At 61.4% G+C, this 46873-nt stretch carries 31 protein-coding genes, 1 tRNA gene, 1 rRNA gene and 1 riboswitch (1 of these 34 running past the window's edge); of the genes, 19 read left to right on the top strand and 14 right to left on the bottom strand.

Features of this window, described 5'->3' with window-relative positions:
- Nucleotides 1–8: 8 nt before the first annotated feature.
- From BHU62_RS11545 to aceK, 6 genes are all read left to right on the top strand, one after another.
- Nucleotides 9–84: transfer RNA gene (locus BHU62_RS11545), tRNA-Thr, on the top strand.
- A 45-nt stretch (nt 85–129) separates the two neighbouring features.
- Nucleotides 130–245 (top strand): 5S ribosomal RNA (gene rrf, locus BHU62_RS11540).
- A 200-nt stretch (nt 246–445) separates the two neighbouring features.
- The gene (metA, locus tag BHU62_RS11535) at nt 446–1375 is read left to right on the top strand and encodes a homoserine O-acetyltransferase MetA (protein WP_073532128.1); all 930 of its coding nucleotides are present in this window, start codon (nt 446–448) and stop codon (nt 1373–1375) included.
- A gap of 374 nt (nt 1376–1749) precedes the next feature.
- Nucleotides 1750–3348, top strand: a complete 1599-nt coding sequence (gene aceB / locus BHU62_RS11530) for a malate synthase A (RefSeq protein WP_073532127.1) — start codon at nt 1750–1752, stop codon at nt 3346–3348.
- 41 nt (nt 3349–3389) lie between these two features.
- Complete coding sequence (gene aceA, locus BHU62_RS11525; RefSeq protein WP_004936630.1) at nt 3390–4697, top strand: isocitrate lyase; 1308 nt, start codon at nt 3390–3392, stop codon at nt 4695–4697.
- A gap of 69 nt (nt 4698–4766) precedes the next feature.
- On the top strand, nt 4767–6521 hold the full coding sequence (aceK, locus tag BHU62_RS11520; RefSeq protein ID WP_073532126.1) for a bifunctional isocitrate dehydrogenase kinase/phosphatase: 1755 nt from the start codon (nt 4767–4769) through the stop codon (nt 6519–6521).
- 1 nt (nt 6522) lies between these two features.
- On the opposite strand, the gene BHU62_RS11515 is transcribed toward aceK, so the two are convergent.
- The 5 genes from BHU62_RS11515 to iclR all read right to left on the bottom strand — a co-directional run bounded on the left by BHU62_RS11515 (nt 6523) and on the right by iclR (nt 12088).
- Nucleotides 6523–7164 carry a bifunctional 4-hydroxy-2-oxoglutarate aldolase/2-dehydro-3-deoxy-phosphogluconate aldolase gene (locus BHU62_RS11515; protein WP_073532125.1) on the bottom strand — a complete coding sequence of 214 codons (642 nt, stop codon included), beginning with the start codon at nt 7162–7164 and terminating at the stop codon, nt 6523–6525.
- 54 nt (nt 7165–7218) lie between these two features.
- A complete protein-coding gene (gene edd / locus BHU62_RS11510) occupies nt 7219–9033 on the bottom strand; it encodes a phosphogluconate dehydratase (protein ID WP_073532124.1) in 1815 nt (604 codons plus the stop codon).
- A gap of 98 nt (nt 9034–9131) precedes the next feature.
- Entirely contained in the window at nt 9132–10469 is a 1338-nt protein-coding gene (gene gntU, locus BHU62_RS11505) for a gluconate transporter (RefSeq protein ID WP_073532136.1), read from the bottom strand.
- Nucleotides 10466–11005, bottom strand: a complete 540-nt coding sequence (gene gntK, locus BHU62_RS11500) for a gluconokinase (protein WP_073532123.1) — start codon at nt 11003–11005, stop codon at nt 10466–10468. The genes gntU and gntK overlap by 4 nt, the downstream gene beginning before the upstream one ends.
- A 252-nt stretch (nt 11006–11257) precedes the next feature.
- Entirely contained in the window at nt 11258–12088 is an 831-nt protein-coding gene (iclR, locus tag BHU62_RS11495) for a glyoxylate bypass operon transcriptional repressor IclR (RefSeq protein ID WP_004936648.1), read from the bottom strand.
- A gap of 338 nt (nt 12089–12426) precedes the next feature.
- Here iclR and metH point away from each other — a divergent pair, with 338 nt between their 5' ends.
- The gene (gene metH, locus BHU62_RS11490; RefSeq protein ID WP_073532122.1) at nt 12427–16107 is read left to right on the top strand and encodes a methionine synthase; all 3681 of its coding nucleotides are present in this window, start codon (nt 12427–12429) and stop codon (nt 16105–16107) included.
- A 37-nt stretch (nt 16108–16144) separates the two neighbouring features.
- On the opposite strand, the gene BHU62_RS11485 is transcribed toward metH, so the two are convergent.
- Nucleotides 16145–16855, bottom strand: coding sequence for a UTRA domain-containing protein (locus BHU62_RS11485; protein WP_073532121.1), 711 nt, complete (start codon nt 16853–16855; stop codon nt 16145–16147).
- A 193-nt stretch (nt 16856–17048) separates the two neighbouring features.
- Here BHU62_RS11485 and BHU62_RS11480 point away from each other — a divergent pair, with 193 nt between their 5' ends.
- The 6 genes from BHU62_RS11480 (at nt 17049) to BHU62_RS11455 (ending at nt 23463) form a co-directional block, all read left to right on the top strand.
- Entirely contained in the window at nt 17049–18110 is a 1062-nt protein-coding gene (locus tag BHU62_RS11480; protein ID WP_004936660.1) for an ABC transporter substrate-binding protein, read from the top strand.
- 11 nt (nt 18111–18121) lie between these two features.
- Nucleotides 18122–18931, top strand: a complete 810-nt coding sequence (locus BHU62_RS11475) for an alkaline phosphatase family protein (protein WP_073532120.1) — start codon at nt 18122–18124, stop codon at nt 18929–18931.
- A complete protein-coding gene (locus tag BHU62_RS11470) occupies nt 18928–19773 on the top strand; it encodes an ABC transporter permease (RefSeq protein ID WP_033631955.1) in 846 nt (281 codons plus the stop codon). Before BHU62_RS11475 ends, BHU62_RS11470 begins: the two co-directional genes overlap by 4 nt.
- Nucleotides 19774–19790: 17 nt before the next feature.
- The gene (locus BHU62_RS11465; RefSeq protein ID WP_073532119.1) at nt 19791–20576 is read left to right on the top strand and encodes an ABC transporter permease; all 786 of its coding nucleotides are present in this window, start codon (nt 19791–19793) and stop codon (nt 20574–20576) included.
- A 4-nt stretch (nt 20577–20580) separates the two neighbouring features.
- Nucleotides 20581–21573 carry an ABC transporter ATP-binding protein gene (locus BHU62_RS11460; protein ID WP_073532118.1) on the top strand — a complete coding sequence of 331 codons (993 nt, stop codon included), beginning with the start codon at nt 20581–20583 and terminating at the stop codon, nt 21571–21573.
- Nucleotides 21574–21813: 240 nt separating this feature from the next.
- Nucleotides 21814–23463, top strand: coding sequence for a Na/Pi cotransporter family protein (locus tag BHU62_RS11455; protein WP_073532117.1), 1650 nt, complete (start codon nt 21814–21816; stop codon nt 23461–23463).
- Between the two features lie 47 nt (nt 23464–23510).
- Here BHU62_RS11455 and BHU62_RS11450 read toward each other — a convergent pair whose 3' ends face one another.
- The 4 genes from BHU62_RS11450 to BHU62_RS11435 form a co-directional block, all read right to left on the bottom strand.
- Entirely contained in the window at nt 23511–28337 is a 4827-nt protein-coding gene (locus tag BHU62_RS11450; protein ID WP_073532116.1) for a hemagglutinin repeat-containing protein, read from the bottom strand.
- Between the two features lie 45 nt (nt 28338–28382).
- Nucleotides 28383–30062: a ShlB/FhaC/HecB family hemolysin secretion/activation protein gene (locus tag BHU62_RS11445; RefSeq protein ID WP_073532115.1), complete on the bottom strand. Its 1680-nt coding sequence runs from the start codon at nt 30060–30062 to the stop codon at nt 28383–28385.
- Nucleotides 30063–30543: 481 nt separating this feature from the next.
- Nucleotides 30544–31911: a lysine-sensitive aspartokinase 3 gene (gene lysC / locus BHU62_RS11440; RefSeq protein ID WP_073532114.1), complete on the bottom strand. Its 1368-nt coding sequence runs from the start codon at nt 31909–31911 to the stop codon at nt 30544–30546.
- Between the two features lie 108 nt (nt 31912–32019).
- Nucleotides 32020–32214, bottom strand: a riboswitch (Lysine riboswitch).
- A 52-nt stretch (nt 32215–32266) separates the two neighbouring features.
- Complete coding sequence (locus BHU62_RS11435; protein ID WP_073532113.1) at nt 32267–34075, bottom strand: cation:proton antiporter; 1809 nt, start codon at nt 34073–34075, stop codon at nt 32267–32269.
- A 229-nt stretch (nt 34076–34304) separates the two neighbouring features.
- Between BHU62_RS11435 and pgi the strand changes: the two genes are divergently transcribed.
- On the top strand, nt 34305–35951 hold the full coding sequence (gene pgi / locus BHU62_RS11430; RefSeq protein ID WP_073532112.1) for a glucose-6-phosphate isomerase: 1647 nt from the start codon (nt 34305–34307) through the stop codon (nt 35949–35951).
- A gap of 60 nt (nt 35952–36011) precedes the next feature.
- Here pgi and BHU62_RS11425 read toward each other — a convergent pair whose 3' ends face one another.
- Nucleotides 36012–37448 (bottom strand): capsule assembly Wzi family protein, encoded by a 1437-nt coding sequence (locus BHU62_RS11425; RefSeq protein ID WP_073532111.1) that lies wholly within the window; start codon nt 37446–37448, stop codon nt 36012–36014.
- A gap of 225 nt (nt 37449–37673) precedes the next feature.
- On the opposite strand from BHU62_RS11425, the gene psiE reads away from it, so the two are divergent.
- Nucleotides 37674–38081, top strand: a complete 408-nt coding sequence (gene psiE, locus BHU62_RS11420; RefSeq protein ID WP_073532110.1) for a phosphate-starvation-inducible protein PsiE — start codon at nt 37674–37676, stop codon at nt 38079–38081.
- Nucleotides 38082–38293: 212 nt separating this feature from the next.
- On the opposite strand, the gene malG is transcribed toward psiE, so the two are convergent.
- The 3 genes from malG to malE all read right to left on the bottom strand — a co-directional run bounded on the left by malG (nt 38294) and on the right by malE (nt 42149).
- Complete coding sequence (gene malG / locus BHU62_RS11415) at nt 38294–39184, bottom strand: maltose ABC transporter permease MalG (protein WP_073532109.1); 891 nt, start codon at nt 39182–39184, stop codon at nt 38294–38296.
- 11 nt (nt 39185–39195) lie between these two features.
- Complete coding sequence (gene malF / locus BHU62_RS11410; RefSeq protein WP_073532108.1) at nt 39196–40773, bottom strand: maltose ABC transporter permease MalF; 1578 nt, start codon at nt 40771–40773, stop codon at nt 39196–39198.
- A 182-nt stretch (nt 40774–40955) separates the two neighbouring features.
- A complete protein-coding gene (gene malE, locus BHU62_RS11405) occupies nt 40956–42149 on the bottom strand; it encodes a maltose/maltodextrin ABC transporter substrate-binding protein MalE (RefSeq protein ID WP_073532107.1) in 1194 nt (397 codons plus the stop codon).
- Nucleotides 42150–42508: 359 nt separating this feature from the next.
- Between malE and BHU62_RS25580 the strand changes: the two genes are divergently transcribed.
- The 4 genes from BHU62_RS25580 to malM all read left to right on the top strand — a co-directional run.
- Nucleotides 42509–43480: a hypothetical protein gene (locus tag BHU62_RS25580; RefSeq protein ID WP_073532135.1), complete on the top strand. Its 972-nt coding sequence runs from the start codon at nt 42509–42511 to the stop codon at nt 43478–43480.
- A complete protein-coding gene (malK, locus tag BHU62_RS11395; protein ID WP_073532106.1) occupies nt 43473–44582 on the top strand; it encodes a maltose/maltodextrin ABC transporter ATP-binding protein MalK in 1110 nt (369 codons plus the stop codon). Before BHU62_RS25580 ends, malK begins: the two co-directional genes overlap by 8 nt.
- Nucleotides 44583–44611: 29 nt before the next feature.
- Nucleotides 44612–45904, top strand: coding sequence for a maltoporin (locus BHU62_RS11390; protein ID WP_073532105.1), 1293 nt, complete (start codon nt 44612–44614; stop codon nt 45902–45904).
- A 97-nt stretch (nt 45905–46001) separates the two neighbouring features.
- Nucleotides 46002–46873 carry the 5' portion of a maltose operon protein MalM gene (malM, locus tag BHU62_RS11385; RefSeq protein WP_073532104.1) on the top strand. Its footprint extends 34 nt past the window's final position, so only the first 872 of its 906 coding nucleotides appear in the window; the start codon lies at nt 46002–46004; its stop codon lies beyond the right edge, outside the window.

Below are 46873 nucleotides of genomic sequence, written 5' to 3'. Positions count from 1 at the left end.
TTAAGCGTGCTGATATGGCTCAGTTGGTAGAGCGCACCCTTGGTAAGGGTGAGGTCCCCAGTTCGACTCTGGGTATCAGCACCACTTTATTTAAAGTGGGTTTAGAAGTTCGGCAGAAAAAAGAATTTGCTTGGCGGCAATAGCGCGGTGGTCCCACCTGACCCCATGCCGAACTCAGAAGTGAAACGCCGTAGCGCCGATGGTAGTGTGGGGTCTCCCCATGCGAGAGTAGGACACTGCCAAGCATCAATTAAGCCAAGAGGCCATCCGAAAGGATGGCCTTTTTGCTTTTCAGTCCCTTTACTCCCCCTCCTCATATCTTGGCGCAGAGCGCGCAATGAAACATTTTCACCTTTCCGCCGAATGCTCGACATCGACGGAAAAAAACGCTATCTTCGGGCATCTAGAAGTCTAAACGTATAAATGGATGTGTGAGGGTTAAGCAATGCCGATTCGTGTTCCTGATGAGTTACCTGCGGTCAATTTCTTGCGCGGTGAGAATGTCTTCGTGATGACATCCTCGCGGGCAAAAACACAGGAAATCAGGCCACTGAAAGTGCTGATCCTCAACCTGATGCCAAAGAAGATCGAAACGGAAAACCAGTTTTTGCGCCTGCTGTCCAACTCGCCGCTGCAGATTGATATCCAGCTGCTGCGTATCGATAGCCGCGAATCGAAGAACACGCCGGCCGAGCATCTGAATAACTTCTACTGCGACTTCGAGGATATCCAGAACGAGAACTTCGATGGTTTGATCGTTACCGGCGCGCCGTTGGGGCTGGTCGATTTCTGCGATGTTGCCTACTGGCCGCAGATCGAGCGCGTGATCGACTGGGCCAAGCACCACGTTACCTCCACGCTGTTCGTGTGCTGGGCGGTACAGGCGGCGTTGAATATTCTGTATGGCATTCCCAAGATGACGCGCGAGGTGAAGCTCTCCGGCGTTTATCCGCACCAAACGCTGCAGCAGCATGCGTTGCTGACGCGCGGTTTCGACGAAAGCTTCCTGGCGCCGCATTCACGCTATGCCGATTTCCCGACTGAGGTGATTCGCCAATATACCGATCTGGATATTCTGGCCGAATCCGAGCAGGCCGGCGCCTACCTGTTCGCCAGCAGGGATAAGCGCCTGGCGTTCGTTACCGGCCATCCGGAGTATGATGCCTTGACCCTGGCAGGGGAGTATTGTCGCGACAACGACGCAGGCCTCGATCCCGCCGTTCCGCTCAACTACTTCCCCGATGACAACCCCGCACTGACACCGAAAGCCACCTGGCGCAGCCACGGCCATTTGCTGTTCTCCAACTGGCTCAACTATTACGTCTACCAGATCACGCCGTACGATCTGCGCCATATGAACCCGACTCTCGACTGATCTTTTCTGCCTGGCGGCGGCTGAATCGAGGCCGCCGCGCTGTTGATCCTCTGTACGATCCTCTTTTCCCCCGTCATTCAGTCCTAAAATCCATTGTTCAACAAGGTGTTAGCGAGCCTTCATGAAGTTACTGGAAGCGATTTCCTTACCTGCTGTTGTTGTTATTTAATCTAACTAGTTGATAATAAAGTGTTAATAAAATATTTAATAATAAAATGGAAATGGTTTTTGATTTTTATTTTTTGTTGAGTATTCTTAGAGCTATCGGGATGAGATCTGACCAGTTTGGGATCGTTTCATCCGCCCTGATCCACAGTGATTTCTGATGAAAATGCGCCGGCCGCTCGGGCGCAACGATGGGAAGGAGCAAGGTCATGACGCAACAGATAGCAGGCACGGAGTTAAGGTTTACGCAGGGTTTCGCCGCAGCGGAGCGCCAGGTGTTGACGGATGAAGCGGTTGAATTCCTGGCGGAACTGGTGGGGAAATTCACGCCGCGGCGCAACGAGCTGCTGGCGGCGCGTGTCCGCTGGCAGCAAAATATCGATCGTGGCGAACTGCCTGGATTTATTTCGGAAACTGCTTCCATTCGTGAAGGCGACTGGCAGATCCGCGGTATTCCGCAAGATCTGCGCGACCGCCGGGTAGAGATCACCGGGCCGGTTGAGCGCAAGATGGTGATCAATGCGCTTAACGCCAACGTAAAAGTGTTCATGGCGGACTTCGAAGACTCGCTGGCGCCAAGCTGGGACAAAGTCATCGACGGCCAAATCAACCTGCACGACGCGGTTAACGGCACCATTTCCTACACCAATGAAGCCGGCAAAATCTACCAGCTGAAACCGAACCCGGCGGTATTGATCGCCCGTGTGCGCGGCCTGCATCTGCCGGAAAAACACGTGCTGTGGCGTGATGAAGCCATCCCCGGCGGCCTGTTCGATTTCGCACTGTACTTCTACCACAACTATCGCCAGCTGTTGGCCAAAGGCAGCGGCCCTTATTTCTACCTGCCGAAAACCCAGTCCTGGGAAGAAGCGGCCTGGTGGAGCGATGTCTTCAGCTTTACCGAGGATCGTTTCGATCTGCCGCGCGGCACCATCAAAGCAACAGTGCTGATCGAAACCCTGCCGGCGGTGTTCCAGATGGATGAGATCCTCTACCACCTGCGCGATCACATCGTCGGTCTGAACTGCGGCCGCTGGGATTACATCTTCAGCTACATCAAAACGCTGAAGAATCACGGCGATCGCGTGCTGCCGGATCGCCAGTCGGTGACCATGGAGAAACCCTTCCTCAGTGCCTATTCACGCCTGCTGATCAAAACCTGTCATAAGCGCGGCGCGTTCGCCATGGGCGGCATGGCGGCGTTTATCCCGAGCAAAGACGCCGAGAAAAATGACTGGGTGCTGAACAAAGTGCGGGCGGACAAAGAGCTGGAGGCCGGCAACGGCCACGACGGCACTTGGGTGGCGCACCCGGGGCTGGCGGACACGGTGATGGAGGTGTTCGGCAAAGCGCTGGGCGCTCGCCAAAACCAGCTGGAGGTGCTGCGTGAGCAGGACGCGCCGATCAGCGCCGCACAACTGCTGGAACCGTGCGATGGCGAACGCACCGAAGCGGGGATGCGCGCCAATATTCGCGTAGCGGTGCAGTACATCGAAGCCTGGATCTCCGGCAACGGCTGCGTGCCGATCTACGGTTTGATGGAGGATGCGGCGACGGCGGAGATCTCTCGTACGTCGATCTGGCAGTGGATCCACCACGAGAAGAGCCTGAACGACGGGCGCCCGGTCACCAAAGCGCTGTTCCGTCAGATGCTGCAAGAAGAGATGTTGGTGGTGCGTGAAGAAGTGGGGGAAGCGCGCTTTAACGCCGGCCGGTTCGAAGAGGCGGCGCGCCTGATGGAGCGCATCACCACACAAGATGAACTAATCGATTTCCTGACGCTGCCCGGCTATGCGCTGCTGGCCTGAATTTTCCCAATCAACCCTACACGACTGAAAGGATAAAAATTATGTCTACCTCTCGCTCTCAACAGATCCAGCAGCTGGAACAGGAATGGAAATCGGCCCGTTGGGAAGGCATCACCCGCCCTTACAGCGCGGAAGACGTGATCAACCTGCGCGGTTCGGTCAACCCGGAATGCACCCTGGCGCAAAACGGCGCCGCCAAACTGTGGGCGTTGCTGAACGGCAAGGCGCGCAAAGGCTATGTGAACTGCCTGGGCGCGCTGACCGGCGGCCAGGCGCTGCAGCAGGCCAAGGCCGGCGTCGAGGCTATCTACCTGTCCGGTTGGCAGGTGGCGGCGGACGCCAACAGTGCTGCGGCCATGTACCCTGACCAGTCGCTGTATCCGGTGGACTCGGTGCCGAAGGTTGTCGAGCGCATCAACAATACCTTCCGCCGCGCCGATCAGATCCAATGGGCTAACCAAATTGAGCCGGGCAGCAAAGGCTACACCGATTACTTCCTGCCGATCGTCGCCGATGCGGAAGCCGGCTTCGGCGGCGTGCTGAACGCCTTTGAGCTGATGAAAGCGATGATCACCGCTGGCGCCGCCGGGGTGCACTTCGAAGACCAACTGGCGGCGGTGAAGAAATGCGGCCATATGGGCGGCAAAGTGCTGGTACCGACGCAGGAAGCGATCCAGAAGCTGGTCGCCGCGCGCCTGGCTGCCGACGTGCTCGGCGTGCCGACGCTGGTGATCGCCCGCACTGACGCCGATGCAGCCGACCTGCTGACCTCCGATTGCGATCCGTATGACAGCGCCTTCGTCACCGGCGAGCGCACGGCGGAAGGCTTCTTCCGCACCCATGCCGGCGTCGAACAGGCGATTAGCCGCGGCCTGGCTTACGCCCCTTACGCCGATATGGTGTGGTGCGAAACCTCGACGCCGGATCTGGATGCCGCCCAGCGCTTCGCCGACGCCATCCACGCCAAATACCCAGGCAAGCTGCTGGCCTACAACTGCTCGCCGTCGTTCAACTGGAAGAAGAACCTCGACGACCAGACCATCGCTCGCTTCCAGCAGGCGCTGTCGGACATGGGCTACAAGTACCAGTTCATCACGCTGGCGGGTATCCACAGCATGTGGTTCAACATGTTCGACCTGGCGCACGCCTATGCGCAGGGCGAGGGCATGAAACACTACGTCGAGAAGGTGCAGCAGGCGGAGTTCGCCGCGGTGGATCGCGGTTACACCTTCGCTTCGCACCAGCAAGAGGTGGGCACCGGCTACTTCGACAAGGTCACCACCATCATTCAGGGTGGCGCCTCTTCGGTCACCGCGCTGACCGGTTCGACGGAAGAACAGCAGTTCTGATGCGGCAAGCTTGAAGACGTTTCACCCGGAGCCTGCATGTGCAGGCTCCTTTTTCTGGCGGGGGTAAGGATGGCGGCAAAACTGGAGTTGTTGATCGCACAGACGATCCTGCAGGGCTTCGATGCGCAGTACGGCCGCTTTCTGGAGGTGACCGCCGGCGCGCAGCAGCGCTTCGAGCAGGCGGACTGGCCGGCGGTGCAGCAGGCGATGAAAAAGCGCATCCATCTGTACGACCATCACGTTGGCCTGGTGGTGGAGCAGCTAAAATGCATCACCGGGCAGAAATACTTCGACGCCGACTTCCCCAGCCGGGTCAAAGCGGTCTATATCGACCTGCTGCCGGACTATCCGCGCTTCGAGATCGCCGAAAGCTTCTTTAATTCGGTTTATTGCCGGTTGTTCAAACATCGCGACCTGACGCCGGACAAACTGTTCGTGTTCAGTTCGCAGCCGGAGCGGCGCTTTCGCGACATTCCGCGTCCGCTGGCGCGCGATTTCACCCCCAACGGCGATCTGCCGGCGATGTTGCGCTCCGTGTTGAGCGATCTGCCGCTGCGGCTACCGTGGGAGGATTTGACGCGCGATATTCGCTACATCACTCAGGCGCTGCAACGCGCCTTCAACGCACAGCAGCTGGCGGGGGCGACCTTTCAGATCGCCAACGAACTGTTTTATCGCAACAAGGCCGCCTGGCTGGTCGGCAAACTGCGCCTGGCCGACGGTATTTACCCGTTCCTGTTGCCGATCCACCACAGCGATTCGGGTGCGCTGTTTATCGACGCCTGCCTGACCGGCAAGGCCGAGGCCAGTATCGTCTTCGGCTTCGCCCGCTCTTACTTCATGGTCTACGCGCCGCTGCCGGCGGCGATGGTGGAGTGGCTGCGCGAGATCCTGCCGGGCAAGACCACCGCCGAGCTGTACATGGCGATCGGCTGCCAAAAGCACGGCAAAACCGAATGCTATCGCGAATATCTGACCTTTATGGCGCACTCTCAGGAGCAGTTCATCATCGCACCGGGGGTGAAGGGCATGGTGATGCTGGTGTTCACCCTGCCGTCCTTCGATCGGGTATTCAAAGTGATCAAAGACGAATTCGCTCCGCAAAAAGAGGTGACGCAGGCGCAGGTGATGGCCTGCTATCAGCTGGTGAAGGAGCATGATCGCGTCGGGCGTATGGCGGATACCCAGGAGTACGAGAATTTCGTCGTCGACAAGGCGCGCCTCAGCCCGGCGCTGTTGGCAGAGCTACAGCGCGAAGTGCCGGGCAAGCTGGAAGATCTCGGCGACCGCATCGTGATCAAACACCTGTATATGGAACGGCGCATGACGCCGCTGAACCTGTATCTGGAGCAGGCCAACGACCAGCAGATGCGCGATGCGATCGAAGAGTACGGCAATGCTATCAAGCAGCTGGCCGCCGCCAATATCTTCCCCGGCGACATGCTGTTCAAGAACTTCGGCGTGACGCGCCACGGGCGGGTGGTGTTCTATGACTACGACGAGATTTGCTACATGACCGAGGTTAACTTCCGCGACGTCCCGCCGCCGCGCTACCCGGAGGACGAGCTGGCCAGCGAACCGTGGTACAGCATCGCGCCTAACGACGTGTTCCCGGAGGAGTTTCGCCACTTCCTGTGCGGCGATCGGCGCATCCGGCAGGTGTTTGAAGAGCTGCACAGCGATCTGTTTACGGCGGAGTACTGGCGCGGGTTGCAGCAGCGTATCCGTGAGGGGCACGTGGAAGACGTGTTCGCTTACCGCAAGAAACAGCGGTTCAGCCAGCGCAGCGGGGCGGCGCTGCCGGCCGCCACCGCTGCGATGTAAATCAGGCCTGGGCGCCCGCGACGGCGGCGCGTGCCAGTTCGGTGATGCGGGCGTAGTCGCCGTTTTCCAGCGCGTCCGCCGGCACCAGCCAGGAGCCGCCGATGCACAGCACGCTTTTAAGCGCCAGATAGCTGCGGTAGTTGTCCGGCGAGATGCCGCCGGTCGGGCAGAAGCGCACCTGCGGGAACGGGCCGCTGATCGCCTGCAGCGCTTTTACGCCGCCGTTGGCTTCCGCCGGGAAGAATTTAAATTCGCGCAGGCCGTAATCCATGCCCTGCATCAGTTCGGAAACGGTGCTGATACCCGGGATAAGCGGAATGGAACCGGCGGTGGCCGCCTTGAGCAGCGCGTCGGTCAGCCCTGGGCTGATGGCGAACTGCGCGCCGGCCTCGGTTACTTCCCGCAGCTGCTGCGGATTGATCACCGTACCGGCGCCGATGATCGCTTCCGGCACCTCTTGAGCGATGGCGCGAATGGCGTCCATGGCGCAGGCGGTGCGCAGCGTCACCTCCAGCACCCGCACGCCGCCGGCGACCAGCGCTTTCGCTAATGGCACCGCATGTTCCAGCTTGTTGATCACGATGACCGGCACCACCGGCCCCGCCGTCAGGATCTGTTCGGCGCTTGTTTCCCACTTGTTCATGATGACGTTCTCCTCTGTGGCCGCCGCCAGGCGGCGATGCGGCCAGGCTATCGATTAAAATTTGATGCAGCAGGCACCCTGTTCGGCACCGGACAGCTGGCTGCGCAGCGCACCGAACAGCTCGCGGCCGCAGCCGACATGTTCCGCGCTCAGATCGGGTTGGCATGGCGTGCGCTGGGCCAGTTCGTCGGCGTCGACCAGCACCTGTAGCTCGCCGCTGCAGCCGTTGACGCGGATCGGATCGCCGTCGCGCACTTTCGCCAGCAGGCCGCCGGTATAGGCTTCCGGGGTGACGTGGATGGCGGAAGGCACCTTGCCGGAGGCGCCGGACAGGCGGCCGTCGGTCACCAGCGCCACTTTGAAGCCGCGATCCATCAGCACGCCCAGCGGCGGCATCAGCTTGTGCAGCTCGGGCATGCCGTTGGCCTGCGGCCCCTGGAAGCGCACCACCACCACGCAATCGCGATCCAGCTTGCCGGCTTCGAACGCCGGCACGATGTCGTGCTGGCTGTCGAACACCACCGCCGGCGCTTCGATGATTTGGTTGTCGGCGGGCACCGCCGAGGTTTTCATCACCGCGCGGCCCAGGTTGCCGGCCATCACTTTGGTGCCGCCGTGATGTTCGAACGGCTGAGCTACGCTGGCGATCACGCTGGCGTCGAGCGAGCCGGCCACGCCTTCGCGCCACACCAGCTGGCCGTTATCCAGCCACGGTTCCTGGGTGTAGCGGCGTAGGCCGAAACCGGCCACGGTGTGCACGTCTTCGTGCAGCAGGCCGTGTTGCAGCAGCTCGCGCACCACCAGCGGCACGCCGCCGGCGGCCTGGAACTGGTTGATGTCGGCCGGGCCGTTCGGGTAAATGCGGCACAGCAGCGGTACCGCTTCCGACAGTTCGGAGAAGTCGTCCCAAGTGATGATGATGCCCGCTGCGCGCGCCATCGCCACCAGATGCATAGTCAGGTTGGTGGAGCCGCCGGTGGCCAGCAGCGAGACGATGCCGTTCACCACCACTTTTTCGTCCACCAGGCGGCCGATTGGCAGGTAGTTGCCGGCGCTGTCGGTCAGCCGCGTCACCTGGCGCGCGGCGGCGTCGTTCAGCGCGTCGCGCAGTGGCGTATCAGGATGCACGAAGGAGGCGCCCGGCAGATGCAGACCCATCACTTCCATCACCATCTGGTTGGTGTTGGCGGTGCCGTAAAAGGTACAGGTGCCGATGCCATGATAGGAGGCGGCCTCGGCTTCCAGCAACGCCAGTCGGTCGGCTTTGCCCTCGGCGTACAGCTGGCGCACGCGCACCTTTTCCTTGTTCGGTAAACCGCTGCTCATCGGGCCGGCCGGCACGAACAGCGCGGGCAGGTGGCCGAAGGAGAGGGCGGCCATCACCAGCCCCGGCACGATCTTGTCGCAGATGCCGAGGAACAGCGCGCCGTCGAACATGTTGTGCGACAGGCCGACGGCGGCCGACATGGCGATCACGTCACGGCTCATCAGCGACAGCTCCATGCCGTCCTGCCCCTGCGTCACGCCGTCGCACATCGCCGGCACGCCGCCGGCCACTTGGCCCACGGCGCCTACCGCCTTCAGCGCCTGCTTCAGCCGCTGCGGGTAGTGTTCGTACGGCTGGTGGGCCGACAGCATGTCGTTGTAGGCGGTGATGATGGCGATATCGCTGCGCACCATGTTTTTCAGCGACGTCTTGTCATCGGGCTGACAGGCGGCGAAGCCGTGGGCCAGGTTACCGCAGGCCAGCTGCGCGCGGTGGACGGTTTGGGAACGGGCCGCCTCGATGCGCGCCAGATAGGCGGCGCGGCTGGCCTGGGAACGGTGGATGATGCGCTGTGTGACACGGGACAAGGTTGGATTAATCATGCCTTCCTCACATTGCTGTTGTTATAGTCGCCGCCTGTGGCGGTGCCCCCGGTGATGATTTGCAGCCCTGGTGTGCAAGGCCGGGGGCGATTTGGGATTTAAAACATCGTGAATGCCATCATGCCGATGGCGCCGCCGACGCTGCCCAGAAGGGTTTCCATCACCGTCCAGGTTTTCAGCGTTTGCAGTTCGTTGGCGCCGGTGAATTTGCCGAACAGCCAGAAACCGGCGTCGTTGACGTGGCTCAGCACGATGGAGCCGCCGGCGATGCAGATAGCCAGCGCGGCCAGTTGCCCGCCGTTCAATCCGAGCTGGCTGGTGACCGGCAGCACCAGGCCGACGGTGGTCAGGCAGGCGACGGTGGCCGAGCCTTGAATCACCCGCACCATGGCGGAGAGCGCAAAGGCGGCCACGGCGATCGGCAGGCCTGCGCCGATCATCGCGTCACCCAGCGCCGGCCCAACGCCGGAATCCACCAGGATCTGTTTGAACACCCCACCGGCACCGGTCATCAGCAGGATGATCCCGGCCGGTTGCACCGCGGCGGAGCAGATGGCCAGCGTCTGTTCGTTGCTCATGCCGCGCGGTTTCGCCAGGCCATAAATCACGATCAGGCAGGCCAGCAGGATGGCGGTGAACGGGTGGCCGATAAACTCCAGCCACTGCTGCAGCTGCGAGCCGGGGGTGACCAGCCGCGCGCCGAGGGTCTTCATGCCGACCAGCACCAGCGGGCACAGCACCAGCGCCAGGCTGAAGCCGAACGACGGCAGATTGCCCTTGGTCAGCGTCGGCTCGCTCTCTTCCGGCGGCATTGGCCAGTTGACGAAGCGGCTGATAAAGCTGCCGTACAGTGGGCCGGCGATCAGCATGCCGATCACCGCCGCCACCAGGCCGATGGCGATCATCCAGCCGAAGTCGGCCTTCATCTGTGAAGCCAGCAGCATCGGCACCGGCCCCGGCAGCAGGAAGGAGGCGGCGGCGGCCACGCCGGCGAACAGCGGGATCGCCAGCTTGACGATATTGCCGTCGGTGCGGCGCGCCACGGCGAACACGATGCCGATCAGCAGCACCACCGCCACGTCGAAGAACAGCGGCAGTGCGCAGATCAGGCCGGCGATGCCGAGCGCGTAGTGCGCCTTGCTTTGTCCGAATCGTTTCAGCAATTGCGCCGCAATTTGATCGAGCGCGCCGACCTCATGCAGGATCTTGCCGAACATCGCCCCCAGCGCCACCACGATCGCCAGGAAGCCCAGCGTATCGCCCATGCCTTTCTGCATGGTGTCGGCGATGTGTTCCAGCGGCATGCCGGAGAAAATGCCGGCGGCGATGGACACCAGCATCAGCGCGACGAAGGCGTGCATGCGCGCCTTCATCACCAGGAATAACAGCAGTAAAACCGAGCCGACTGCGGTACCGACCAGCGTAACGGTACTCACGCGCACACGTCCTGCGGCAGGAAGCTCTGGATATGGCGCACGGTATCGGCGATCACCACGTCCAGCGGCTGGTTGATGTCGATCGCCATCACGTCGCTTTCGTCGGCGCCCGGTTGCTCCAGCGCGGCGAACTGGGTCACCAGCATCTGCGGTTTGAAGAAGTGGCCGTTACGCGCCGCCAGGCGGGACTCGATCACCGGGAACTCGCCGTGCAGATAGATGAACGACAGGTTGCCGTTACCGGCGCGCAGGCGGTCGCGATACTGCTTTTTCAGCGCCGAGCAGACGATGATCGACACGTTGTTGGTGCGTTGCATAGCAAAGGCGGCGTCATTGAGCGCGGCCAGCCACGGGGCGCGATCGTCATCATTCAACGCGTCGCCGGCGGCCATCTTCAGGATGTTGCTGCGCGGATGCAGAAAGTCGCCGTCGAGGAAGCCGGCGGAGAGTTGGCGGGCCGCGGCGGCGGCGACGGCGGACTTGCCGCTGCCGGAAACGCCCATAACGACGTAAATGCGATTTTGATTGTTGGTCATGGCATGGCTCCAAAACACCGGGTGACGTTACCTTCGTGCAGTTTGATTGTTACCGGTAACATGTTATCGGTAACATTGTCGAAGGAAGTTTGAGCGGTTGCAATGGGCTTTCGCCGTGAGGATCGTTAACTGTGATCGGCTTCAAGCTTTTTTCCTGTGTGCTAAACAGGATGCCGACAGCCTGTTACATGCTGACAACAGGGAAAGGATAAAGAGAGGGCGCGTGCTGCGGCGCCCCTCGGATGGGGTGGGTCAGCGCACGCCGCCGTAGGCGAGGCTGATCTCTTTCGCCGCGTGGATCACCAGCGCACCTAACTCGATCACGCGATCGTCGGTAATGCGCGACACCGGGCCGGAGATGGAAATGGCGGCGAAGGCTTCGCGGTGTTCGTCGAAGATGCAAGCCGCCACGCAGCGCAGGCCGAGCGCGTGCTCTTCGTCGTCAAAGGAAAAGCCCTGTTTGCGGATCTGCGCCAGCCCTTCTTTCAGGTTGTGCGGCGTCAGGGTGTGCGGCGTGTAGGTATGCATGCCTTTCTTGTGCAGCAGTTTGGTCACCTGATCGTCCGGCAGAGTGGCGAGGAACGCCTTGCCGGCGCCGGAGGCGTGCATCGGCAGTTTGCCGCCGATCGGCGCCGACATGCGCATCAGCGCCGTACACTGCACCTGATCGATGATGATCGCCTGGTACTCGCTGGTATCCAGCACCGCCAGGTTGACGGTTTCGCCGGACTCTTCCATCAGGCGGCGCAGCGTCGGATGCACCATCGCCAGCAGGTTGCGGCTTTGCAGGAAGCTGCTGCCGACCACAAAGGCGTGCGAGCCGATGGTCCATAGGCCGAGATCGCCGACCTGGCGCACGAATCCCTGTTGCTGCATGGTGGTGAGCAGGCGGTGAGTGGTGGAGTTCGGCAGGCCGGCCTGCTGGGCCAGATCGGTCAGCGCCACGTTGCCCTGGGCTTCCGAAATGTATTCCAACAGCTTCAGGCCACGGGTCAACGATTGTACCTGGCCGGTCGCCGCGCTGGCGGCCGGGGCTGCTGCGCGGGGCTTCTTGCCGCGTTTGGCGGGAGCAGGGGTGGCCATGATGGGGATTCCTCTTTCCGTATGATGGAATTCATTTTCGTTTTTTGTCGATGAATTGCAAGCCGTCGCCAGCTCATCGGATGTGTTGGCGCACAACCTGAAAAACTCTCAATTGTCGCCTGGCCCTTTGTCCTTACAAGCTGTGCTAGGATGACTCGTACCCGTCGTCTTTCAAGCCGCAGCGTTGTTGCCTGCACGTGTTCACCCCAGTCACTTACCTCGAGTAAGCTCCTGAGGATGAACACGCTGGGCGCCTAGCTGCAGCTTGAAATCCATAGGGTAAGCAACATGTGGGTGAAGGTGAAAGCGTGTGATTTGAAAGATAAAGGGGACCGTGGGTGACGAATCGAGTAGAACAACTGCGCCGCCAGTTAGCGCAGCGCATTTTGGTGTTGGACGGTGGCATGGGCACCATGATTCAGAGCTACCGTCTGGAAGAGCACGATTTCCGCGGTGAGCGTTTCGCCGACTGGCGCAGCGACCTGAAAGGCAATAACGATCTGCTGGTGCTGACCAAGCCGGAAGTGATCACTGCCATTCATTACGCCTATCTCGAGGCCGGCGCCGATATCCTTGAGACCAATACTTTCAACTCCACTACCATCGCCATGGCCGACTACCACATGGAGTCGCTGTCCGCCGAGATTAACTATCAGGCCGCCTGCCTGGCACGCGCCTGCGCCGACGAATGGACGGCGCGCACGCCGGAAAAGCCGCGCTACGTCGCCGGGGTATTGGGGCCGACCAACCGCACCGCGTCAATCTCGCCGAACGTCAACGATCCGGCGTTCCGCAACATCTCGTTCGACGAACTGGTGGCGGCTTACCGTGAATCGACCCGCGCGCTGGTGGAGGGCGGCGTCGATCTGATCATGATCGAAACCATCTTCGACACCCTGAACGCCAAAGCCGCCGCTTTTGCGGTGGAAACCGAATTCGAAGCGCTGGGGGTGGAGCTGCCGATCATGATTTCCGGCACCATCACCGACGCCTCCGGCCGCACCCTGTCCGGCCAAACCACCGAAGCGTTCTACAACTCGCTGCGCCACGTCAAGCCGCTGACCTTCGGCCTGAACTGCGCCCTGGGGCCGGACGAACTGCGTCAGTACGTCGCCGAACTGGCGCGTATCTCGGAGACCTACGTCACCGCGCACCCGAACGCCGGTTTGCCGAACGCCTTCGGCGAGTACGATCTGGATGCGGCCGAGATGGCGCGGCAGGTCGGGGAGTGGGCGCAGGCCGGCTTCCTCAACATTATCGGCGGTTGCTGCGGTACCACGCCGGCGCATATCGCCGCGATGGCCAACGCGGTTGAAGGCGTGCCGCCACGCCGGCTGCCGGAGATCCCGGTTGCCTGCCGCCTGGCCGGTCTGGAGCCGTTGACCATCGACGCCAACACGCTGTTCGTCAACGTCGGCGAGCGCACCAACGTCACCGGCTCGGCGCGATTCAAACGCCTGATCAAAGAAGAGAAATATAACGAGGCGCTCGACGTGGCGCGCCAGCAGGTCGAGAGCGGCGCGCAGATCATCGACATCAACATGGACGAGGGGATGCTCGATGCCGAAGCGGCGATGGTGCGCTTCCTCAACCTGATCGCCGGCGAGCCGGATATCGCCCGGGTGCCGATCATGATCGACTCCTCCAAGTGGTCTGTTATCGAGAAAGGCCTGAAGTGCATTCAGGGCAAGGGCATCGTCAACTCGATCTCGATGAAGGAGGGCGAAGAGGCCTTTATCCATCACGCCAAACTGGTGCGCCGCTATGGTGCCGCGGTGGTGGTGATGGCGTTCGACGAAGTGGGCCAGGCGGATACCCGCGAGCGCAAGTTCGAGATCTGCCGCCGAGCCTATGAAATTTTGACCGAGCGCGTCGGCTTCCCGCCGGAAGACATCATTTTCGACCCGAACATTTTCGCCGTCGCTACGGGTATCGAAGAGCACAATAACTACGCCGTCGACTTTATCGAAGCCTGTGCCGACATCAAAACCCACCTGCCGCACGCGATGATCTCCGGCGGCGTGTCCAACGTGTCGTTCTCGTTCCGCGGCAACGATCCGGTGCGTGAGGCGATCCACGCGGTGTTCCTGTACCACGCCATTCGCAACGGCATGGACATGGGCATCGTCAACGCCGGCCAATTGGCGATTTATGACGATTTAAGTGCCGAGCTGCGCGACGCGGTGGAGGACGTGATCCTCAATCGCCGCGAGGACGGCACCGAACGTCTGCTGGAACTGGCGGAAAAATATCGCGGCAGCAAAGATAATGACGTAGCGGTGCAGCAGGCCGAATGGCGCGGCTGGTCGGTGGAAAAACGGCTGGAATATTCGTTGGTTAAAGGCATCACCGAGTTTATCGAACTGGACACCGAAGAAGCGCGGCAGCAGGCCGAACGGCCGATCGAAGTGATCGAAGGGCCGCTGATGGCGGGGATGAACGTGGTCGGCGATCTGTTCGGCGAGGGCAAGATGTTCCTGCCGCAGGTGGTGAAATCTGCCCGCGTGATGAAGCAGGCGGTGGCCTACCTGGAGCCGTACATCGAGGCCAGCAAGCAGAAAGGCTCCACGGCGGGCAAAATCCTGCTGGCGACGGTGAAGGGCGACGTGCATGACATCGGCAAGAACATCGTCGGCGTGGTGCTGCAGTGCAACAACTATGAAATTGTTGATCTGGGCGTGATGGTGCCGACGGAGAAAATCCTGCGGACCGCGCGCGAGGAGAACGTGGACATCATCGGCCTGTCGGGGCTGATCACGCCATCGCTGGACGAGATGGTCAACGTGGCCAAAGAGATGGAGCGCCAGGGCTTTACGCTGCCGCTGCTGATCGGCGGTGCCACCACTTCCAAGGCGCATACCGCGGTGAAAATTGAACAGAACTACAGCGGCCCGACTACCTACGTGCAGAACGCTTCGCGCACCGTGGGCGTGGTGTCGGCGCTGTTGTCCGCCACCCAGCGCGACGAGTTTGTGGCGCGTACCCGCAAAGAGTATGAAACGGTGCGCATTCAGCACGCGCGCAAAAAGCCGCGTACGCCGCCGGTCGATTTGCCGAAGGCGCGCGCCAACGCCATGGCGCTGGACTGGGCCGGCTATCAGCCGCCGGCGCCGCGGCAGCTCGGCGTATTCCCGGTGGCGGCCGGCATCGAAACGCTGCGCCACTACATCGACTGGACGCCGTTCTTCATGACCTGGTCGCTGGCGGGCAAGTACCCGCGCATTCTGGAAGACGAGGTGGTGGGGGAAGAGGCCAAGCGCCTGTTCCACGACGCCAATCAGATGCTGGATCGGTTGGCCGCCGAGCGCAGCCTCAACCCGCGCGGCGTTTACGGTCTGTTCCCGGCCAACCGCGTCGGCGACGACGTGGAGGTGTACCGCGACGAACGGCGTGACGAGGTGCTGGCGGTGAGCCGCCATCTGCGCCAGCAAACGGAAAAAACCGACTTCCCGAACTACTGTCTGGCGGACTTCGTGGCGCCGAAAAGCAGCGGCAAGGCCGACTACTTCGGCGCCTTCGCGGTGACCGGCGGGCTGGAGGAGGACGCGCTGGCGGCGGCTTACGACGCGCAACACGACGATTACAATAAAATCATGGTCAAGGCGTTGGCGGATCGTTTGGCGGAGGCCTTCGCCGAATACCTGCACGAGCAGGTGCGCAAGCTGCACTGGGGCTATGCCGCCGACGAGAGCCTGAACAACGAGGAACTGATCCGCGAAAACTATCAGGGCATCCGGCCGGCGCCGGGCTACCCGGCCTGCCCGGAACACACCGAAAAAGCGACCATCTGGCAGCTGCTGGACGTCAACCGCCACACCGGCATGGAGCTGACGGAATCCTTCGCCATGTGGCCGGGGGCGGCGGTGTCCGGCTGGTACTTCAGCCATCCTGAGAGCAAATACTTCGCGGTGGCACAGATCCAGCGCGATCAGGTGGAAGACTACGCGGCGCGTAAAGGGATGAGCGTGAGCGAGGTCGAGCGTTGGCTGGCGCCTAACCTCGGCTACGACGCCGACTGATTTCCTCTTTAAGGGCGCAGCGATGCGCCCTTGTCATTTACAGCGCTTCCACGTCGATGTGCAGCGCGTCGTAACGCCAATACTCCAGGTCGCAATCGATCACCCGATCGTACTGATCGCGGTTCACCCGCGTAATGAACAGCGCCGGGCTGCCGTAGGTCACCTTCAGCATGGCAGCGGCCTGCTGCGGCAGCAGGGTAGGCAGCATGTCAAAACGCACCCGCCCGTAATGAATGCCGTAGCGTTCGGCGTACAGCGCGGTCAGCGATTGGGTCAGATCTTCGTCGAGAATGCCGGGGAAATAGGCCGGGTTGAGGTAGTGCTCGCAGTACAGCACCGCACGCCCGTCGATATAGCGCAGCCGGCGAATGCGATAGGCCTCGGCACCGGGGGGCAGCGCCAGGCGGCCGGCCAGCGGCGCGTCGAGCGTGACTACCGCGCTGTCGATCGCCTCGGTATGGGCGGCACGCCCCTGCTGCTGCGCCATGGCGTGAAAATGGCTGCGCTGCAGCGGGTTGTAGATAAGACGCGGGGGCGAGATGAACCAGCCGCGCCGCACCTGGCGGTAGATGACGCCCTGCGCCTCCAGCTGGCCAAGCGCCTCCTGCAAGGTAATGCGGGTGGTGGCGAACTGCTCGCTCAGGGCGCGTTCGGAGGGCAGCTTGCCGCCGACGGCGTACTCGCCTGCGGTGATGCGGGCGTTCAGCGTTTGGCAGATGGTGGCGACGGTCGTCGGTGCTTCACTCATACAGCGGGTGTCCCGTTTCAGTGCGTTTGGCCTCCCTTAAGGTAGACCAGCGTCGCGTTTTCGCCGTTGCAATCGGTGATAAAACTGTCGCTTTTTTAAGCTGACATATAATTATCACATTCGTCCGTTAGATTGGTTTGGTCCTTGCTGGACTAGTCCAGCCATCCCCACACTACCACCTGGAGCATCAGTTATGAAACGTTTGTGCGCTTCTGTGTTAACCAGTGCCATCGTGTTATCCAGCCAGATGAGCTGGGCCGCGGATACCGATCTGGCGGCGCTGGAGCAGGCCGCTAAAAAAGAAGGCGAAGTCAACAGCGTCGGCATGCCGGACAGCTGGGCCAACTGGAAAGGCACCTGGCAAGATCTGTTGAGCAAATACGGCCTGAAGCATGTCGATACCGACATGAGCTCCGCGCAGGAGATCGCCAAATTCGATGCGGAAAAGAACAACGCCACGGCGGACATCGGTGACGTCGGCGCAGCCTTCGGCCCAGTCGCGGTGCAGAAGGGCGTGACGCAGCCGTACAAACCGTCTACCTGGGATCAGGTGCCGGATTGGGCGAAAGACAAAGACGGCCACTGGGCGCTGGCTTACACCGGTACCATCGCCTTCATCATCAACAAACAGCAGGTGAAAGATATTCCGCACAGCTGGGCCGATCTGCTGAAGGGCAGCTATCAGGTCACCATCGGCGACGTCGGCACCGCGTCGCAGGCGGCCAGCGGCGTGCTGGCGGCGACCTACGCCATGGGCGGCAACGAGAAAAACCTCAAGCCGGGCCTGGAATTCTTCGGCAAGCTGGCCAAGGCCGGCCGCCTGAGCCTGAGTAACCCGGTGATCGCTTCGCTGGAGAAAGGGGAAGTGCAGGTTGGCGTGGTGTGGGACTTCAACGGCCTGAACTACCGCGACCAGATCGACAAAACCCGTTTTGAAGTGCTGATCCCGTCGGATGGCTCAATCACCTCCGGCTACACCACCATCATCAACAAATACGCCAAGCACCCGAACGCCGCCAAGCTGGCACGTGAATACATCTTCTCCGACGCCGGCCAGATCAACCTGGCGCGCGGCTATGCCCGCCCGATCCGCGCCGAGCATCTGACGCTGCCGGACGACGTCAAGGCCAAGCTGCTGCCGGCCGAGCAGTACAAAAACGCGCACCCGATCGCCGATCCGGCGGCCTGGGAACAGAGCGCCAAAGCGCTGCCGCGTCTGTGGCAGGAAAACGTCATTATGTTTATGCAGCAGTGAGTTAACGCGCCATGAAAACGATCCTCGTGCTGCTGGACGGCCTCAACTACCAGGTGGCGCACGACGCCATGGGTTATCTGCAGGCCGAATGCGCGGCGGGGCGCGGACGGTTGTACCTGCTGGAGAGCGAGCTGCCCTCGCTCTCCCGGCCGCTGTATGAATGCATCCTCACCGGCGTCACGCCGGTGGAGAGCGGCGTGGTGCACAACCACGTCTCGCGCCTTTCTCATCAACAAAGCGTGTTTCATTACGCGCGCGCCGCCGGGCTGACCACCGCCGCCGCCGCTTACCATTGGTTCAGCGAATTGTATAACCGCACGCCGTTCGACGCCGCGCGCGACCGCCATACCGACGCCTCCGAGCTGCCGATCCAGCACGGGCATTTCTATTACGACGACGGCTATCCCGACAGCCATCTGTTCGACGACGCCGAAAGCCTGCGCCTGCGCCATCAGCCGGACTTTCTGCTGATCCATCCGATGAACATCGACGACGCCGGGCACCGCTTCGGTCTCTCTTCGCCGCAGTACCGCAACGCGGCGCGCCGCGCCGACGGTTCGCTGTCGCGCTATCTGCCCGAGTGGCTGGCGGCCGGTTACCAGGTGCTGGTCACCGCCGACCACGGCATGAACGACGATCGCAGCCACGGCGGCGTATTGCCGGAAGAACGCCAGGTGCCGCTGTTCGTGTTCGGTGCGGGCTTCAGCCTGGACGACGCCGATCCGCAGCAAACCGAGCTGTGCGGCACGATCTGCGATCTGCTGCAGGCGCCGCACGACAAGCCGCGCTGCCGGGCGCTGCTGGCGCAGGATGCGCGATGAACAGCAAAACCAAATGGATCGCCGCGCTGTGCCTGCTGCCGTTTATCGTGCTGTTCGGCGCGTTTCAGATCGCCCCGCTGGTGTGGATCGCCGTCCACAGCTTTTTCAGCGAGACCGGCGGCTGGGGATGGGGCAACTACGTCGATATCCTCACGTCGCCGTTCTACCTGCAGGCGTTTCAGTTCTCGTTGGAGATCTCGCTGTGGTCGAGCGTCTACGGTTTGCTGATTGCATTAGTGGGCAGTTACTCACTGCGCCAGCTCGGCCAGACCCGATTTCATGACTTCGTGATGTCGTTCACCAACATGACCAGTAACTTCGCCGGGGTGCCGCTGGCGTTCGCCTTCGTCATTCTGCTGGGGCTGAACGGCTGCCTGACGCTGCTGCTGCGCAAATACGGTCTGATGGAGAGCTTCAACCTCTATTCGAAGAGCGGCCTGATCGTGCTGTATACCTACTTCCAGATCCCGCTGGGGGTGCTGTTGCTGTACCCGGCGTTCGACGCGCTGCGCGCCGACTGGCGTGAATCGGCGGCGCTGCTCGGCGCCGGCCCCTGGCGCTACTGGCGGCATATCGGCCTGCCGGTGCTGGCGCCGGCGCTGATGGGCACTTTCGTCATCCTGCTGGCCAACGCGCTGGGCGCCTACGCCACGGTGTATGCGCTGACCACCGGCAACTTCAACGTGATCCCGATCCGCATCTCGGCGCTGGTGGCGGGGGACATCTCCCTCGATCCGAACCTGGCCAGCGCGCTGGCGATGCTGCTGGTGGTGATGATGGCGTTTATCACGGTGATCCACCAATGGATGCTGCGCAGGAGCTACCTCAATGCGCGCTCATAATCGGATGGAGAATGCTCATGTCGCGTGCTGAACGCCTCTATCACCGCACGGTGACCGGCCTGCTGCTATTGATCCTGCTGCTGCCGCTGGCGGCGACGCTGATTTACGCGCTGGCCACCCAGTGGGGCGCCACCATTTTGCCGGACGGCTTTACCCTGAAGTGGCTGACGGCGCTGTGGAGCGATCCACGCTTTCTGCAGGCGCTGTGGCACTCGCTGCTGATCTGCTTTGGCACACTGCTGCTGTCGGTGGCGGTGATCCTGCCGGCGATGTTTGTGATCGCTTACTACTTTCCCAAGCTGGATGCGGTGATGAACGTGCTAATTTTGCTGCCGTTTGCCGTGCCGCCGGTGGTGTCGGCGGTGGGGCTGATGCAGCTGTTCGCCGCCGATCCGCTGCCGCTGCTCGGCACCCCCTGGATTTTGGTGGGCTGCTATTTCACCATCGCGCTGCCGTTTATCTACCGTGCCATCAGCAACAACATGCAGGCGATCAACCTGCGCGATCTGATGGACGCCGCGCACCTGTTGGGCGCCAGTACCTGGCAAGCGGCGCTGCTGGTGGTGCTGCCGAACCTGCGCAAGGGGGGAACGATCGCCGTGCTGTTGTCGTTTTCGTTCCTGATCGGCGAGTTCGTGTTCGCCAACCTGCTGGTGGGTAGCCGCTATGAAACGCTGCAGGTCTACCTGTTCAATATGCGCAACGGCAGCGGGCACTTTACCAGCGCGCTGGTTATTTCCTATTTCGCCGTGGTGCTGCTCGTCACCTGGCTGGCGAACCTGCTGAATAAAAACAAGGGTTAACCCGATGGCTTATCTCAACGTCACCCGCCTGAACAAACACTATGGCCAGACCCAGGTGTTTCAGGATATCGATTTCACCGCTGAAGAGGGGGAGTTCGTCACCCTGCTGGGGCCGAGCGGCTGTGGCAAATCGACGCTGCTGCGCTGCCTGGCCGGCCTGACCCCGGTCGACAGCGGGCACATTTTGCTGCAGGGCCAGGATCTGGTGCCGCTGGCCCCGCAAAAGCGCGGCATCGGCATGGTGTTCCAAAGCTATGCGCTGTTTCCCAACATGACGGTGGAAGGCAACGTGGCCTTCGGGCTGAAAATGCAAAAGCTGGCGGCCGGGCAGATCGGCCAACGGGTGCAGGAGGTGCTGGCGCTGGTGGAGCTGAGCGATCTGGCGAAGCGCTATCCGCATCAGCTGTCGGGCGGCCAGTGTCAGCGCGTGGCGCTGGCGCGATCGTTGGTCACTCGCCCGCGCCTGCTGTTGCTCGACGAACCGCTGTCGGCGCTGGATGCGCGCATCCGCAAACACCTGCGCGAGCAGATCCGGCGCATTCAGCGCGAGCTGAACCTGACGGCGATCTTCGTCACCCACGATCAGGAAGAGGCGCTGACCCTGTCGGATCGTATCGTGCTGATGAATAAGGGGCAGATCGTGCAGAGCGGCGATGCGGAAACCTTGTATACCCAGCCGGCGGACGCCTTCGCCGCCGGGTTTATCGGCAACTACAACCTGCTGAGCGCCGAGCAGGCTGGCCTGCTGACCGGGCGCCCCTATGCCGGCAAGGTGGCGATCCGGCCCGAGTCGATCGGCCTGCTGCCGGCCGGGCAGGGGATCGGCGGGGTGATCCTCGGCCACAGTTTGCTCGGGAATGTGGTACGGTATCGGATTCAGGTTCGCGGTGTAGAATTGCTGGTTGACGTGCTCAACCGTTCGGTAGCCGACCTGCGGCCCGACGGCGCGGAAATTGGGCTACACTTGGAACCTGTTGTATTGCGGGAAGTTGCATGACTTCGCAGCGCGGCGCCGGGGCCTTCTCGCCGCCGCATTAACCTTTCTCTTCTGCGGTCTGCCGCCCGCCCGCTGTCCTGCCAGACCCACGCCCGGCAGGTGGGATCGCGTGCTGTACCCGTCATCTTTTGGCCCGCCGGCTGCGGCTGGGGCGAATCGAACCGTCCCGCCCGCCTGCGCCGCCTGATAGAGATCGGGTATCAACCTCCTTTGGCCGGGCGTTAATGGAGCGTATCTTCCGTGCTGACCCTTCTTCACCTGCTTTCGTCCGTGGCGCTGTTGGTGTGGGGCACCCACATTGTGCGTACCGGGATCATGCGGGTTTACGGCGCCAATCTGCGGCGCGTATTGAGCGACAGCGTTGAGAAAAAACCGCTGGCGTTCGTGGCCGGCATCGGCGTGACCGCGCTGGTGCAAAGCAGCAACGCCACGGCGCTGCTGGTGACCTCTTTTGTCGCGCAGGGGCTGGTGGGGCTGGCGCCCGCGCTGGTGATCATGCTCGGCGCCGACGTCGGCACCGCCCTGATGGCGCGGGTGCTGACCTTCGATCTCTCCTGGCTGTCGCCGCTGCTGATCCTGGTCGGCGTATTCCTGTTCCTTAGCCGCAAACAGATGCGGATCGGCCAGATCGGGCGCGTCTTGATCGGCCTGGGATTGATCGTTCTGGCGCTGGAGCTGATCGTGGCCGCCGCCACGCCGATCACCCAGGCGGCCGGGGTAAAAGTGCTGTTCTCGTCGTTGACCGGCGACGTGATGCTGGACGCCTTGACCGGCGCGCTGTTCGCCATCGTCAGCTACTCCAGCCTGGCGGCGGTGCTGCTGACCGCCACCCTGACCGCCTCCGGCGTGATCTCGCTGAAAGTGGCGCTCTGCCTGGTGATCGGTGCCAACCTCGGCAGCGGCCTGTTGGCGATGATCAACGCCAGCGGCCAGAACGCCGCAGGGCGGCGCGTGGCGCTCGGCAGCCTGCTGTTCAAACTGGTGGGCTGCGTGCTGGTGCTGCCGTTTGTCTCTCATCTGGCGGACGTGATGGCGCAGTTGCCGGGCGGCAGTGAAGAGCTGGTGATCTACTTCCACGTGTTCTACAACCTGATCCGCTGCCTGGTGATGATCCCGTTGGCCGGGCCGATGGCGGCCCTGTGTGAACGGTTGATCGTCGATGTGGTGGCCGACGATCCGCGCATGCGGCCGCGCCATCTGGATGCCAGCGCGCTGGACACGCCGACGCTGGCGTTGGCTAACGCGGCGCGTGAAACGCTGCGCATGGGCGACGTGGTGGAACACATGATGATCCTGCAGCGCGAAGTGCTGCACGGTAAACAAGGGCTGGATAAAGAGGTGCGGCGCCTGGACGATGACGTCGATGTACTGTACACCGCCATCAAGCTGTACTTGGCGCAGATCCAGAAGGAAGACTTGGGCGAGGAGGACTCGCGCCGTTGGGCGGAGATCATCGAAATGGCGCTCAACCTGGAACAGGCGGGCGACATCATCGAGCGCATGGCCGGTGACGTGGGCGCCAAATCGCACGCCGCGCGCCGCGCGTTCTCGGCGGAAGGGCTGGCGGAGCTGGACGGGCTGCACGAGCGGCTGATCGGCAATCTGCGGCTGGGACTGTCGGTGTTCCTGTCCGGCGACGTGACCAGCGCCAAACGCCTGCGCCGTTCCAAGCATCGCTTCCGCATCCTGGATCGCCGTTACGCACACGCGCACGTCGATCGCCTGCACCAGCAAAACGTGCAGAGCATCGAGACCAGTTCGCTGCATCTGGGGCTGTTGGGGGATATGAAGCGCCTGAACTCGCTGTTTTGCGCCGTGGCTTACAACGTATTGGATCAGGATGCGAAGGACGACGATCGCGACTGGGAAGATACCCCGAGCACGCTGTAAAAAAAGCGCCCCCGGTTTAACCGGGGGCGCTGAGGATGGGCGGGCGGTTACTTGCCGCTGAACACGCCCGCTTTGGCGTCCGCCGGTTGGGTTGAGGCATGGCCGCTGACAAACGGCACGTTGCCGTCGATGCTTTGCTTCGCCGCCCCGCCTAACAGACCGCCTACCGTGGCGGCCACGTCGACGCGCCCGCCGCCCTGGTAACGCTGGCCGCTGACGTCCTGTCGGCTGACTTTGCTGCCGCCCAGTTCCACCTGGCCCTGCTGGCTGCGAATTTCACCGCCGGTCAGTTGGGTTTTGCCCTCCACCTGCAGCGCCACGCCGTTCTTACCGGTAATCGCCGATTGCTCGCCGACCGCGTTGTTGTTCACCACCTCGGCGTTGACCTTGAGCTGCCCCTGGCGACCCGCCGGCCCGGTGATGCTGTCTTTCACCGCGTTGCCGACGGTGCGCGCACCGCGATCCCACAGCGGCCCTTGCGGCTTCTCACCGGCCAGCGTTTCCGGCAGCGTCACTTTGCCGTCAGCCTTATTGAAGCTGACTGCACCGGTGGTGTCCTGCTGCGGATCGAGGCGACGTGCCACGCTGTTGTACTTATCGGTGGTGGCGTCGGCCACTTTGTTCACGCCGGCGTCCAGCTTCTCTTTCACCTTACCGGCGTAGCGCGGCGTGCCCACTTTCGACAGCTTGGAGGTGATGCTGCTGCCCGGATCGTTGGTGTGGCTCAGACCGGCATCCACATCCACCTTCACACCTTTCTCGACGTCCTTGCGGCTTTCGATGCGCAGATCGCCGCCGACCTTGCCTTGCACACTGTCGGCGTCAACGCGCGCACCGGCGAGACGAGTGTCCTTGCCGCTGTTGAGCGTCACCTCGCCCGCTTGAATGCCGGTATTGCCGTGGGTGGTTTTATCCAACTGTTCCACGCCGACTTTCAGACCGGCGCCCAGCGTGTGGGTGTCTTTGCCGGAGTTTGGATCGACCTTGCCGCTGGCGTCCTTATTGAACGTTTGGCCGCCTTTGGCGTTGGCTTTGATGCCCAGGTTCCAGTTGTTCTTATGCTGCTCATCCTGCGCCGACTCCAACAGGATGCCGCCGTTTTTCGCCGCGAGCTCGGCGCTGCCGCCGCTGACTTTAGCGCCCTGCAGATGCAGCGCGTCATCGCCTTTGCCGCTGGCGGAAAGGGTGACCTTGCCGTCAGAAGCGATGTTGGCGCCCTGGCGCTCGGTCGCGGACTCATTCACCTTGGCGATGTCGAAGGCGCCGCCGATGGAGAGGTTACCGCCGGTTTTTTCCTTGCCGTCGCTGCTGCCGCCACCCAGATCGATATTGCCGGACAGCTTGCTCTCTTTACGCGTTTGGGTCGATTCCGCCGCCTGCAGCGCGACCTTATTGCCTGCGCTCAGGGTGACGTCGCCCTGGCTCTTGACGTCGGTGCCTGTCAGCGTCAGATCGCGGCCTGCGTTCAGCGCCACACCCTGCTGGCCGCTGACCTTGCCGACCTGCGCGGTGCTGCTGCCGCTCTCACCGTTGTTGGTGCCGCCGCCAAAACCGGCGCCGAAGTTTTTGCTGTCGGCGGTGAAGCCGCCCTTCGCCGAGGCTTTGACGTTGAAGCCGCTGTGGCTCTCGCTCTGTTTGTCGCTGGCCTGATCGAAACGGATATCGCCGCCGGCGTCGACGACGGTTTTACCGTTGCCGCCGTTCAGCGCGGTGCCCTGATAGACCGCGTCTTGTTTCACGTTGACGTTGATGCCGTTGGCGGCGTCGATCGAGCCGGTCACCGCCTGGCTCGCGCTGCTGTTGCTACGCTGGGTGCCGCCTTCGCCTTTGGCGTCCACGGTCAGATCGCTGCCGGTGGTGGTATAGACGCGTACGCCGGCGCTGCCGCGGGTGTCGCGGTTCTGTTCTTCCTGGCGGTTCGCCGCGGCTTCGCTGCGGTGGCTGTCCGCCGTCAGATTGACCGCACCTTTGCTCGCCTGGTACTGCGTGCCCTGATCGCGCACTTCGCCTTTGGCGTTGATGTCGATGCTGCCGGCTTTCACCGAGCTGACCACCGCTTGCGAGCTGCTGCTGCGTTTTTCGCTGCTGCCGCCCTGCGCGCCGATATCCAGACCGACGTTAGGCGCACCGATGCCGCCGATATCGTTGATGACGCCGGTGGCGTCCAGCTTGGCCGCTTTGCCGACCGCACGTTCGACCGGACGGGTGACGGCACTGTAATCAACGTTGGCGCCGATGTTTACCCCGACGTCGGTTTTGTGGGTGGTGGTGCTGGCGGTATCGGCGGTGGCCAGGTGATCAACGCTGGCGGCGTTCTCTTTATAGGCACCGCCGACGTTGTGCTGTGTGCCTTGCTGGGTCAGCTTATCGCGGGCGTTGATCGTCAGGTTGCCTTTGACGTCGCTGCCGGAAGTGACCGCCTTGCTGTTTTCCGCATGCGTTTTGCTGTTCTCGTAACCGGCTTCTACGCCGCTGCCGAGCTTGTCGATGCCGCCGGTGTAATAGAAACCGCCGCCGATCTTGGTCTGTTCGGTGTCCGAGGTGGTTTTATCGTCGGCAGCCAGGAACGAGACCTTATTGCCGCTGACGCTGGCGTCACCCTTGTCGGCGACCAGTTTGGATCCGCTGAAGGTCACGTCCTTATCCGCCTCAAGCTTCACGTTGCCGCCGCTGAGGGTCGAAGAGCGATTCTCGGTGCGGGTGGTTTTTTCGCTGTCGCTGGTGTGTTCGATGCGCAAACCGGCACGGTATTGCTTGTCACCGGCTTCTTTCGCGTAGCCGTTGACGGTGAGCGCGGTCTTCTGCTCGTCGATTTTTTGCTGCTGCTCGGCGGCCTTGACGTTGATATTGCCGGTTTGTGAAGTGACGCTCAGCTCACCGCCGCTGGTGACCTGGCTGCCGATCACGTCGGTATCTTTGCGGCTGACCAGCTTCAGATTGGTGTCAGACTTCAACTCGCTGGCGGTGCTGCTCTGGTAGCTGTTGTCGGCCTTGTGCGAGCTGCTGGTGATGTTGAAGGCGGTGCCGGTGCGCGCGTCGATCTTGTCTACGGTGGTGCTCAGCGCGTTGTCGATGCGCAGGCCGCCCTGGGTGGCGGTGACCAGGCCGCCTTCCTTACCGCGCGCCTTGCTACCGGTGATGGTGACGCCCTGCTGGCCGTTCAGGCGCAGCGTGCCGTCGCTGGTCAGTTCGGAAGCGTGGCTGACTTCGCGGCGATTGCTGTTGTTCTTGTTGTCGCCACCGCCGATGCCGCCCCAGGAGGTTTTGTCATCGCGCACTGCCTTGGCGTTAGCGGTTTTCTGCACCCCGACCTGGATCTGGTTGCCGGCATTGACCGTCAGATCGCGTTCGGCATGCACTTTGGCACCCTGGGTGTCGACGTTGTTGCCGGCCTCCAGCGTCAGTGCGCCTTTGCTGCGCAGCTCGCTGGCCTTCAGGCTTTCGCTTTCGTCGCTGCTGCTCCAGCTGCCGGTACGCAGGCTGGAGGTGTGGTTGCGCTGGTAGCCGCGCTCGCTGGATTTATCTTTCTCCACCAGCCCGGCGAGGTGCACGTCGCGCGCCGCTTTGACGCTCAGCGCCCGGTCGGCGCTGACGTTGGCGCCCAGCAGTTGCACGTCTTCCTGGGTGCTGATGAGTTTGGCGTTGCCGCTGGCGGCGACGGTGCTACCCGCCTGCTGCTGTTGCTCGCGTTCACGGGTGACGTCGTATTGCCAGGAGTAGAACCAGCGATTGTCGGTGTGGCCCTGCGTCTGCTTCAGCTGCTGGCCGTCGAGCGTCAGCTTGCCGCCCTGCAGCGTAATATCTTCGCCGCGAATATCGGTGGCGGTGAGGTGCGCGTGGTTATCTGCCACCAGGCTGATATTTTTGCCTTTCAGCTCGGTGCGGGTCAGTTTCTGGCTGCTGTTGCGGTCGTTGACGTAGATGCCGCCGCGGTAGTTCTGGTAGTTCTCGCCGCCGTTGCTGCTGTTATTGGCGTTGTCCACGCGGCTTTCGCTACGGATGTCATAGGCTTTCACCTTGAGCTCGTCGCCGGCGGCCAGCGTGCCGGCCAGTTTCACGCCGCTGCCCTGCGCGGTGTTGATGATATTGATGCGCCCGGCCTGCATGCTGCCGAGGTAGTAGCTGTCCAACGCGGTCGTCGGTTGTTCGCTGGCCAGCACGTTGCCGTCGCGCGCCACGCGGTTAAGGCCGCTGATGGCGTTGATCGCCGCCGGCGTTACGTTGCCGTCGCGGTGTTTGAAGTCTTGCACGATCACTTCGCCGCGGCTGTCGATCTTCGGCGCGATCAGATCCAGCACGCCGCCGGCGTTCAGGGTGCCGTTGAGGCTCAGAGTATTGCGGTTGCCGAAGGTGCTGTAGCCCTGTAGCAGGCCGTTTTCAACCAGTGGGTTGCCGACCACCAGCGAGGAGCGGCTGGTATTGATGAACCCGCAGCCCTGGCAGCTGATGCCGTTCGGGTTGGCCAGCACGTAGTCGGCCGCCATGCCGAAGATCTCTTGCTGGCCGTGTAGCAGAGAAGGATTGCGGCCGATCACTTCGTTGAGGATCACGCTGGCTTCGCGCCCACCCAGATTGGGGTTGGCGCCCAGTTGGCCGGCCAGCTGTGACAGCCCGGCTTCGCGGGAGTTGTTCAGCACCGCGCCGGGCTGGTTGACGTTGAAGTCCTGATATTGGTTGTGCGACAGCCCGTTGCCGTTCGGCGCGACGATGTCGACTACCTGCGCGCCGGTGGCGGCGGTGGAAACGCCGGGGCCGTTGGCGCCGTTGGCCGCGACGATCTCCGCGGCGTAGGTGCCGCCTGAAGCGGCGAGAATAATCGCCAACGCGGCGGCCAGTTTGCCCGCTGCTGAAAGCCTGAAGTTATTATTTTTCATCCATGTATCTCCGTGTATTGCCGTGGGATCCTGCAAAACTGTTGATTAAAAGGTGTAAGAAAAACGCGCCAGGACCTGAACGGGATCTTCAGGCGTGGCATGGTTCGACAAGATCCAGCCGCGGCTGACCTCGACATCGATCAACGCCCGTTGATAGCGTAATGTGGCGCCGCTGCTCAGACCGGCGCTGCTGCGCCAGCCCGAGCTGTCCTGACGCGGCAAAATGCGGCCGACGTCGGCACCGAGGCGCGGCGTCAGCGTGGTGGCGCCCAGATTGAAGCTGCGCGACAGCGTGTTCTGCAGATACCAGCCGTTGTCGCCGGACTGGGTGCTGCGGCTGAAGCCGCGCACGGCGCTGCGATCGGTAAGGCTCAGCCACTCTACGCCGGGCAGCGGATCGCGGCTGTATTGGCCGTAGAACAGGTTGTTGAGCTGATAGGTCGCGTCACCCAGGTTGAGGCGCTGGCTGAGGTTGGCGAACAGTTTGCCCTTGGTGAATTGGCTGTCGAGGTGCACGGTGCTCGGATGACGTCCGGCGCCCAGCCAGGGCAGGCCCTGTTCGACGCTGAGGTTGGCGCTGAACGCTCCGTTGGGCAAAATTTGCAGATGGCTGGCGCTCAGCTCGGCCAGGGTCAGCGTTGGGCTGCTGACTTCGAGACGCACGCTTTCGAAGTAGTTGTCGATGCGCTTGTAGGTCAACTGACCGCTCAGGCTGTCTATTTGATCGTGATCGCGGTAAAACACGTAGTCGCTGCGCAGCCCGTACTGTTGGGTTTGGCCGTGCAGTTTGACCACGTTGTGCTGCAGTTGCTGGCGGTTTTCATAGGACGAGAAGCTGGCGAACCCGCTGAAGGTGAATGCGCCGTACGGCAGCGAATAGAGCAGAGTGTAGGCGCGGTTGTAGCGGTGAGCCGGGTTTTCCAGCGTGCTGTTGGCATTCAGGCTGACGAAGTCCGACAGGCCGAACGGGCTGTCCAGCGTGGCGGTGCCGCGCGCCAGCCACTGGCCGGTGCTTTTCTGGCCATAGTTGTCCGTACCGGCGGTAATCAGCCAGGGCTTGGTGTGCTGATTGCGCAAACGAATGACCGAACCGCCGACCTGGCGGCCGGGTAATATATCCAGCTTGGTGGTATTCGATTGCAAACGATTGGCCTGATCCAACCCTTGGTCGAGTTCGGTTAATTTCAACGGCTTGCCTTCCAGCCCCGGAAATAATAACCGGCTGTTGACCCAGCGATCGCCGCCTTCTATTTTCTCGATAAATCCTTCGGTCACGCTCAGCCCTAATTCCCCGTGCGAATTAGGGCGGACAATTTGCACGCGAGCGGTGATATAGCCTTTTTGCACATAAAGGCGCGTTAATTCACGGGTCAGGCGATTGATATCGTTGCTGCTGATGCACTGTTCTGGCAGCGCGCTCAGGGCGGATAAATCGGCCGGCGTAAGCAGGGTGACGCCCTGTAGATAAACGCCGGCGATAGGCAGGCACTGCGCGGACTGCGGCAGGGCGGCCGCGGCCGGTTCCGGCTCCGCCAGCAAGCGCTGCTGCTTCAGCTGTTGGTAACGGCGTTGCTCGATCAGCTGGTTGACTTCACGCGTGCTGTCTTGCAGCGCGCGGCGCGACTCCCCCATCGACATATCCCGCATCATGTGGGAGTCCGGCAGGGTTTCGGCGGATAGGGCCGTGCTGACAAGCAGCGTCAATGCGGTAATTTTTTTTATCATTGTAATCCATTATGAGAGACCGCCGGGGCGGCCAGCCCAATCCATGAGGTTAACCACGGGCGACCGACGGCCGACCCGAAATACTGAGCGACATGCACATTGCGAGGTATCTTGATTTGCCGCAGCAAATAAGACGGTGGGTATAGATCTAAATAATAATTAGGCTGCTTCTTTTATGGCGGGCAACCCTGGTGACTTAATTAATTAAAAAAAGTAGCGAGACTTTCCCTATTACCAACATTATCGGCATGGATAGGAAGAATCTGAATTTTTATTTTTCACGGATGATAGGGGATGGGGGGAATTATGACAATCCGACCAGTGGGAAATACGAAATTTCGCAGAAGACATTGGGGACGCAAATGTTTGCGCCCCGTAAGCCGATTATTTTTTCTTGATGGGGCGGCCGGACCAATAACCCGCCGGCGGCGAGAGGACGATGGGACACAGCGTGCTGCGCCCGCAATCAGGGGGTAATCACTTATTCGAACAGATTGTGGTGCAGGGTGCGCACTACCTGCTCGGCCTCGTCGCCCGGCACCAGGAAGCACAGGTTATAGCTGCTGGCACCGTAGCAGATCATGCGGATATTGAACGGATCGAGCACGCCGAATACCTCTTTGCCCACGCCACAGGCCCGCGACAGCTGGTTGCCGATGATCGCCACCAGCGCCAGGTTCTCTTCCACTTCCACCCGGCACAGCGACGACAGCTCGGTCAACAGCGAGGTGGTCAGCAGGCTGCCGCCGGCGGAGGTGGCGCCGGTGGTGTCCATGGTCAGCGCGATGCTGACCTCCGAGGTGGTGATTAGATCGACGGAGATATTGTGGCGCGCCAGAATGTTGAACACCTCGGCCAGGAAGCCACGGGCGTGCAGCATGTTCAGGCTATGCAGCGTCAGCAGCGTTTGCTTGCGGCGCAGCGCCAGCGCGCGGAACAGCGGCGGGTTCTCGGTGGTGTTGCACACCAGCGTGCCGCCGGCCGCCGGATCCTTGCTGGAGCCGACGAATACCGGAATGTCGCTGCGCACCGCCGGTAGCAGGGTGGCCGGGTGCAGTACTTTGGCGCCGAAGGTGGCCATTTCCGCCGCCTCTTCGAAACCGATTTTGTCGATGCGCTTGGCTGCCGGTACCACGCGCGGATCGGTGGTGTAGATGCCCGGCACATCGGTCCAGATATCTACCCGAGCGACACCGAGCGCCTCGCCGAGCAGCGCGGCGGTATAGTCGCTGCCGCCGCGGCCCAGCGTGGTGGTGCGGCCTTTCGGCTCACTGCCGATAAAGCCCTGGGTGACCACCAGCGCTTCTTGCAGGCGCGGCTTTAACTGCGTCTGGGCCAGCTCGCTCAGCGCGGCGCTGTCCGGCACGGCGCGGCCGAAGTGATCGTCGGTGCGCATCACTTTACGCACGTCGAACCATTCGGCCTGCACGTTACGGGCGCGGAGGATCTCGACAAACAGCAGGGTGGACATCAGCTCCCCATGGCTGACCAGCTCGTCGGTCAACGCCGTCGAGGTGGCCAGCGATGCGGCTTCCGACAGCATGGCGATGTTTTCCAGCAGGCGGTCGATCTCTTCGCGGATCACCGCCGGCGCCGTCAGGCGATCGAGGATGGCGTACTGGATGCGGCGGATCTCATCAAGCTGGTCATTGCGCTTGTCGGCCTCGCAACCTTCGGCCAGGGCGACCAACAGGTTGGTGACGCCCGCCGAAGCGGACAACACCACCAGGCGCACCTGCGGGTTGGCCAGCACGACGTCGGCGCTGCGGTTCATGGCTTCAAAGTCGGCGACGCTGGTGCCGCCGAACTTGGCTACCACGGTGGAATTCTGGGGTGCTGCTTGGTTCATGTAGAAACCTCGTGTCAGGGATGCCCGTTTGGGGGCACTTTAATTCCATAGCCTTGGCACAAGGGGAGAGCGGTAAACAGGGGGCAGGCGTAGAGGTCAGGCTACGATACACCCAGAAGCGCCCCACCTTGTCGATCGCCCTGTAGGCGATCCCCTGGTGACAACCCAGGGGATTCAGCCCCTGTAGTCGATACGATAATGGCCGTCCATCACCCTACCTCGGCGTCGCTCCCCCTCGGGTGTCGTCAACGGAAAAACGGCTCCTCTGACACTCTACCTGGGCGACGCGCCTCTTCTGGCTTGCGCACCGGGTGCGCAAGTAGGCTGTTAGGAATAGCCGGTTATCGTCATTCTGTCAACGTACAGACGGTGAGGGATTTTCATCTTGTACCAGCGCGATAAGCGTACAGGGCATCGCGGGCGTGGAACCGGTGGCAATCGGTTGCAGAGAACCGTCTTCCTTTTGGCTGAATAACGGGATAACGCCCTGATGTTTTTCCAAATACTCCGGCCAACCGAAATTTTCGTTCAATTTGGTCGCCTTGATGGTGGCTCCCCTGGCGAGCAGGCTGCTCAGGCGGCCGTAGGTGGCTTCCTGATTAAATAAAATTTCATGCCGCCGGAAACGCGCGCTTTCCGCGCTGGCGCCGCGACCTTTCAACGGTGCCCCAGAGCGGATGGCGAACACGTGATCCTCGCCGAAGAGATGGCCGAAGTGGTAGACCGCCAGCGCGTTTTGGTGGCGATTGGGCGACAGCGCCAACACCTGGGCGATATTGCTCAGATCGAGATAGTTCTCGGCATGTTCGGAGTAGGCGTGGCCATAGTAGGCCGGGATGCCCTCCATACGTGCCTGGCGATAGTATTCCCAGCTGCTGTCGGTGACGAGCACCGGCACGTTCAGCTTGATCAACGCCTGCGCCAACATGCGCGCCACGCTGTTGGCGCCGACGATCAGCACGCCACGCGGCTTTTGCTGCTGCACCCGTAGCCAGCGCGCCATCATGCCGCTGGTCAGGCTTTGCAACACCACGGTGCCGATGATGATGGCGAACACCACGGTCACCAACCGGTCGGCGCCCTGATAACCGCTACGCTGCAGCGTCAGCGCAAACAGCGAACTGACCGCCGCGGCGACGATGCCGCGCGGAGCGATCCAGCACAGCAGCAGCCGATCGCGCCAGTGCAGAGAGGATCGCCAGGTCGACACCGCGATGCACAGCGGCCGGGCGATGAACTGCACCGCCAACAACAGCAGGAGCAGCGGCCAACCCATGTTCCACAGCGCCTGAATGTCGAGCCGCGCCGCCAGAATGATGAACAGCGCCGAGATCAGGATCGCCGACAACTCCTCTTTGAACGCCAGAATGTCGCTGGTGTCCACGTCGCGCATGTTGGCCAGCCAGATGCCCATCACCGTGACGGTCAGCAGGCCGGATTCGTCGGCGATGGCGTTGGAAACGCCGAAGGCGGTCAGCATGATCGCCAGCACCGCCAGGTTCTGCAGGTAGCGCGGCAACCAGACGCGGCGCAGCGCCAGGCCGAGCAGATAGCCGAACAGCGCGCCGGCGGTCAGGCCGACGGCGGCGGTGGTACCCAGCGTCCAAAACAGGTGGGTGTAGGACTCCGCATTCTGCTTCAGCACGATGAATTCGAACACCAGCAGGGTGAAGATGGCGCCGACCGGATCAATGACGATCCCTTCCCAGCGCAGCACCTGGTTAATGTTGGCGTTCGGCCGCACCACGCGCATCAGCGGGGCGATCACCGTCGGCCCGGTCACCACCGTCACCGCGCCGATCAGCGCCGCCAGCTCCGGCGGGAAGTCCAGCAGCCACCAGCCGGCGAGGCTGATGACCAGAAAGGTGGCCAGCATGCCGACGGTGACCAGGTTGCGCACTACGCCGCCGAGACCGCGTATCTCCTCGAAACGCAGTGTCAGCGCCCCCTCGAACAGGATGATTGCCACCGACAGCGACACCAGCGGAAACAGCAGGTCGCCGAACAGCCGATCCGGCTGCACCAGGTGTGCGGCCGGGCCGAGCACGATGCCGAACAGCAACAGCGGCAAAATGGCCGGCAGGCGCAGCAACCAGGCCAGCCACTGCGCCAGCAGCGACGCCAGGCCGATCAACACCAACATGAGCGGGGCGGATAATTCCATAAGCGAGGTCCCTTTCAAATGACGAAATGAGCAACGATGACACAGCCTGATGACAATTCGGCAACCCCGATAACAGGCCGTTAGCCAAAAGTATAGAGTGAAAGCTGAAACGAGGCGGCAATGCGTTGACAGTTAACGCCTATCGCAAGAAAAGAGATCATAATCACAGTCGAACAGGCTACAATCGGACAAACGCGTCATTTTTATTCTCAAGCCTAAGAGTGTTGCTATGAAAAATATCAATCCTAGTCAAACCGCTGCTTGGCAAGCCCTGCAGCAACATTATGCACAGATGAAAGACGTACGGATCGCCGACCTGTTCGCCCAGGACAGCGATCGTTTCTCCAGGTTCTCCGCGACCTTCAACGACCAAATGTTGGTGGACTATTCCAAGAACCGTATCACGCAGGAAACCCTGGAGAAACTGCAGGCGCTGGCGAAAGAAACCGATCTGCAAGGCGCCATCAAATCGATGTTCGCCGGCGAGAAAATCAACCGCACCGAAGATCGCGCGGTGTTGCACATTGCTCTGCGCAACCGCAGCAACAGCCCGATCGTCGTCGACGGCAAAGATGTGATGCCGGAAGTGAACGCGGTATTGGCCAAGATCAAACAGTTCTGCGCGCGCGTCATCGGCGGCGAGTGGAAAGGCTACACCGGCAAGCCGATCACCGACGTGGTGAACATCGGCATCGGCGGTTCGGACCTCGGCCCTTACATGGTGACCGAAGCGCTGCGCCCTTATAAGAACCACCTGAACATGCACTTTGTCTCCAACGTTGACGGCACCCACATCGCCGAAACGCTGAAGCCGCTGAACCCGGAAACCACGCTATTCCTGGTGGCCTCCAAAACCTTCACCACCCAGGAAACCATGACCAACGCCCACAGCGCGCGCGACTGGTTCCTGAGCAGCGCCGCCGATCAACAGCACGTGGCCAAACACTTTGCCGCGCTGTCCACCAACGCCAAAGCGGTGTCCGAGTTCGGCATCGATACCGACAACATGTTCGAGTTCTGGGACTGGGTGGGCGGCCGTTACTCCCTGTGGTCGGCGATCGGCCTGTCGATCGCGCTGTCCATCGGTTATGACCACTTCGAGCAGCTGCTGAGTGGCGCGCACGCCATGGACAAACACTTCGCCGAAACGCCGGCGGAGAAAAACCTGCCGGTGCTGCTGGCGCTGATCGGCATCTGGTACAACAACTTCTTCGGCGCTGAGACCGAAGCCATTCTGCCGTATGATCAGTACATGCACCGTTTTGCCGCTTACTTCCAGCAGGGCAACATGGAATCCAACGGCAAATACGTCGATCGCAACGGCAATCCGGTTGATTACCAGACCGGCCCAATCATCTGGGGCGAGCCGGGCACCAACGGCCAACACGCGTTCTATCAGCTGATCCACCAGGGCACCAAGCTGGTGCCGTGCGATTTCATCGCGCCGGCCATCAGCCATAACCCGCTGGGCGATCACCATGCCAAACTGCTGTCCAACTTCTTCGCCCAGACCGAGGCGTTGGCGTTCGGCAAGTCGCTGGAGGTGGTGGAAGCCGAGTTCGCGGCGCAGGGTAAAACCCCTGAGCAGGTCAAGCACGTGGCGCCGTTCAAAGTGTTTGAAGGCAACCGCCCGACCAACTCGATCCTGCTGCGTGAAATCACGCCGTTCAGCCTGGGCAGCCTGATCGCGCTGTACGAGCACAAAATCTTCACCCAGGGCGCGATCCTGAACATCTTCACCTTCGATCAGTGGGGCGTGGAGCTGGGCAAACAGCTGGCCAACCGCATCCTGCCGGAACTGGCGGGCAGCGAGAAAATCAGCAGCCACGACAGCTCGACCAATGCGCTGATCAACCGCTTCAAGGAATGGCGCTAATCGCCTGAATTGATGCCAATAAAAAACCCGCCGCGGCGGGTTTTTTTACGTCTGCAAAAATTACAGGTTGATCGGCACTTCGAAGCTGACGCCAGCGCCCACGTCGTCGGCGGTGCTGTGATCGTTGTCGGTGTACCACAGGCTGGTGTCGAACTTAACCTGGGACGGGAAGGTGTAACCCCAACCGACCTGGATGCCCTTCAGCGTATCGGATTTCGGGAATGCCTTGTTGAAGTCTTGGTTCTTCGGGTTCACCTTGGCGTACACCAGGCGGGTGCTCCAGCGCTGGCTATCGTCCAGCACCAGCTCTACGCGCCCGGACAGCATCTGACCGTCGCCGCCCATCGGGTGGCCCAGCGGGTAACCCTGCTGGTAGTAGCCGCCAGTGTAAATGTAATGCCTGTACACGTAATTCTCACGGCTCATATTCGAACGGGTATCGGCCCCTTCGATATACCAGTTGATGGTGGTCGGGCCCCATTCCGGGTGGCCTTCCAGCCCGAGCAGATAGGTGTTTTGCGACGGCAGATAGCCCGCCTCATCTTCGCCGACCAATTGACCGTAGAGGCTGACCGGTATGCCGATCAGCGGTTGCATCTTCAGCTTAAAGTCGAAGCCGCCGAGCTGGTTGCCCGGATCGTTGCCTTTACCTGAATCATCGTTGTCACGGCCGCTGACGCCTTTCCAGAACGAGCTCCAGGACTGTGGTCGGCCTTCACCGCCCCACTGCATGATGCGTGACGCGCCCAATTCCAGGAAGTCTGTTGGCATCATGGTCAGGCGGCCGCCGATCAGTTTGGTATGCGGCACCGAGCTGTATTGCGACAGCTGGCCGGCGGTCAGCTGGTATTGCCATCGGCCGATCCACGACAGCCACGGGGTCTCAAACGGCGATTGGTCGGCGCGCTGCAGCATAAAGCCGGCCACCGGACGGGCGGCGTCGGAGCGGATCAGGCTGCCGTCGTAACCCGGCCCCCACCACTGGGAAACCTCGCCGAAGGAGAGCCACTGGTTCCAGATTTTCACCGCACCGTAGGAGCCGTTCATATTGAATTTGGAGCCGTCGCTGACGCGCTGATCGCCTTCTACCGAGCCCTGCAGGCGCACATCCCAGAACTCGCCGTTGGCACCGGCGCCGATCGTCAGGCGATCGTCGGCGTACTCGTTTTGGCCGAAGCCCTGCGGGGTGCCGGGTTTGTCGGTAGAAGCGTAGCCGCTAACGCGGATATTGGCCTTTAACGCATCGACGCGGCGTTGCACGCGGTCGATGACGTTTTTCTCGGTATTGGTCACCGGTTTGGCCTGCGCGATAACGGAACTGATCTCTTCCTGGCTCAGCGGCCAGGTAGACAGGCTGACGTTGATGACGCCGCGATCGGACAACCAGGCGAGATCGTTACGCAGATCGTTGTCAGGCGTGACCAGGCCGGCGGCGTGGCCGGACAATGCACAGGCAAACAGGCCCGCTGCGACCAGTCCATTAAGTTTAGCGCGCATAAGGAATTCCCTTGTTAATTCTAGGTTATAGGTTTTATGTCAAGATCTCTGTGTCCCATGATAGTTGACATTTCAATTTGCTACAAATCTATAAGTCAGAAACATCTTATTATAACTTAATGAAATAAATGGGATTTAAAATGCTTTCCAGCGGGGCTTCATTTTTAAGACAATGCCTATATTGGTACGCTTGGATAATGTGAACGGTATTCAAAGAGAGGTTTTATGGCGAAAACATCGCGCTCGATAACGATAGCGAAAGGGTTGCAACGGGTGCTGAACGTGGGTTTGCTGCTGCTGGCGGCGATTCTGGTGGTGTTTCTGGTCAAGGAAACCGTGCACCTGGCGAAGGTACTGTTTATCAACAGCGAAGAGTCATCTTCTTATTTGTTGATTGAAGGCATCGTGATTTACTTCCTGTACTTTGAGTTTATCGCCTTGATCGTCAAGTATTTTGAGTCGGGCTATCATTTCCCGCTGCGCTATTTTATTTATATCGGCATTACCGCGATTATCCGGTTGATCATCGTTGACCACAAAAATCCCATCGATACCCTGATCTACGCTGCGGCGATATTGGTATTGGTGGTGACGCTCTATCTGGCCAATACCGATCGGCTGAAACGGGAATAGTCGCGATAAAAATGGCGGCCAAAGGCCGCCAAAGACACAGGCTATAATTACCCGTCGGCTTGCAAGCTACAGCGCTGTTGACTGCACTCGCTAACCCCAGTGACTTACTGAAGTCAGCGCCCGGGGATGAGCGAACTGGTCGCCTGGCTGTAGCTTGAAATCCATAGGGTAAAAGATAAAGAAAGACATCAAACGCACTGCAGTGGCACAAATTACCCCTTCACGCCGCCGGCCGTCAGGCCGCCCACCAGCCAGCGCTGCGCCAGCAGGAACACGGCGGTAATCGGTATCGCCGACAGCACCGCGGCGGCGGCGAAGTCGCCCCACAGATAGTTCTGCGGGTTGAGATATTGCTGCATCCCCACCGCCAGCGTGTAGCTGTTCACATCGCGCAGCAGCAGCGACGCGACCGGCACTTCGGTGATGGCGGCGATAAACGACAGAATGAACACCACCGCCAGAATCGGCACCGACAGCGGCAACAACACCAGACGGAACGCCTGCCACGGCGTGGCGCCGTCCAGTGCAGCCGCCTCTTCCAGCGAATTGTCGATGGTTTCGAAGTAGCCCTTGATGGTCCAGACGTGCAGCGCGATGCCGCCCATATAGGCGAAGATCACCCCGCCGTGGGTGTTCAGACCGATAAACGGAATGTACTGGCCCAGGCGATCAAACAGGGCGTACAGCGCCACCAGCGACAGCACCGCCGGGAACATCTGGAAGATCAGCATGCTTTTCAGCAGCGTGCTCTTGCCGCGAAAGCGCATGCGGGCGAAGGCGTAAGCGCAGGTGGTGGACAGCGTCACGATGCCGATGGCGGTGATCGCCGCGATCTTGATCGAGTTCCATAACCACAGCAGCACCGGGAACGGCGGCGGCGTCACGCTGCCGTCGGCGTGGGTGACGCTGAAGCCGAGCGCCAGCCGCCAGTGATCCCAGGAGATGTGTTCCGGTATCAGGCTGCCGGTGGCGAAGTTACCGGAGCGTAGCGAAATGGCCACGACCATCAGCAGCGGGAACATGATCAGGGCGATAAAACACAGCATCAGAATATGGGTGATCCACAGGCGCAGACGCTGGGATTTGGGTTGAACCATGGCCATCGTTTTTCTCCCTAATCAAAGTTCATCTTGCTGGCTTTCAAATTCAGGATCGCCAGTGCGCCCACCAACAGGAAGATCAGCGTGGCGATGGCGGCCGCCAGGCCGAAGTCTTGTCCGCCGCCGCCTTCGAAGGCGATGCGGTAGGTGTAGCTGACCAGCAGGTCGGTATAGCCGGCTGGCGTGGTGGTGCCGATCATGTCCGGGCCGCCGTTGGTTAACAGCTGAATCAGCACGAAGTTGTTAAAGTTGAAGGCGAAACTGGCGATCATCAGCGGCGTCAGCGGCTTGATCAGCAGCGGGAAGGTGATGCGGAAGAAGTTTTGCCACGGGGTGGCGCCGTCCATCGCCGAAGCCTCGTAAAGATCGTCGGGGATCGCTTTCAGCAGCCCCATGCACAGGATCATCATGTACGGATAACCGAGCCAGGTGTTGACGATCAGGATCATGCTCTTGGCGGTGAGCGGGTCGCTGAACCAGGCCGGTTTGATACCGAACAGATGGCTGAGCATCATGTTGATCTCGCCGAAGCTCTGGTTGAACAAGCCCTTGAAGATCAGAATCGAGATGAACGATGGCACCGCGTAGGGCAGGATCAGCAGCACGCGGTACACCGCCTTGCCTTTCAGCGCCTCCCACTGCACCACGCAGGCCAGCACCATACCGACCGCGACGGTGAGGATCACCGTCATCACCGAGAACACGATGGTCCAGATGAAGATCGACACGAACGGCTTTTTGATGCCCTCGTCCTGCAACACCCGCAGGAAGTTTTTCCAGCCGGTGGTGACGGTATAGCCCGGGCTCAGGGTCTCCTGCGCCCAGCCGCCGTCGGCGTTGATCGCCTGGTAGAAACCGATGTCGTCGTTCGGGCGGTAGCGCACCTGGGTCTGGTTATTGGTCAGCGTGCTGCCGTCCTTGTCCAGCGCATACAGCGGGCGGGTACCGGAGAACTGGCGCAGGGAACTCATGCGCAGTTCGCCGCCATCGGGCAGTTGCGCCACCAGCTGGCTCAGCGCCTGGCGGTTCTGGGTGATCACCCGCAGCGTGGCGCGTTCACCCTGCGGCGCTGCGCTTTGCGCCGTCAGTTTCAGGGGATGCGGCGCCGCGGCGTCGAGGCGGAAAGGCTCGGAGATCAGCGGTTGTTCACTGTCCTGCGCGGTCAGCTGCAGGCGCCACTGCTGGTTTTCCGCCGGGTAGAGGCCGAAGGTAAAGGTTTTACCGCTCTGGAACTGGCGCTGCATCAGCACCGACTGCGCGCGCTCGAAGGTCAGCTGGTTGGTGCTGCTGTAGTTGGTAAAGGCGATGGCGATGGTGCAAATCAGCGGGAACAGGACGAACAGCCCCATGCCGGCGATGCCGGGATACACATAGCGCCAGGCGTAGGCGCGGCGGTTGGCGAAGACGTAAAGCCCGGCGCTGACCAGCACCAGCGTCAGGATGGCGAACAGGTATTCACCCTGTGCATACATCAACACAATCAGGTAGCAGGTCACCAGGCTGAACAGGCCAACCACCAGCCATTTCAGCACGTCGCTTTGCCACCACTTCGATTTCTTACGCGCAGGCGTCCCGGCGTGAGCGAATTGCATAGGGCGTTCCTTTCTGTGAAGCAACGGCGGGGCACTTGTCCCCTTCATACTTGACGCTACACCTTTGTTGGCTGCGTCCGCTCACCCCGCTCACATAGCTAACTATGCTCCCGGGGATGTGCGTACTTGCCGTCGCGGTGTAGCTCCAATTATTTCGGGGATGTTAATCCCGCACTACGTCATTACTTGGTGATGCGGGTCTGCACGTCGTCCAGTGCGGCTTTCACCGTTTGGCGGCCGCTGACGGCGTTGATCACCGCGCTGCGTTCGGCGTACCAGAAGGCGCTCATCTGCGGGATGTTCGGCATGATTTCCCCGTTTTGCGAGTTCTGCATGGTGGCGGCGATCTTCGGATCTTTGGCCAACGCTTCCTGATAGGACTTCAGCGCCACCGCGCCCAGCGGTTTGTCTTTGTTGACGTCCGCCAGCCCTTCGTTGGTCAGCAGGTAGTTCTCGAGGAACTCGGTCGCCAGCTCTTTATTCGGGCTGGCGGCGTTGATGCCGGCGGTCAGCACGCCGACGAACGGCTTGGACGGCTTGCCTTTGAAGGTCGGCAGCAGGGTGACGCCGTAGTTGATTTTGCTCTGCTCGATGTTGTTCCAGGCCCACGGCCCGTTGATGGTCATCGCGGTCTGGCCCTTGTTGAACGCGGCTTCGGCGATCGAGTAATCGGTATCGGCGTTGATGTGTTTGTTTTTCACCAGATCGACGATGAACTGCAGGCCGGCCTGCGAGCCGGCGTTGGCGACGCCGACATCCTTGATATTGTATTTGCCGTTCTCATACTTGAAGGCATAACCGCCATCGGCGGCGATGATAGGCCAGGTGAAGTAGGGTTCCTGCAGGTTCCACATGATGGCGCTCTTGCCGGTGGCGCGCAGCTGTTTGTCCAGCGCCGGGATCTCTTCCCAGGTCTTCGGCGGCTGTTTGACCAGGTCTTTGTTATAAATCAGCGACAGCGCCTCGACGGCGATCGGGTAGCCGATCAGCTTGCCGTCATAGCGCACGGCGTCCCAGGTGAACGGGAACAGCTTGTCCTGGAAGGCTTTGGACGGGTGGACTTCGGCCAGCAGGCCGGACTGCGCATAGCCGCCGAAGCGGTCGTGGGCCCAGAAGATGATGTCCGGGCCGTCGCCGGTGGCGGCCACCTGCGGGTATTTTTCTTCCAGTTTGTCCGGGTGCTCGACGGTGACTTTGATGCCGGTGTCTTTTTCGAATTTCTTGCCGACTTCGGCCAAGCCGTTATAGCCCTTGTCGCCGTTGATCCAGATGACCAGTTTACCTTCCTCGATCTTGGCGAAGGCGGAAGAAGAGAGCACCAGAGTGGCCAGTGCCGAGAGCGCCAGCGTGCGGGCGAGGGTAATGCTGCGAGTCATAATCCAGTCCTTCTTTTTGTGGGCACATAAATCAAGGAGAGACGTTTCGCGGTAATAGTGGGTCACAACGCGACATATTCTCATCCTCCCCCCCTCTACGCCCCTGGAATGAGGAGTGTGATCCAGTTAACGTTGCGCTCTATTCTGTGGCGTCAGGCACAAAATAGGGGGACGATTTTTGCCGGGCCGATCACAGATTTGCCCTAAGCGCGGAACTTCTCATCGCCGCGGTCGTTCTCTCATCCTCCCGTCTCCTCCCCCATGAAAAATCCTGTTACGGATGATTACCCTTTCCGGCGACTCCCGCACTATCGGCCTTATTGATTTTCAACGCCATGCGCAGCAGGGATACCGGATTTATGTCGTCAATGCCTATCGCCACTCAGCCCACTCTGTACCGGATCCATCCGGCCAGTTTCCGTGATGGAAACGGGGACGGCGTGGGCGACGCGCACGGCATGCTGGCGGCGCTGCCGTATCTGAAAGCGCTGTCGATCGACGGCCTGTTGCTGCCGCAGACGCTGGCGCCGGAAGTGGAGGCGACGGTGGCGGCCGAAGGGCTGACGCTGTGGTACGCTGATGACGCCAACCGCGTTCGCAATGCGGCCGCGCCGCAGCGGTTCGTCCACGGTGCATTGGCGCTGGACGTGATGCCGTTCAGCGCGGAGAAGCTGGTGGCGGTGCTGCACGCCCGCCGCGCCTCGTTGGCGGACAGCCTGTGGAGCACCGGCGACGCCGAACAGCCGCGGGTGGTCAGCCGCTGGGGACAGGGCGACCTGCGCTCCGCCGCCGCCTTTTTGACGCTGCTGGCGATGTTGCCGGCGCCGATCTGCCTGTACCAGGGCGAAGAGCTGGGGCTGCCGCACGCCGCCGGCCTGCAGGATCCGCGCGGCGCGCAAACGCCGATGCCGTGGCATGAAGCCCCCGAACAGGTCACCGCCGGCGAAATCAGCTGGTATCAGCAGGTGGCGATCGAACACCGCGCATTGGCCATCAGCCGCCAACAGCACGACAGCCACTCCACCTTACGTTACTGCCAGGCGCTGTTGGCCCTGCGCCGTTCGCCGCTGATCCAGCGCGGCGAGCTGAGCGCGATTAGCCAGCGGGACGGCGTGGTGCGCTTACTTATTACCCATCAGGATCAATGCCTTGAAGCGCTGATAAACCTGCAGCCTTATACTCAGGCGGCCGCGCCGTCTGAGGCGACCTTGCCGTTGGCATGGCAGCACGGCGCGCAGCAAGAGGGTCATCAATGGGTTTTGGCGGGCTTTGCCTCCGCCATTTTCACACGACATGTTAACTGCGAAAGCAGGGGAGTAACGCATGGCTAGCGTCACACTGCGCAGCGTTTATAAGGCCTTCGGTGAGGCCGTGATTTCCAAAGACGTCAATCTGACCATCGAAGACGGCGAGTTTGTGGTGTTTGTCGGGCCGTCGGGCTGCGGCAAATCGACGCTGCTGCGCATGATCGCCGGGCTGGAGGACATCACCTCCGGCGACCTGATGATCGGCGATCAACGTATGAATGAGGTGCCGCCTTCCGAACGCGGCATCGGCATGGTGTTCCAGTCCTACGCGCTGTATCCGCATCTGTCGGTGGCGGACAACATGTCGTTCGGCCTGAAGCTGGCCGGCGCCAAGAAAGCGGAAATCAATCAACGGGTGAACCAGGTCTCCGAGGTGCTGCAGTTGGCGCACTTGCTCGATCGGCGGCCAAAGGCGCTGTCCGGCGGGCAGCGTCAGCGCGTGGCGATCGGCCGCACGCTGGTGGCCGAGCCGGACGTGTTCCTGCTCGACGAACCGCTGTCCAACCTCGACGCCGCACTGCGGGTGCAGATGCGTATCGAGATCTCCCGTCTGCACAAGCGCCTGCAGCGCACCATGATCTACGTCACCCACGATCAGGTCGAAGCGATGACGCTGGCCGACAAGATCGTGGTGCTCGACGCCGGTCGCGTGGCACAAGTCGGCAAACCGCTGGAACTGTACCACTACCCGGCCAACCGCTTCGTCGCCGGGTTTATCGGCTCGCCGAAGATGAACTTCCTGCCGGTCAAGGTGACCGCAGCGGAATCGCAACAGGTGCAGGTCGAACTGCCCAACCGCCAGCTGGTCTGGCTGCCGGTGGAGGGCGCGGGCGTTCAGCCCGGCGCCAACATGTCATTGGGCATTCGCCCTGAACATCTGCTGCCCGGCGAAGCCTCCGAAGTGCGGCTTACCGGCGATGTACAGGTGGTGGAGCAACTCGGCAACGAGACGCAAATCCACATCCAAATTCCGGCCATCCGTCAAAACCTGGTGTACCGCCAGAACGACGTGGTGCTGGTAGAAGAAGGTGCCACATTCGCCATCGGCCTGCCGCCTCACCGTTGTCACCTGTTCCGTGAAGACGGCACGGCATGTAAACGGCTGCACCAGGAGCCGGGCGTTTAAAGCATCAAAGTCGGCATAACAGGAGAATAATGATGACTACTCTGCGCAAACTTCCTCTGGCACTGGCTGTCGCCGCCGGTGTTCTCTCCACCCAGGCGCTGGCCGTGGACTTCCACGGTTACGCCCGTTCCGGCATCGGCTGGACCGGCAGCGGCGGTGAGCAACAGTGCTTCAAGGCCACCGGCGCCGCGAGCAAGTACCGTCTCGGCAACGAATGCGAAACCTACGCTGAACTGAAACTGGGGCAAGAAGTGTGGAAAGAAGGCGACAAAAGCTTCTATTTCGACACCAACCTGGCCTACTCGGTGTCGCAGCGCTCCGACTGGGAAGACGTGACCCCGGGCTTCCGCGAAGTGAACGTGCAGGGTAAAAACCTGATCGATTGGCTGCCGGGTTCCACGCTGTGGGCCGGTAAGCGCTTCTATCAGCGTCATGACGTTCACATGATCGACTTCTACTACTGGGATATCTCCGGCCCAGGCGCCGGCCTGGAAAATATCGACCTGGGCTTCGGCAAGCTGTCCGCCGCCGTGACCCGTAACTCGGAGTCCGGCGGTTCTTACGGCTACCTGGATAACGAATGGAAACAGCGCCCGACCGTTAACGATACCTTCGACGTGCGCTTGGCCGGGCTGGAACTGAACCCGGGCGGCACCCTGGAGCTGGGCGTGGATTATGGCCGTGCCAATGCGCAGGATCACTACCATCTGGCCGACGGCGCCAGCAAAGACGGCTGGATGTTCACCGCGGAACACACGCAGAGCATCCTGAGCGGTTACAACAAGTTTGTGGTGCAGTACGCCACCGACTCGATGACCTCGCAGAACAACGGCCGCAGCCAGGGCGCTACCATCGATAACAACGGCAAGATGATCCGCGTGCTGGATCACGGCGCCATCGACTTCAACGACAAATGGGCCATGATGTACGTCGCCATGTTCCAGGACATCGACCGCGACAACAACAACGGCACCACCTGGTATACCGTGGGCGTGCGCCCGATGTACAAATGGACGCCGATCATGAGCACTCTGCTGGAAGCCGGCTACGACAACGTCAAATCCCAGCGCACCGGCGATCGCAACGGCCAGTACAAAGTGACCCTGGCGCAGCAATGGCAGGCGGGCAACAGCATCTGGTCGCGTCCGGCCATCCGTCTGTTCGCCACCTACGCCAAGTGGGATGAGAAGTGGGGCTACGCCACCGGCGATGACACCGGTTATAACGCCGGCACCGCTTACAACGACACCAGCCTGCACACCTTCAGCCGCGGCAAGGATGACGAAGTCACCTTCGGCGCCCAGATGGAAATTTGGTGGTAACGACAGGACGGGGAGGGCCGCAGGCTCTCCCCCAACCGCATTCGCTGCGGCCGGATCTCTTGCCTGATCCGCCGTGGCGCTGAAAGAGGATATAACGATGAAAAAGAATCTGCTGTCACTCTGCCTGTCATTGGCGCTGACCGTCGGCGTGCCTTTGGCGGCCAACGCCGATACGCCGGCCAACGTTTCCGTCGCGCCGGCCATCAGCGCCGCCACGTTGCAAAGCCTGCCGTGGCAACCGCTGCAGCCGCCGGTTTCGCAAGAGGTGAAGCTCGATAATGTCAGCCCGCAGCTCAATCAGGGTGATATTCAGGGGGCGATCGCCGCCTATACGCTGCCTGCCGATCGCGGTTCGCTGGAGGTGACGCTGAGCAGCCTCGCCAAAAACAATTCGATTTATGCGCCGAGCGTGCTGGTGTTGGACGAGCACCTGCGCCCGGCGGCGTATTACCCGAGCAGCTATTTCCCTTATCAGCCGCCGGGAGCGATGTCCTCCGATCGCCTCGAAGGCACGCTGAAACTGACGCCGGCGCTCGGTCAAAAACAGATTTACCTGCTGGTGTACACCACCCGCCAGGATCTGGCGAAAACCACGCAGCTGACCAACCCGGCCAAGGCCTATGCGCAGGGCGTGGGCAATGCGGTGCCGGATATTCCGGATCCGATCGCCGGCCACGCGACGACCGGTACGCTGAAGCTCAAGGTGACCGCGGAACAGGGTACCGGCAACGTGATGATCGGCATGTTGCAGCCGGCACCGACCGTGGCACCGGTGGTGGTGGGAGCAACCGCACCGGCCGCAGTGGCCACGCCGGCACCGATGCCGGAGAAACCGGCGGAGCCGATGCTTAACGATACCGAAAGCTACTTCAATAACGGCATCAAGCAGGCGGTGAAGGCGGGCGATATCGACAAGGCGCTGAAGCTGATGAATGAGGCCGAAAAGCTGGGCTCGACCACCGCGCGTAA

Origin of the sequence: Serratia marcescens (genome assembly GCF_001902635.1) — a bacterium.
Lineage (GTDB): Bacteria > Pseudomonadota > Gammaproteobacteria > Enterobacterales > Enterobacteriaceae > Serratia > Serratia marcescens_F.
Note: the sequence above shows the minus strand (reverse complement) of the source record. Positions and strands in the feature narration are given on the sequence as shown.

What these genes read in the sequence shown, in the direction of transcription:
- metA (WP_073532128.1), top strand. Translation starts at nt 446, where the DNA reads ATGCCGATTCGTGTTCCTGATGAGTTACCTGCGGTCAATTTCTTGCGC.
- aceB (WP_073532127.1), top strand. Translation starts at nt 1,750, where the DNA reads ATGACGCAACAGATAGCAGGCACGGAGTTAAGGTTTACGCAGGGTTTC.
- aceA (WP_004936630.1), top strand. Translation starts at nt 3,390, where the DNA reads ATGTCTACCTCTCGCTCTCAACAGATCCAGCAGCTGGAACAGGAATGG.
- aceK (WP_073532126.1), top strand. Translation starts at nt 4,767, where the DNA reads ATGGCGGCAAAACTGGAGTTGTTGATCGCACAGACGATCCTGCAGGGC.
- BHU62_RS11515 (WP_073532125.1), bottom strand. Translation starts at nt 7,164, where the DNA reads ATGAACAAGTGGGAAACAAGCGCCGAACAGATCCTGACGGCGGGGCCG.
- edd (WP_073532124.1), bottom strand. Translation starts at nt 9,033, where the DNA reads ATGATTAATCCAACCTTGTCCCGTGTCACACAGCGCATCATCCACCGT.
- gntK (WP_073532123.1), bottom strand. Translation starts at nt 11,005, where the DNA reads ATGACCAACAATCAAAATCGCATTTACGTCGTTATGGGCGTTTCCGGC.
- iclR (WP_004936648.1), bottom strand. Translation starts at nt 12,088, where the DNA reads ATGGCCACCCCTGCTCCCGCCAAACGCGGCAAGAAGCCCCGCGCAGCA.
- BHU62_RS11485 (WP_073532121.1), bottom strand. Translation starts at nt 16,855, where the DNA reads ATGAGTGAAGCACCGACGACCGTCGCCACCATCTGCCAAACGCTGAAC.
- BHU62_RS11480 (WP_004936660.1), top strand. Translation starts at nt 17,049, where the DNA reads ATGAAACGTTTGTGCGCTTCTGTGTTAACCAGTGCCATCGTGTTATCC.
- BHU62_RS11475 (WP_073532120.1), top strand. Translation starts at nt 18,122, where the DNA reads ATGAAAACGATCCTCGTGCTGCTGGACGGCCTCAACTACCAGGTGGCG.
- BHU62_RS11470 (WP_033631955.1), top strand. Translation starts at nt 18,928, where the DNA reads ATGAACAGCAAAACCAAATGGATCGCCGCGCTGTGCCTGCTGCCGTTT.
- BHU62_RS11465 (WP_073532119.1), top strand. Translation starts at nt 19,791, where the DNA reads ATGTCGCGTGCTGAACGCCTCTATCACCGCACGGTGACCGGCCTGCTG.
- BHU62_RS11460 (WP_073532118.1), top strand. Translation starts at nt 20,581, where the DNA reads ATGGCTTATCTCAACGTCACCCGCCTGAACAAACACTATGGCCAGACC.
- BHU62_RS11450 (WP_073532116.1), bottom strand. Translation starts at nt 28,337, where the DNA reads ATGAAAAATAATAACTTCAGGCTTTCAGCAGCGGGCAAACTGGCCGCC.
- BHU62_RS11445 (WP_073532115.1), bottom strand. Translation starts at nt 30,062, where the DNA reads ATGATAAAAAAAATTACCGCATTGACGCTGCTTGTCAGCACGGCCCTA.
- lysC (WP_073532114.1), bottom strand. Translation starts at nt 31,911, where the DNA reads ATGAACCAAGCAGCACCCCAGAATTCCACCGTGGTAGCCAAGTTCGGC.
- BHU62_RS11435 (WP_073532113.1), bottom strand. Translation starts at nt 34,075, where the DNA reads ATGGAATTATCCGCCCCGCTCATGTTGGTGTTGATCGGCCTGGCGTCG.
- pgi (WP_073532112.1), top strand. Translation starts at nt 34,305, where the DNA reads ATGAAAAATATCAATCCTAGTCAAACCGCTGCTTGGCAAGCCCTGCAG.
- BHU62_RS11425 (WP_073532111.1), bottom strand. Translation starts at nt 37,448, where the DNA reads ATGCGCGCTAAACTTAATGGACTGGTCGCAGCGGGCCTGTTTGCCTGT.
- psiE (WP_073532110.1), top strand. Translation starts at nt 37,674, where the DNA reads ATGGCGAAAACATCGCGCTCGATAACGATAGCGAAAGGGTTGCAACGG.
- malG (WP_073532109.1), bottom strand. Translation starts at nt 39,184, where the DNA reads ATGGCCATGGTTCAACCCAAATCCCAGCGTCTGCGCCTGTGGATCACC.
- malF (WP_073532108.1), bottom strand. Translation starts at nt 40,773, where the DNA reads ATGCAATTCGCTCACGCCGGGACGCCTGCGCGTAAGAAATCGAAGTGG.
- malE (WP_073532107.1), bottom strand. Translation starts at nt 42,149, where the DNA reads ATGACTCGCAGCATTACCCTCGCCCGCACGCTGGCGCTCTCGGCACTG.
- BHU62_RS25580 (WP_073532135.1), top strand. Translation starts at nt 42,509, where the DNA reads ATGTCGTCAATGCCTATCGCCACTCAGCCCACTCTGTACCGGATCCAT.
- malK (WP_073532106.1), top strand. Translation starts at nt 43,473, where the DNA reads ATGGCTAGCGTCACACTGCGCAGCGTTTATAAGGCCTTCGGTGAGGCC.
- BHU62_RS11390 (WP_073532105.1), top strand. Translation starts at nt 44,612, where the DNA reads ATGATGACTACTCTGCGCAAACTTCCTCTGGCACTGGCTGTCGCCGCC.